Consider the following 57,282-nt stretch of genomic DNA (forward strand, 5'->3'; position numbering starts at 1 on the left):
TGCGCACGCCGCCCGCCTTGCCGCAGGGCATCCGCTACATCATCGCGAAGCGCGCCGCGCAAGAGCTGGTGCCGGGCGCGTGCGTCAACTTCGGGTACGGCCTGCCCGACGGCATTCCGGCCGTGGCGCACGCAGCGGGCGTCGATATCAGCTGGACGGTCATCGAGCAGGGCTCCCACAATGGCGAGCTTCTCGGCGGCGATTTGTTCGGCGCGACGCGCCATGCGAGCGCCATCCTCAAGTCCAACGACCAGTTCGATTTCTTCAGCGGCGGCGGCATCGACATCGCCTTTCTGGGCATGGGCGAACTGGATGCGCAAGGCAACGTCAACGTGTCGTGGCTCGGTGAGAACATCGTCGGGCCGGGCGGCTTTGTGGATATCACGCAGCGCACGCGCAAGGTCGTGTTTTGCGGCACGTTCGAAGCGAAGGGACTGGACGTGGAACTCGCGGACGGACAGGTGCATATCCGCCGCCACGGCGCGGTGCCGAAGCTCGTGCCGCAGGTGCGCCACATCACGTTCAGCGGCAGGCGGGCGCGCGCCGACGGCCAGCAGGTGATCTACATCACCGAGCGCGCCGTGTTCGAACTCGCCGCCGAGGGCTTGCGGCTGATCGAAGTCGCGCCGGGCGTGGACCTCGTGCGCGACGTGCTCGAGCGCATGCCGTTCGAAGTGGCGCTGCATCCGTCGCTGCGCGAGCGCGCGGAGCAGGCGTCGCACGCGGCGGCTTCCAGCGAAGGCTGACCGGAGATATCGATGGATTTCACGCTCGGCGACACGCAGAAGATGATGATCGAGACGGCGCGGCGCTTCGTGCGCGCCGAGTTGCAGCCGCTCGAACAGCAAGTGGAAGACGAAGGCGCGCTGCCGCGCGACATCGCGCGGGGTTTGCAAAAGCGCGCCCGCGCGCTCGGGCTATACGCGGTCAACATGCCCGCCGAACTGGGCGGCGGCGGCCTGAATACCGTCGATTCGATGCTCTGCGAGGAGCAGTTCGGCCATAGCTCGGACATTCTCGTGCGGCGCGCGTTCGGCAACGTCTACGACGCGCTGCTCGCCTGCGAAGGCGAACAGATCGACCGCTGGCTCAGGCCATCGGTCGAGGGCGAGCGCACGTGCGGGCTCGCGATCACCGAAACGGGCGCGGGTTCGGACGCACAGGGCATCAGAACCACTGCGCGCAAGACGGCGTCCGGCTGGGTGCTCAACGGCAGCAAGCACTTCATCAGCGATGCGCAATGGAGCGACTTCTTCCTCGTCTCGGCGCGCACCGGCGAGAAGGAAATCTCGCTGTTCGCGGTGGACAAGAACCTGCCCGGCTTCACGCTCGGCAAGGATCAGCAGATGATGGGCCTGCGCGGCACGCCGCATCACGAACTCTTCTTCGACGATGTCCCGCTGGAACCGATGGCGCTCATCGGAAACCAGGGCGAAGGTTTCAGACTGGCGATGAACATGCTCGGCCGCGTGCGACTCGCGCTGATCGGCGCGCGCGGCATCGGCAAGGCCACGCGCGTCCTGGAGATGATGATCGGGTATGCGGGCGAGCGGCGGCAGTTCGGCACGCGCATCGGCGACTTTCAGATGATCCAGCAACTCATCGCCGACAGCGTCATGGAGATCAGCGCGGCGCGTCTCATGCTGCTCAACACCGCCGCGATGATGGACGCCGGGCAGGACGCGCGCGCGTGGATCTCGATGGTCAAGGTGCAGGCGTCGGAAACGCTCGGCCGCGTGGTGGACCGCGCGGTGCAGGTGTTCGGCGGCATGGGCTTCTGCAAGGAGCTGGCCATCGAACGTTATTACCGCGATGCGCGCGTCTACCGCATCTTCGACGGGACGTCGGAGATTCATCGCGGCATCATCGCGCGTCATGCGATGAAGCGCGGCGCGGCGTTGTTCGATCTTCACCGCTAGGACGGACATCGCCATGGGCAAGGTCATTTCCGCCGACGCAGCCGCGCAACTGCTTCACGACGGCGATATCGTCAGCATCAGTTCGTCCAGCGGCCTGGGCTGTCCCGACAAGGTGCTGGCGGCCATCGGCGCGCGCTTCGAACTCGAGGGACGGCCGCGCGGCATCACGACGCTGAATCCGATCGCGGCGGGCGACATGTACGGCGTAAAGGGCATCGATCATCTCGCGCAGCGCGGGCTGCTCGCGCGCACGCTGGCCGGATCGTATCCGAGCGGGCCGTCGTCGCTGCCGATGCCCAACGTATGGCGCATGATCGTCGACAACGAGATCGAGGCGTACAACGTTCCGAGCGGCATCCTCTTCGACATGCACCGTGACGCCGCCGCGCGCCGCCCCGGCGTGCTGACGAAAGTCGGCATGGGCACGTTCGTCGATCCCGAACTGCAAGGCTGCGCGATGAACGCTGCCGCGCGCGCGAAGCCGATCGTGCGCAAGGTGTCGTTCGATGGCGGCGACTGGTTGTATTTCCCGGCCATCGCGCCGCGCGTGGCGATCATTCGCGCGACCACCGCCGACGAAGCCGGCAATCTTTCATACGAGCACGAAGGCGCGCTTCTGGGCGGCATCGATCAGGCACTGGCCGCGCGCAACAGCGGCGGCATCGTGATCGCGCAGGTCAAGCGCGTGGCGAGGTCCGGCACGCTGCGGCCGCAGGACGTCCGCGTGCCGTGCAATCTGGTCGATTACATCGTCGTCGATGCGGATCAGTGGCAGACCACGCAAACGCCGTACGATCCCGCCATCAGCGGCGAAGTCTCGTTGCCGATGAGTGCGTTCGACAGCACGCCCTGGGGCCCGGAAAAGGTCATCGCCCGCCGCGCCGCGATGGAACTCGCACACGGCTACGCGGCCAATCTCGGCTTCGGCATTTCGGCGAATGTGCCGCGCATTCTGCTGGAAGAAGGACTGCATGGCGAGGTGACGTGGGCGATCGAACAGGGCGCGGTCGGTGGCGTGCCCTTGCTCGGATTCGCGTTCGGTTGCGCGTCGAACGCGGATGCCATCGTGGCGTCGCCGAATCAGTTCACGTATTTTCAGGGCGGCGGATTCGATATCGCGCTGCTGTCCTTTCTTCAGGTCGATGGCGACGGCAGCGTGAACGTGTCGCGGCTCGGGTCGAAGCCGTATCTGACTGCCGGTTGCGGCGGCTTCGTCGATATCACCGCGCATGCGAAACGCATCGTGTTTTCGGGCTTCTTCACGGCCGGCGCGAAACTCGATGTGGGCGGCGGCACGCTTTCGATTCTCGCGGAAGGCCGCACGCGCAAGTTCGTGCGAACCGCCGAACAGATCACGTTCAGCGGCCGTATCGGACGCGAGCGCGGGCAGCGCGTGACGTACGTGACGGAGCGCTGCGTCATCGAGTCGAGGGACGACGGTCTGACCGTGTGTGAAATCGCGCCCGGCGTGGACCTGCGACGCGACATACTCGACCAGGCCGAGATCGCGCTGAAGGTCGCGCCCGATCTCCGCACAATGGACGCCGCGCTCTTCACCGATGCGCCGTTCGGACTCCGGCTCAAGCCGCGCGAGCGCTCGTAGACACTCAGCAGCACGCGAACAGGCGCTCGCGGCAGATGCGTAAGGTCTCGTCGGCGGGGCGCGCCCACCAGTCGAGCCGCGAGAAGATCTCCACTTCGACGGGACCGTCGAAACCGGCGCTCTCCACCGCCGCACGCAGACGGCGAAGGTCGATCACGCCATCGCCCATCATGCCGCGGTCCTGAAGCGGATCGCGCGTTTCGACGAGCCAGTCGCAGACATGCAGCGCGAGTATGCGCCCCGCCGCCCGCGCGATGGCCGGCATCAGCGCCGGGTCCCACCACACGTGATAAGCGTCGATGGCTACGCCGAAATGTCCCTCGCGCGACGGATCGAGCGTGTCGCACCAGTCGAGCGCCTGATCGAGCGTGTTGAGCAGGCTGCGGTCGGCGGCATAGACGGGATGCAGCGGCTCCAGCGCGACGCGCACGCCCGTCTCCTGCATGGCCGGCTGCAACGCGGCGAGGCCGTCGAGAATTTGCGCGCGTGCATCGTCGATATCGCGCGAACCGGGCGGCAGACCGCCCACCACCGCGACCAGCACCGGCGCGCCGAGCACGGCGGCGGTTTCCAGCGCGCGGCGGTTGGAATCGATCGCCGCGCGACGCCCCGCCGCGTCGTTCGCCGCGAAATACGCGGTGCGGCAATACGCGTTGACCTTGAGGCCCGCGGCGCGAATGGCGCTGGCTGCGGCCTGCGGCTTCGTCTCGTCGATTTCCTGACGCCACGGCGTGATCCAGCCGAAACCTTGCCCGGCGATGCGCGCGGCCGTCATCTCGATCGGCTCGCGGTAACCCAGCGTGCCGGTATTGATGCAGCAGAGATCGCCGCGTCCGTTCAAGTCGCGCATGGTGTTCCTCAGAAGCGCTGGATCATCAGCCCACCATCGACGCGCACTTCCTGCGCCACCGTGTACGGCAGCAGTCCCGCCGCCATGGTGCGGATCACGCGCGCCACGTCTTCGGGCTGGCCCCAGCGCGGCGTGGCGGTCATGCCTTCGGCGATCAGCGCATCGTACTTGCCCTTCGACGGCGCGGTCATCTCCGTGAGGATCAGTCCGGGCTGCACCTCGAATACGCCGATGCCATGCGACGCCAGCCGCAGCGCGAACAGACGCGCGGCCATCGACGAGGCGCTTTTGGACATGCAGTATTCGCCGCGTTCGACACTCGCCACCACCGCATTCGACGATGTCACGAACACGATGCTGCGCGCGCCTTCGGCGGCCGGCGCTTGCGCTGTCATCGACCTGGCGACGGCCTGCGTCAGAAAGAACGTGCCGCGCGTGTTGATGTCGAAGCAGCGGTCGTAGCTTTGCGCGTTCACGTCGAGCAGATCGCCGCGGCTCAGCACGGACACACCCGCGTTGTTCACCAGGCAGTCGATGTCGCCGAAGCGCGCGTTGATCGCGGCGAGCACGCCCGCGTGCGCGTCGATATCGCCGATATCGAGATCGAAGCTCGCGCAACGGCGCCCGAGCGCTTCGACTTCGGCTTCGAGCGCGCGCAGCCGGTCGGCGTCGTTCAAGGCGATGGCGGCGATATCGAAGCCTTCGGCGGCGAGCGAGAGCGCGACGGCGCGCCCGATCCCGCGCGAGGCGCCGGTGACGATTGCGGTTCTGCTCATGGTCATGCCTTCAGCAATTGACGCGCGATGATGATCCGCTGAATCTGGTTCGTGCCTTCGTAGATTTGCGTGATCTTGGCGTCGCGATAGAGACGTTCGACTTCATAGCCGCGAATGTAGCCGCTGCCGCCGAAAATCTGGATGGCGTTGCTCGTGTGCTGCACGGCGGCGTCCCCGGCGAAGCATTTCGCCATCGACGCGGCGACGGTCGCCTCGACGCCCGAATCCATTTTCGATGCCGCGGAGCGCACGAGCAGGCGCGCTGCTTCGGTGTCCTTGGCCATGTCGGCGAGAATGAACTGGATGGCCTGAAACTCGGCGATCGGCTGGCCGAACTGCTTGCGCATCTTCGCCTGTTCGATGCCCGCCTCCAGCGCCGCCTGCATGATGCCTACGGCCAGCGCGCCGATGCCCACACGTCCTTTTTCGAGCACGCTCATCATCATGTGAAAGCCGCGCCCTTCAGTGCCGAGCAGTGCGTCGGCGGGAAGTTTCACATCGTCGAAATGCAGTTCCCCTACCTGCGATGCGCGCTGCCCGAGCTTGTGCTCTTTCGGCCCGCGCGATACGCCCTTCGACGCGCAATCCACGATGAAGATGCTCATGCCGCGTTTGCCCGCGTCGGGGTCGGTGCGTGCAAGCACGAGGGCCACGTCCGCGACGGGCGCGTTGTGTATCCACAGTTTCGAGCCGCTGAGCGACCAGCCGTCGCCATCGCGCACGGCCGTGGTCTTTACGCCGGATACGTCGCTCCCCGCCCCGGCCTCGGTGATGCAGTACGCGCCCTTCGATTCCGCGCGCACCAGCGAGCCGAGCCAGCGGTCGATCTGCGCGGGCGTGCCGTGCTTGCCGAGCAGCGTGCCGAGCAGTTCGACCAGCCCGCACTGATCCGCCACCGACGAATAGCCGCGGCTCAGCTCTTCCATGACGATTGAATACGCGAGGCAGTCGAGCCCCGCGCCGCCCATCGACTCGGGCACGGTGATGCCGAAGAGGCCGGTCTCGCCCATCTGCCGGTATATCTCGGCCGGAAAGCACTCTTCGCGGTCCAGCCGCTCTGCTTCGGGCCGGATGACTTCGTTGGAGAAGCGCCGGGCCATGTCCGCGACTTGCTGATGCTCGGTGGAAAGAATCACCTCGTCTCCCTTGGTTATGCGCGGTGTTCGCTGTGCTGACGTGACGTTACTGTATGCCTGTTAGATCGATCTAGCAAGCGGGTCATGGAGGAGGTTTTGGATGTAGGACTGGGTCGAGGATCGGTCTTTTTAAACGCCGGCTGACAGCGACTTTTAGCCCGCCGAGTATCTTTGCGATACAGAAAATCGTATTAACAAAACTCGGTGCTGCCATCCTATTTAGCCTTCCTGGATTGCACCCCAGGTTCTGCCTTTTTTCCCGGTCCGCGTGCGCCGCAGGTAGCAGGTCAGACGCCCTTTGCATGATCGTCGCCGTCGCGTGTCGGCAATCAAGTCAACGCTGGATCTCAACCAATCTCGTCGCGATTTCCCCCCAACCCGCCGAGGATGCTCTCTATTTCATCCTGTCGTAAGGTTTACCCCGATTTAAACGCAAACCAACAAAAGGGACATTTTGGCTGCTGCATGTAATCCAAGTGCAATCCAATTGACGCCACCTTAAAGCGCCGGCTTCTGCGGCTGGCGTCGCGCACGCCGCAAAGGAGAGCGATTTGGTCCTGGAACTGGAGCGAGTCAGTGTCGTTTCTGGCGGGCAACCGTATCTGTACGGCGTGGATTTGCGCCTCGTCCCAGGCGCCATCAATGTGCTTCTCGGACCCACCCAGGCCGGCAAAACCACTTTGATGCGCGTGATGGCGGGTCTGGACAGGCCGAACGGCGGCCGAGTGCTCGTCGACGGCCAGGACGTGACAGGCGTCAGCGTGCGCCAGCGCAATCTCGCGATGGTCTATCAGCAGTTCATCAACTATCCGGCGATGACGGTTTCCGAGAACATCGCCTCGCCTTTGCGCCTGCAAAAAACCGACCCTGCCGAAATCCGCCGGCGCGTGCAGGAGGTCGCCGCCAAACTGCATATCGACCATTTGCTGGAGCGGCGGCCAGGTGAACTGTCGGGCGGCCAGCAGCAGCGCTGCGCGCTCGCGCGTGCGCTCGTGAAGCGCACGTCGCTGGTGCTGCTCGACGAGCCGCTCGTGAATCTCGATTACAAATTGCGCGAGGAATTGCGCATGGAACTGGCGACGCTTTTCGCTGACGGCAAGACAACCGTCGTCTACGCGACCACGGAGCCTCTCGAAGCGCTACTGCTGGGCGGCTATACGGCAATCGTCGATAAAGGCCGGGTTCTGCAGTTCGGTCCCACTCTCGATGTGTATAACGCCCCGGTCAACATCGCGGCCGCGGCCGTTTTCAACGACCCGCCGATGAACATGCTGACGAGCGACTGCGGCAACGGCCGCGCGCGTCTGCCGATAGGCGTGGAGGTTCCAGTCCGGCACGGTCCCGCTGCGAACGGCGCATGCCGCATCGGCATCCGGCCGGGACACCTGCGTCTTCAGGCGAAAGCCTCTAATGCGATCGCTGTTCCGTGCCGGCTCGAACTCGCTGAACTGAGCGGCTCGGAAACGTACCTGCACTTGCGCACGCTGACCGGCGCGGTCGACCTGGTCGCGCAGTTGCAGGGCGTGCATCAGATCGAGCTCGGCACGCAACTCGACGTTTTCATCGACCCTGACGAACTGTTTGTGTTCGGCGCGGACACTCAACTGGTGTCCAGCCCGGAGGCGGCTTATGGCGTGCATTGAGTTCCAGAACCTCGCGCACGCGTACAGACCGAGCCCCGCGACGCTCGACGACTACGCGCTTCAACCCATGAGCATGGTCTGGGATTCCGGCGGCGCTTATGCGTTGCTCGGGCCATCGGGTTGCGGCAAGACCACGCTGCTGAACATCGTGTCGGGGCTCGTCAGGCCGTCGGAGGGCAAGGTGCTGTTCGACGGACGCGACGTGACGGCGCTCGGCGCGCGCCAGCGCAACATCGCCCAGGTGTTCCAGTTCCCCGTGGTCTACGACACGATGACCGTGTTCGACAACCTCGCGTTTCCGCTGCGCAATCGCAAGATGTCAGCCGCCGAAGTCACGAAGCGCGTGCACGAAGTCGCGGATATTCTCGATATGACGCACGACCTGCCGAGCAAGGCGAGCAATCTGGCCGCCGACGCCAAGCAGAAAATCTCGCTCGGGCGCGGCCTCGTGCGAAAGGACGTCGCGGCGATTCTCTTTGACGAACCGTTGACCGTGATCGATCCCGCGATGAAGTGGATCCTGCGCCGGCAGTTGAAGAAGATCCACCAGCAACTCAAGCTCACGCTTATCTACGTGACGCACGATCAGGTAGAGGCGCTGACTTTCGCCGATGAAGTCGTGGTCATGACAAATGGCCGCGTCGTTCAGAAAGGCGGAGCCGACGCGCTTTTTCTGCGGCCCGATCACGCTTTTGTTGGCTACTTCATCGGCAGTCCGGGCATGAATCTCTGTCCGATCGAGCTCGATGCCGACGGCGCAAAAATCGGCTCGCAGCGCTTGCCGCTCGACGCCGGCACGCTTGCGACGCTACGTGCCGCGCATCAGCAGGCAAACGGCGCGCTTAAACTGGGGATTCGCCCGGAATTCGTCCGCCTTTCGCAGGAAGGAGGAGCCGGCGCGGTCAACGCGCGGGTGCTGCGCGCGCAGCAGCTCGGCAACTATCAACTGGTTACCGCGCAATGCGACGGCAATGTGTTCAATGCGAGGCTCGAGCCGCATGTGCGGATTGTCGACGGACCCGCCTGGCTGCATCTCATTGCGCCTGAAACCGTGTTCTTCTGCAACGACGAAAGAATCGAGACACGCATCTCCGATGAGGCCGCGCGATGAACAAGCCCGTCAATCAGAAAGCGTGGTTGCTGGTCATTCCTGTGTTCATCTGCGTCGCGTTCTCCGCGATCCTGCCGCTAATGACGGTGGTCAACTATTCGGTGCAGGACATCATCGGCCCGACGCAGCATGTGTTCGTCGGTACGGAGTGGTTTCGCAACATCATGACCGATCCGGATTTGCGCGAAGCGCTCGGCAGACAGGTCATTTTCTCCGCGTGCGTTCTGCTGTTTGAGATTCCATTGGGCGTGGGCCTCGCACTTTCGATGCCGGCTTCGGGATGGCGCGCGTCGGCCACGCTCGTCGTGCTTGCCATGCCGTTGCTGATTCCATGGAATGTGGTGGGCACGATCTGGCAGATCTTCGGGCGCCCGGATATCGGACTGCTCGGTTACTGGCTCAATAGTCTTGGCTTCGACTACAACTACACGGCGAGTCCCACGGCCGCATGGCTCACCGTGCTGGTGATGGACATCTGGCACTGGACCCCGCTCGTCGCGCTGCTCTGCTATGCGGGCTTGCGCGCGATTCCGGACGCCTTCTATCAGGCTGCGGAAATAGATGGCGCAAGCCGTTTTGCGGTATTCCGCTACATCGAATTGCCGAAGATGCGCGGCGTGCTGATGATCGCCGTGCTGCTGCGCTTCATGGACAGCTTCATGATCTATACCGAGCCGTTCGTGCTGACAGGCGGCGGTCCCGGCGATTCCACAACCTTCCTCAGTCAGTATCTGACACAAAAAGCGGTCGGCCAGTTCGATCTTGGCCCGGCCGCGGCTTTCTCGCTGATCTATTTCCTGATCATTCTGCTGCTGTGCTTCATTCTCTATAACTGGATGAGCCGCGTGGGCAAAGGTGGCCCCGCCGCGCAAGGAGACGACCATGCAGGATAAGCGCCGCTGGATGCGGACGTTGATGCTCGTCGTCTATATGCTGTTCGCGCTGATTCCGCTTTACTGGATGTTCTCGATCTCCCTGCGCACAAACGATGAAACCATGTCGACGTTCGCCACGCTGCCGCAGCACGTGACGTTCGAAAACTACAAGGTGATCTTCACGGATCCTTCGTGGTACTGGGGCTACATCAATTCGATCATCTACGTGCTGATGAACACGGTGATGTCGGTGCTGGTCGCGCTGCCTGCCGCGTACGCGTTCTCACGTTATCGATTTCTCGGCGACAAGCACATGTTCTTCTGGCTGCTCACAAACCGCATGACGCCGCCCGCCGTATTCTTGCTGCCGTTTTTCCAGCTCTATTCGAGCGTCGGCCTGACCGACACTTACATTGCCGTCGCACTTGCGCACATGCTGTTTAACGTGCCGCTTGCCGTGTGGATTCTCGAAGGCTTCATGTCGGGCGTCTCGCGCGAAATCGACGAAACCGCGTACATAGACGGCTACACGTTTCCCGCTTTCTTCGTGAAGATCTTCCTGCCGCTCATCAAATCGGGCGTCGGCGTCACGGCTTTTTTCTGCTTCATGTTCAGCTGGGTCGAACTGCTGCTCGCGCGCACGCTGACGTCGGTCAACGCGAAACCTATCGCGGCCGTGATGACGCGCACCGTGTCGGCGGCCGGCATGGACTGGGGCGTGCTGTCGGCGGCGGGCGTGCTGACCATCGTTCCCGGCGCGCTGGTGATCTACTTCGTGCGCAACTACATCGCGAAGGGTTTCGCGATGGGGAGAGTGTGATGTTCACGTGGATGTACTGGACGCCCGAGGTGGCCATTTTCTTCGGCTGCATCGTCATTATGCTGGGCGGCATGACGGTATGGGAACTGCGCTCGCCGACTCATGAACGCAAGGGCTTTCTGCCTATCGCAACGACTCGCGGAGATCGCCTGTTCATCGGCCTGCTGACTGCCGCGTTTGTGAATCTCGCGTGGCTCGCAATCAGCGCCGAGGGCTCGAGTTCCTGGCCGGGCTTCGCAGCCTCGGTGCTGGTGTTGCTCGCGATCATGTGGAAGGGCTAAAAAGCCGACGCATGCAATGAAGACTGACAACTGCCGGTTCCGCTGATGCCCCCAGCGGGTGCCGGCAAGATCGAAGGGGCACGGAAGACACAGGAGAAGACCATGCATCAGAGGAGACGGATCGTCGCGCTGGCAGTGGCAAGCATCGTGTCTGGTGCCTTCGCGAACCAGGCTCTGGCGGGCACGCCTGAGGCGCAGAAATGGGTGGATAGCGAGTTTCAACCAAGCACGCTTTCGAAACAGCAACAGATGGACGAGATGAAATGGTTCATCGACACCGCGGCGAAACTGAAATCGCAAGGCGTCAAGGAGGTTCATGTCGTATCGGAAACGATCGACACGCATACCTACGAATCCAAAACGCTTGCCACCGCGTTCAGTGAAATCACCGGCATTCAGGTGAAGCACGACATCATTCAGGAAGGCGACGTCGTCGAGAAATTGCAGACCTCGATGCAATCCGGGCAAAGCATTTACGACGGCTGGATCTCGGACTCGGACCTGATCGGCACGCACTATCGCTATGGCGTGATCGTTCCGCTATCCGATTACATGACAGGCGAAGGCAAGGAATATACGAACCCCGGTCTTGACCTGAAAGACTTTATCGGCACGAGTTTTACGACCGCGCCGGACAAAAAGCTTTATCAGCTTCCCGATCAGCAGTTCGCGAACCTTTACTGGTTCCGCGCGGACTGGTTCGCACGCAAGGACTTGCAGGACAAGTTCAAGGCGAAATATGGCTACGATCTCGGCGTGCCGGTCAACTGGTCCGCGTATGAAGACATCGCCGAGTTCTTTACGAACGACGTCAAAACCATCGACGGAGAAAAAGTCTACGGCCATATGGATTACGGCAAGAAAGACCCGTCGCTCGGCTGGCGCTTCACGGACGCATGGCTTTCCATGGCGGGCGAAGCCGACAAGGGCATTCCGAATGGCATGCCCGTCGACGAATGGGGCATTCGCGTGACGCCTGACGGCTGTCATGCGGTAGGCGCGTCGGTGTCGCGCGGCGGTGGCACTAACAGCCCGGCAGCAGTCTATGCGACGACCAAATACATCAACTGGCTGAAGAAATACGCGCCGCCAGAAGCGTCGGGCATGACCTTCAGCGAAGCGGGCCCAGTGCCCGCGCAAGGCCGGATCGCGCAACAGGTGTTCTGGTACACCGCGTTCACGGCGTCGATGCTCAAGCCGGGCAACGTCACGAATGCGGACGGCACTCCGAAGTGGCGCATGGCGCCGTCCCCGCACGGCGCTTACTGGAAGGACGGCATGCAAAACGGCTATCAGGACGTCGGCTCGTGGACGTTCTTCAAGTCGACGCCGCCGAATCAGCGCGCCGCCGCGTGGCTGTACGCGCAGTTCGTGACGTCGAAGAGCGTGTCGCTCAAGAAGTCGATTGTCGGTCTCACGTTCATTCGCGATTCTGACATCCATAGCGACTACTTCACGAAAAACGCGGACAAGTACGGCGGCTTGATCGAGTTCTATCGCAGCCCGGCGCGCGTCGCGTGGACGCCGACCGGCAACAACGTGCCCGACTATCCGAAGATGGCGCAACTCTGGTGGAAGAACGTCGGCACCGCCGTCGCCGGCGAGAAAACGCCTCAGGCTGCAATGGATAACCTCGCGAAGGAAATGGACCAGGTGTTGTCCCGTTTGCAGCGGGCCGGCATGAAGGTTTGCGCGCCGGAGCTGAATGCGCAAAGCGATCCGTCCAAGTGGCTGTCGGACCAACACGCGCCGTGGAAGGCGCTCGCCAACGAAAAGCCGAAGGGCGAAACAGTGAAGTACGAGCAACTGCTGTCGGCGTGGAAGGCGGGCAAGGTGCGGTAAGTCATCCGACGGCGCTCGGCGCTTATGAAAAGGCGGCACTTGATGGTGCCGCCATTTTTTTATTGCGTCCTGTCGACGAATTGCATCCGCAGCAGCGCGGCGCCTACGTCGAGACGCTACTTGCCAGCCGACGTTACATGCGGCGTATGTCCGGGCAGATCCACGGGTTGACTGATAGCGAAGGACAGACCGAGCTTCGACAACCTGCTCTACCCTTCTCGAAACAATTTCCCGGCGCCGTGCATCGCTCTCTTTCACAGCGCACGAGCGAAGGTGGTAGCTATTGAAGATCTGCCGCTGGCGCGGCATGTGGATTTGGCCGCCTTCGTAGCGCCGTACCGCATCGGAGTCGTCAAAGTCTGGCGTCTTGAGCCGCGTCGCGTTCGTGCGTTCGTGCCGAAGCGTCAGTACATGCTTGCACACCGATGAGCGAATCGCGCCGCGCCCGGCTCTCGATTCGAGGATGAAGGGCGTCGCGCCAGCGCTTGCGTCGCCGAAAGCCGAACTACCGAAGCCATCCAGCCTGCGCTGCACGGAGTGCCAATAGGCCGTTACCAGCGATGCCAGTCAAGCCCAACAGCATCAGCGCTCCGGTCGGTCCGATCGCTGCTGCAAGTGCGCCGGCCAGCAGCGTTCCGATTGGCCAACATCCGATTCCCACAGTCACGAGGCCGAAGACACGGCTGCGCATGGCACCGGGCACGGACTCGATCACGATGGTCGTCTGATGAATGTTGTACGCGGCGCTCCCGAGTCCGCCGATGAAGAGCACAAGCAGCAGCAAGGCAACCGGGCATTGGTATGAGCTCGCGAATCCGGCAACCGCTATCGCCAGAAAGAGGAGGATCGATCCCGACAGCAACCAGCGAAGAGAGTGCCGGCGCATCCGAGCGCTTCCTATCACCGCGCCGGCGACAAAGGAACCTGCCGGTTCGGCAGAGGACAGCACGCCAATCATCAAGGCCGACAGGTTGAAGGTCTCTCTTCCGAGAGGCGTCAGCAGAACGTTGTAGCTGTAACCGCACAAATTCGTGATAACCGTCACGGTAAGAAGCGCCATGATCGTTCTGCTGGCGCGCGCATAACGCCCTGCTTCGATGAGATCTCCGCCAATCCGGGACAAGGAAAGCCGCCCGGTCGACACTTGCACGGTATCGAGTCGGTAAATGAGCGCGGCGGCGCAAAGAGAAGCCGCCGCAGAGAGAAAGTACGATGTAGCGACGCCGAGCGCTCCGTAGATCCAGCCTCCCAGCAACGGGCCGATGCATCGCGTCGCATAGTTGGTCATGCTGTCGATGGCGACCGCGCGAGACGCCTTCGCGGTACCTGCCGTCTCGGCGATCATGCGCCGTCGTGCAGGCATCTCGGTGGCATAGACAACACCGCTCACGAACGCGGCAGCGCAAAGTTGCCACGTAGACAGCGCGCCGAGGAACGACAAGACCGCGACCGTTGTCGACGAAGCGCTCGCCAGTAGCAATCCGAAAAACACGATCTTCTTCCGGTCTACTGCCTCGGCGACCACGCCCATGACCGCTCCGCTTAGAAGTAGCGGCAGACTTCGGCAGGCAGAAACCACCGCAACGTCCACGGCGGAGTTCGTCGCCTTGAAGGTGAACAGCGCGGCGGCCAGCATTTCGAGCCACATCATCGAGGTCGACACCGCTCCGGCGGTCCAGAGCGGCATGAAGCCTTTTGCGCGCATCACGCTTATCGAACGCAGCGAACGCCCTACGGTCATTTGGTCGTCTTCCATGTCGCGCGAAGATCGCGAGTCTGTTGCCCAACCAGAAAAGCCAGGCATGCCCCCGAGCACGCACAGCGAGCGCGACCGCAACGAGTAATCGGATTAGATCGTACAGTCAAGTTCCGGTCGCGTAACGCCGACAATGCTCGAGGTACCCCGCTTCATGGTTGCTCACCAACTGGACGATGCTGTTCCAAAGCCATGGCGGCGCGTCGATGGTCTTCGATCGATTGCGACCGAGTTCCGCTCGCCACTCCCGCTTCGTTGCGTCGTCCATCTGCCGCGCATGTGCCTTACCTACGACAGCCGCGAGATAGTGCGCGACGTGCATCGCGTCATCCTTGCCGAGTTCCTCGATCTCGAGCTTCATGTCCTGCGGCAACAACTCGCGAATAACCACTCCGCGATCGAGCAGGCGCGCTGCGCGCATTCGCTCACCGAGATACGGCGAAAGGTTTCGGGCACCTTCAAGGACACGCAACGCGTTGTCGCGCGGCATCGCCACATCATCATAACGGGGCGCCGCGGGCTTCACGCCTTCCTTGATGTCCATCAGACACAGGTCGTCGCCTTCCACGACGCCACCATCGACATCGAGCAGGACCGCATAGCGCAGACGGCCGAGGGAACTGCAACCCTTCACCCAATACGCCGCGTCCAGCACGACAACCTCGCCCGAGTCTTTGCGACCCTTCAGGCTGGTCGGCAGACTCGCAATGTCTTCGTCGGCGAAAAGCGCTTCGATCGCCTTTCGCTCGTCTCTGGCAAGAGGCCAGAATCGCTTTCCCAGGGGAATCGCCGGATGCAGATCGTCGATGCGCTCACGCGCGAGATGCTGCCACGACCGGCGCACGGCTTCCTTCATCGTTACGTGAACGGGTTCAGGACGTTTGATGTCAATGACCTCACCTGCGAACGCCGATTCATATCCGGCAGCCAACGCCTCGATCATTCGCACGACGTTCAGGCCGGACAATGAGGACCCGCGCGCAGCCGTCGCCAGCGACAATCCCAGGCGGACGACGTCATGCACGGGATTGCCGATCACCGTCTGATCGAGGTCGCGAATCTGGATCTCCACTTTGCCTTTCGCATTGGCGATCGGCCCGAGATTGCCGGTGTGGCAGTCGCCGCAAATCCAGATCGCCGGGCCGTGAGGCAGCGAGTCTCCGTTCGCCTCGATCACCCACTCGTAAAATCGTTCTGTATTGCCCCTGACGTATGCGTGCGGCGAGCGCGCCATCTTGCAACGGCGCAGTTCGTTGAGAAGCGCCTGTCGGTCATCGGGCGCGGGCATCCGCTTGTTCGTTTCGCTGTTCTTGGTCATATTGTTTGCCGTGGGTGACTGATCAGCAGAGCAGGAGCTGTGCCGTTGTCTTCCAAACGGCTTACGCGGTCGGCAAAGTGCCCGGTGATGCTCTCCAGATTTCCCCCGACCTGTTCCAGTGCGAACGACAGCGTCGACAACGACTGCAGCTGACGTAAATCTGCCTCGATGCCGGAAATAGCGGCCGCGATGTCGGACCGGATAGCCGCGGACGCATCGTTCGGCGGCCCGAGAAAACGTTCGGCCGTTGGCAGCGGTCCGCCGCCGCCAATCCACGCAGCCAGTGCTCGCAGATAGTCGCTCGCGCAATCGCGTACTCGCGTACTCGCTCGATCGCGACGCCAGCGGCTCTCTCCTTCGCTTTCAGCCCGCCGCATTGCGATTGCCCCATGCGATCGAGCAGCGCCGAGCGACGATTGGGTCTCGAAGCGCGCACGCACGCGCCGTCGAGGACGACACGGAAGAGTTCGGTTCCCCAAAAAAAACAGCCTCACCCGCAGTCGACGAGCCGACGGCACGGTCAATGCTGACACTGTCGCAACATCGCGACGGCCGATTTCCACCGGACGGCCCTGCCGCATCACGCCTATCCCTGGAGCCTCCGATGCCTGTCCGCACCGACCCTACGCTCGCTGAATCCGAATCGACTTCCACTCCGCCAGAAACCGGGCGGCGCTCGTTCCTGTTACGCGGAAGCGCGGGCATCGCGGTTGCGCTCACCGCCGCTTCGGCCGGCAGCGCGTGGGCTGCCGGTCCGACGGGCGCCGACGCCAATCAAGTCAAGCTCCCGCTGATTCAGGATCCGAACACCGAGCAGAAGGAAGAGACGCCGGACGCCAACCTGCCGCCCGACGATCGCATCGGTTACGCGATCGTCGGACTCGGTCGACTGTCGCTCAACCAGATCCTGCCCGCGCTCGCGCAGTGCAAATACTCGAAGGTCTCCGCGCTGGTTTCGGGCGATCGCACGAAGGCGCTGCGCGTCGCGCACCAGTACGGCGTGCCGGAGGCTGACGTCCACGACTATCAGAGTTTCGAGCGCCTCGCCGAGAACCCGCGCGTGCAGGTCGTCTACATCGTCTTACCCAACGGCATGCACAAGGAATTTACGTTGCGTGCCGCGAAGATCGGCAAGCACGTGCTCTGCGAAAAGCCCATGGCGAACAGCGTCGCCGATTGCCAGGCAATGGTCGACGCGATGAAGCGCGCGAACCGCAAACTCATGATCGCATATCGCAGCCAATACGAGCCGATGGATCGCATGATCGCGAAGATGGTGAAGGACAGGCAACTTGGGCCGCTGCGCGAGTTCATCGCGGGCAATTCACAGAACGTCGGCGATCCGTCGCAATGGCGATTGAACAAAGCGCTGGCAGGCGGCGGTGCATTGCCCGATATCGGGCTTTACTGCCTGAATGCAGTGCGCTTTCTTTCCGGCGAGGAGCCGCAGGAAGTCATCGCGACGGTGTATCGGCCGGAGTCCGATCCACGCTTTGTCGAAGTGGAGGCGTCCGTGCACTTCATCCTGCGATTTCCAAGCGGACTGACGGCGACGTGCATGTCGAGCTATGCAAGTCACGAGTCCCGTTTCTTCAGGCTGCAGGGCGCGCAGGGCTGGGTGGAGATGGATCCGGCGTTCGGCTACAACGGATTGCGCATGCGGCACGGCACATTGCTGGACGGCAAGAGCGCGACCACCGAAGTGCAGATCGATCCGCAGAATCAGTTCGCGCGCGAGATCGATCACATGTCGGTGTGCGTGAAAGATGACATCGTGCCGCACACACCGGGCGAAGAAGGCTTACAGGATCAGCGCATCATCGAGGCGATATACGAATCCGCGCGCACCGGCCGCGCAATCAGGCTCGCCGCGCCCGCAGTCCCGACACGCGGCCCCGATCCGCAGATGGAAGAGTTTTGAGAAGTTCTGCGATTCTCCCTTTGTGCGGACGAGGACACGTCCGGGATCATTCTGATCGCGCATTCCGCAGCGGCAAGCGAGTCCGAACGTGAGATACCCTTGGCGGGCCTCATGACGACGCGGTGCGACTTCGTTTCAAATAGCGCGCGATGAACGTGCGCGTCTCGTCGTGAGGAAAACGCACAGCCACGCTTTCGCCGCTGACCATTTCGACAATACCTTCGCCATAGCGACGCACGACGACTCGTTCGCCTCGCTCGAATGTCGGCATCGTCCGCTTGGGCTTTGTCTCTTCTTCCTTTCGGGCGTGTTCGACAAGCTCGCGTGGGCTCTCCATCACTTCCGGTGGATGCAGGCAGTTATCGCATGCACCACATGTCTTATCGCCGAGTTCATCATCGGGCGGGGCGTAGCGAACGTCCGATGCGGAGTCCGTGTTGTGCGCGAAGTAGTCGAGCAGAATGCGCCAGCGGCACTGGGCGCTTTGCGCATAGCTGATCATGCGTTTCAGCACGTCCCGGTCTCGCTCAGCGCGCGCTGCATAGGCGTGCGATGCATCGCCGAGTTTCGCCTCGGCCTTGCTGCCGTCCTCATCGGTCAGCTTCATGCCACCGTGGCGCGTGCGGCGCGTCATGCCGATATCGTGAAGCAAAGTTGCCGCAACGCGCAACTTGTTCGCGCCCACGTCAGGCAACGCGTGACGCAGGCGCTCGAGCGGCTTCTCCAGCGTCTTGCTGCTCGTTTCGTTCGCGAGTTCACGCACGGTCCGCGCAACGCGTTCGATGGTCTGCGCACTGGGATAGCGGCCGCTCAGAAAAAACTGCTGCACCTGCTTGTCCTTCAGTTCGAACAGCAACGTGCAGCAGGCCGGCTCGCCGTCGCGTCCACTGCGGCCTGCTTCCTGATAGTACGCATCGAGACTGCCCGGCATCTGCGCATGGATGACGAAGCGGATATCGGGCTTGTCGATGCCCATACCGAACGCATTGGTTGCGACCATTACACGCGCGCGGTCCTCCATGAAAGCATCCTGTGACGCCGATCGCACGCTTGCCGCGAGCTTGCCGTGATAACGCTCGGCTTCCACGCCCGCTTCGATCAGGGCCGCATGAAGCGCCTCGCATTCCGCGACGGTCGCACAATAGACGATGCCGCTGCCCTTCTCGCTGCACGCCAACTCTACGGCGCGCTTGCGCCTATCCTCGGGGTTCGTCATTTGTTCGACGGCGAAACGCAGATTGTCGCGATAGACGCCCGTATGAATGACATTGGCCTGCCGCATCTGAAGCTCGCGCATGATATCGGTCATGACCGCAGGCGTCGCCGTTGCGGTGAGTGCGAGTACCGGCGGGCGGCCCAATAACTTTATCGCCTGAATCAGTTCGACATACGCGGGACGAAAATCGTGCCCCCACTGGGAGATGCAGTGCGCCTCGTCGACGACTACCAGCGCGATCTCGGGCACATCCAATCCCTTGAGATCCGCGAGAAACTCCGTATCGACCAGACGTTCCGGTGTAACGAAAAGCATGCGCAATGCGTGTCTGGAGAGAGCATCCATTGCATCGTGCAGTTCGCTCGCCGAGAGCGCGCTGTTGAGCACCGCATTTGCAATGCCGGCTTCGGTCAACTTCGTTGCCTGATCGCGCATGAGCGATATCAGCGGCGATACGATGATCGTCATGCCTTCGAATTGCAGCGCTGGCAGTTGGTAACAGAGCGACTTGCCCGCGCCGGTAGGCATGACCGCCAAGGTATCGTGCCCGTCCATCACGCTGCGAATGACGTCTTCCTGGCCTGCTCGCAGATTCGGAAAACCGAAGACGCGGCGCTGCGCAATTTCCAGTTCCCGGTCGAGCGGCTTGCGCGCGGGCGTCATAGTCGGATGCATACGAGTCGATCGTTCGAGGTTGTACCAGGCTCGAGCATTAGACGAGCAGACCCATTCTGCGCGCCATGTAAGTAGCGGAAGTCCGATTCTTACGACGAGTGATCTACTCGCTGGTCCTTTCCTGTTGTACAGGCTCGTCCGCGGCGGCATTGCTCGGAGTTACGCCTTGCGCGTCCTCTGCGCTGATCGACGCTACTGCCTGCTCCCAGAACTCCTCCGCGCGCCCCTCAGGGGAGCCTTCCCGCTCCCATATCTCATAGGCACGACGACGAATGCGGTCTTGCTCTTTCTGATCATCCATGACCTTCTCCCTGGAATGCGGCAATGTCGCCGCCGGATCGAAGCTTGCACGACGATGACGCAACGATCGTGCCGCGTGCGTTCCCTGCGCCCGTCTTTCGGAAAGACCTTGCGCAAATTGCCTGCAGGAATCCGCTTCTCGGTCGGCGCCGCCTGAAAGGCAATGCCGACCGAAGCGGCGGATCGGCTACGAGCCCATCTCGGTACCGGGCATGTCCAGTGCAGCGTCCGCGCCAGACGAAGCCGCCGTTATCCGCGCTCGACGGGCGCCGGCGAAGAAGATACCCGCGCCGGACAGTGTCGCGGGGACTGCCAGGATGAGATAGAGCGCTGCGTTGGACCAGCCCGCTGACAGCATCAACGCGCCACCAAACGATCCCGCGATCGCACCGATTCGCCCGACGCCGAGCGCCCAGGCCACGCCCGTCGCCCGGCTCGATGTCGGATAGAAACCCGATGCGATGACATTCGCGCAAACCTGCGAGCCGCTCACGCAAAAACCCGTCAGGAAGATGCACGCGGCAAGCCACCAGGCCGAGCCCGCAACCGCGAGCGATGCGACCGCCGCCGCGCCAATGAGATAAGCCGCGCTCACGACCTTGTAGGCGTCGAACCGGTCGATCATGACGCCCAGTACGATCGCCCCAAGCACGCCTCCGCCTTGCAGCAGGCCCGCGAAAACCGACGCCTGTTTGAGGGACAGGCCCGAACGCGCTCCGAGAATCGGGAGCCAGTTGATCAGCATGTAGAGGAGCAGCAGGCTCATGAAGAACGCGAGCCACAATAGCAGCGTGCCGCGCCGATAATCGGGATCGAAGAGCCGCCTGACGGGCGAAGCACTGGCCCGCTCGTCGGATGCGAAGTAGCGTTGCTCGGCTGCCGCGCGATCGGGCGCCACGCGTTTCAGGATCGCTGCGATACGCATTTCGTTTCCCTTGCCGAGCGCGAGGAAGCGAACCGATTCGGGCAACGCGAGCCACAAGACCGGCGCAAGCATCAACGGAAGCAGCCCGCCGATGATCAGCACGCCTCGCCAGCCGAACTCCGCGACCAGGTACGCCGTGACCACGCCGCCAAGCGCGGAGCCCAGCGAGAAGCCGCAGAACATCAAGGTCAGCAAGGTACCGCGCCGCCGCTCCGGACTGAGTTCCGATGTGAGCGTGATTGCATTCGGCATCGCGCCGCCCAGTCCGAAGCCGGTCAGGAACCGCAGCGCGACCAGCCACACGATGTCCGGCGCGGCCGCCGATGCGAGGCACGCCGCGCCAAACCACCCGACCGACAGGATCAGCACGCCGCGCCGCCCTATGCGGTCCGCCAACGGCCCGCTCAGGAAAGCGCCCAGCATCAGACCGAGCAGACCGGCGCTGAAAAGCGGTCCGAGCGCCATCACCGACAGGTTCCAGTCGCTGCGCACATGCGGCGCGATAAAGCCGATGATGGCGATATCGAATCCATCCAGCGCCACGATCAGAAAGCACAGCAGTCCGATCATGATCTGGAAGCGCGACACGCGCGCCTCGTCAATGATGTCGCGCACGTTCACCGGCTCACGCCGCAATTCGTTGGCGTCCATGAAGTCTCCTTGACGTGATGCTCAGACGTGCGCGGTTTGCGCTTTGCCGGCGGCGATGGCTTCCACCTGCTCGATGAACGCGGGATCGCGCTCGCGAAGGTCTTCGTGACTGACCCGCCCGGTGCGTCGCATGTAGTCGTAGGCGAAGCTGACGGGATCGAGGTTCATGCGGGTATCGACGGACTCGTACCAGTCGAGACTCTTGCGCGCCGCGTCCTGAAAGCGATTCGAAGCGTCCTTCCGGCTCGCCTCGAAAGCAGCGAAGGCAGCGGGAACGTCATCGCGATGAACCGACAGCGCTTCGCACAGCGCGATCGCGTCCTGCATCGCCATGCGCGTGCCCGAGCCGAGCGAGAAATGCACGCTGCGCAGTGCGTCGCCGAGCAGCACCACGTTGCCGTGCGACCAGCGCGCATTGCTGACTACTTTGGCCTGAAACCATTGCGAGCGATTCGTCAACAGCGGCTCGCCTTGCAGGTCTTCCGCGAAGACTTCCTCGCAGAACGCGCGACTCTCATCCTCGGTGGCAGTGTCCAGCCCGCAACGCCGCCACGTCTGCGGATCGACCTCGACGAGAAAAGTCGAATGCGTCTTGCTGTACTGGTAGGCATGCGCGATGAACACGCCATGCGGCGTGTCGCGGAAGATCAGCGACACCGGATGAAACAGACGCGTCGTGCCGTACCACGCGAACTTGTTGCGCCGCTCGTCGAAGCTCGGCTGGAAGTGTTCGGCAAGCCGCGCGCGCACTTCGCTGTTCACGCCGTCCGCGGCGACGACGACGTCGTAATGTTCCAGTGCGGCCGGTTCGTTCATGCAACTGCCGTAGCGCACGTCCACGCCCGTGTCGCGGCACGCCTGCTGCAACACGTTCAGCAAATCGATGCGCGATGTGCGCGAAAAATGGTTATTCGACAGACGCACCGGCACGCCGCGATGCACGATCTCCATATAGTCGCAGCGCTCGTGATGCGCCGTGAACCTGCGAAAGAACGCTTCGTCGGCTTCCTTCAGAAAGCTCAGCGCGACGTCGGAGAACACCACGCCCCAGCCGTAAGTCGCGCCCGCCTCGTTGCGTTCGTGAACGACGATTTCGTCGCCGGGATGACGCTGCTTCATCAGCATCGAGAAATACAGTCCGGCGGGGCCGCCGCCAATCACCGCGATCTTCATGATGTTTTCCTCAGCATTTCCGTGAAATGACGCGCGGACTCGCCAAGCAGCGCCCCGGCATCCGGAACGATGGGCGCGAGGCCGAGATGATCGAGCATCTGCCGCACCGTGCAGACGGCCGTGGACGTGACCGGCACGCCGAGCCTGTCCTGCGCGATCTGGATCGCGGCGAGCGACGGCATCTGCACGCAGGCCGACAGTACGACCGCATCGGCATTCGCGATATGGAGCCGTCGGACATCGTCGAGCAGTTGCAGCGGATCGCGGCGACCGACTTCGAGGTTGTCCGGAATCTCGAACGACAGTGCATCCAGTACTTCGATGCCTTCTTCCTCGATATACGCGACGACAGCCGCCGTCAGCGGCTTCATGTACGGCGCCATGAGCGCGATCTTGCGCGCGCCCATCGTCTTGAGACCCGCGACGAGCGCACCCGCCGACGTCATCACGGGCGCCTCGCAGTGGTTCTCGCGTGCGATGCGCCGCAGGTCCTGCTCGACCTGCCGGTGATAGCCCGGCCCCATCGCCATGATGGCGACGAGGCACGCGGTGCTCATCACATCGACGCGCGCATCGGCGAGTTCGGCCGCGCAGCGCAGACCCTCGCGATTCATCGCCTCCAGCTCTTCCTTGACCACGCGATGCATGCGCATGCGGCTCGAGTGGAACGTGAAGCGCTCCGGCAAGATGCTTTCGCGCGCGCGCAGCATCGCGGGAACCTCGGTCTCCATCGTCGTATTCGAGCTCGGCACGATCTGGCCGATCCGATACGTGCGGGATGTTGCCTGCGTCATTCGGTTTCTCCTGCGTCAGGGTGTTCGGCGCAGCGCGCCTGATACTGTTCCAGCGCGTCGCGCAACACGACGGGCATCTCGATCGATTCGCGCGCGTCGCGGCGAATGCATGCCGGTGTGAGGCGCGCAATGAAGGCGATCTCGCCATCGGTCATGCGCGCGGTGATAACAAGCGTGAACGTGCGGGTGCGGATCGATTCGACTTCCACCGTCGCGTCGAAGGTCTCGTCGGGTCTGAGCGAGCGGCGAAAGTCGAATTCGAGCGCGCGCGTGGGTGTGCCGAAACCGTGATGGTTCTTCACCGCCTGCGGCGCGCCATCGAGTAGAAAGCCGTGGAAGAGCTCCGCGAACGAGATGACGTAATCGGAAAACGAAGCGGTGTAGACGACGCCCGCCGGATCGCACTCGCCCCAGCGTACGCGACGGCGCACGACGAACGGCTGCGTGAGCGCGACGTATTCGGTGCCGGTCATGCGCCCTCCTTCGCGATGCCCGGCGCAGCGGCATCCGAGGCGTGTGCGGGCTGCTCTTGCGCCATCCGCGCGGCGACGTCGCGGCGCAGGGCCGTCTTGTCGACCTTGCCCACGCGCGTCACCGGAAACTCGTCGACGATCTCGATGCGTTCGGGACACTTGAACTTGGCAAGCCCCTGAGCGACGAGGAAATCGGCAAGCTGCCGCACCGTCGGCGCAGTATGGCCCGCGCGCAGGATCAGATAGACGCAGGCCTTCTCGCCGTACAGCGCATCGGGCATGGCGACAAGCTTCGCATCCGCAACCGCCGGATGGTGGCTCACGTACGCCTCGACTTCCTCACAGCCGATCTTCTCGCCGCCGCGATTGATGTTGTCGCGCAACCGCCCTTCGAACGCGAAGCAGCGCACGCCATCGATCAGCCTTTGCGTCACCATGTCGCCGGTGCGCACGAAGCCGTCGGGCGCCAGCGTCTGCGCGGTCGCCTCGGGTGCGCGGAAGTAGCCGCGCAGACTCGATGGTCCGCGAAAGCACAACTCGCCTGCCTCGCCCTCCGTCGCGGGTTCGTCCGTGCCGGGCACGAGCACGCGGATCTCGTCCGCCGGGCAACCCGACAGGCCTTGTGTGAAATGCCGCAACTGAGGGGCATGTGCCGGTCCCGCACCCATCAGCAGCCCTTCCGTCGTGCCGTACAGGTTGAAGCACGGCACGCCGAGATGCGCTTCTAGCGAATCGGCGCGGCTCAACGTGCCGAACAGTTGCAACGACGACAGATCGTGCCGCGCCATCTCCCGATACGCGATCATCTGCGGCGCGACGGGGCCGATGGAAAGCCCGTGTGTCACGCGATGGGTTTCGATCAGCTCCAGCATCCGGGCGATGTCTACGCGCGGCATCAGCACGGTCGTCGTGCCGGCCGCCACCGTCGAGACGAACGCATACAACTGACCTGCGTTGTGCAGCAACGGCAGCGACCAGATCATGCGGCTCGCCTCGCTCATGCCGATGTGACGCATCCAGGCAAGCGCGTGACCGATGTACTCGGCATGAAAACGCGGAATGATCTTCGGCACGCCGGTCGTGCCGCCGGAAAGCTGGAAGCTCAGCACGTCCTCGCTGCCGATGCGGATGTCGCCGAGCACGGCGCGCGCGCGGGATAGCGGCATCGCGTCGATGAGCGCGTCGATCGTGCGATGGCGCGCGCCGACCTCCGTCTCCCTGGCGCGCGCAACGATGAGATGTTCCAGCGATGCGATCCGCCCGAACATCTGCTGCGCGAAGCCGACGAGATCGAAAGCCGAGAAATCCGCCTGCACGAAGTAGCCGCGCGGTTCCGACTGCGCCGCAAGCTGGCCGATTTCGACTTCACGATATTGCGGCACCGCGCACACGGGCACGATGCCCGCCTTGTATGCGCCCATCAGCGCGACGGCCGTGTCGACCGTCGTGCCCATCTGGAAGATCGCGCGATCCCCGGGGCGCAGCCCGGTCTCGAGCAGTGCCGCGGCGAGCCGCTCGCTGCGCTCGTCGAGTTCCGCGAACGTGATGGTCGCTTCGTCCGAGATGTAGGCGGGCCGCTCGGGCACACGCGCGGCCGTGGCGCGCAGCGCGTCGCCGAGGGTCGTGTCGATCCATGCGCCCGATGCGAAATAGCCTTGCGCAAGCTCGCGCGGACCATAGATCACGCCTTCGATCGGGTGAAAAATGCCTCTCATGTGTTCTGTCTCCCGCATGTCCATGTACCGTTTCATCCGCGCGGCGCGATGCGCACGACATCGCGGTCATAGCGCTCGATGCGTCCGTTCAGTCCGCCGGTGAAGAGCCCGTACCAGACGGCGGGCTTCAGCCCCAGGGCGCGGCGCTCGAACGAGACCGGCTCGGCGGCGCTGATTTCCGTGTAATCGCCCCGCTCTTCGACACGGCAGCCAGCCAGCTTGCGCGCCGCTTCGATGAGCGACGCGAACTCCGGCACATTCAGCACGAAGATCTGCAAGTGTCCGGTGTCGGTCTCGCGACCTTCGCCGATGCGTGCCGCCTTGCGCGCCCAAACTTCATCGATGCAAGTCAGGCCTCGCTCGCGCGTCTCCAGTTCGATTGCCGCTTCGAGGGTCGCGGCGGCGTCGTGCGAATCGAGCGGCTCCAAAGCGCGCAGCTTGCGCGTGATCTCGATGAAATAGCCGTTCGGGTCGCGAAAGTAGATCGACTCGATCACCTCGTGGGCCGTCTCCACCGACACCTCCACCCCGCGTGACGCGAGCCGTGACTTCCACGCTTGCAGTTCCTCTTGCGTGTCGACCAGCCAGGCCGTGTGCGTGGCATCGAAGACATGATCGTCGGGACGCGGCGGATGCGTCGCCCTTCCATCCAGCGTGTCGGGTTCCCGACTTCCGAGGTAGTAGAAAAACGCGATCGTGCTGCCGTTGCCGCTATCGAAAAAGAAGTGCAGGAAATCCGGATGCGTGGCGGGCCCCCATCCACGCGCGGAAATCGTATGGATCAAAGGCAGGCCGAGCACGTCGCGATAAAACTCGACGGTCTCCTTGAGCCTCCAGGTCGGGCGCGCTGTGTGATCTACGCCGCGCAGGCGCAGGGCCTGACCTTCGGCGGGCATGTCGCTCATTTTCATATTGGTACTCCGTATCTGATCAAGCGGATCTCATTGGGGAAAGGTTTCGCGCAGCCAGTCGCGCACGATGCGCCCGGCGATATAGCGGCCCGCCTCTTCGCCTTCGGCAAGCGCCCGGCCGTGGTGATCGCCACGTACCCGGCGATGCGATTTCGCCGACGAACCGAGGCTCGCGTAGATGTCCGCGACGACACTCGGGAAGCACGCCTGATCGCCGGTGTATTCGACGACGAGCGAGGGTTGCGTGATCGCGGGCGCTGTCTTCGATAGCAGCGCGTTCGACGACACACCCGACCACGTCGACAGCCACGCTTCTGGCGAGCAGCATCGGGCAAAGCCGACCGAGCCGTAGTTCGATGCGAACGGGTCCGCGCCCCACAGCGACCCGTAGCGGCGATCGGACGGATCGAGCGACAGGTCGAAGCAGCGCAGATCGGCATCGGTGCGCCAGATGGTCATCAGCGGCGTGTACGCGGCCACGCGGCGCGAGCGGGCATCGGCTGCCTCCCCGGCGGACTTGACGCGCGCGCGGGCGTCGAGGCGCTCGTCGATCAGATTGCGCGCGATGGCGTCGAGCCGTTCCACCCGCGCGATTTGCGCCGCGCGATAGCGTGTAACGAAGGCTGCGTCGTAGTGGGAGGGACGAGGCGGCGCGTCGAACCCGTTGGACTTCGCGAACGGATCGAGCGCATCGTCGACGCTGAGCGCATCGTTCTCGTCCGTGACCGAAGGATCGATGCAGCCTTGCAGCAACGCGCCCTGTCCCGGATGCGGGGCGACGAATATCACGCCATCCGCGGGCGGCATGTCGAGCGACGCGAGCTTCGTTGGCCGTCCGCCCGGCGTGCGTTCGATGCGCTGCGCCGGCGTCAGATTCGACTGCTGCGCATAGAGCGCGTAGAGCCCGCTGCCCCCCGAATTGCCGAGCAGCACGACGCGCCTGAAGCCCGCTTCGCGCAGAAATCGCATGCCGGCCGCTACGTCGTAAAGTGCGAACTCGTGTTCGAGGCGCATGTCGTTGCCCACCGAGCGCGGCGCCTGTGTCCACGCCGCGTAGCCCGCCCCGACGATATCCGGGATCAGGTAATGACAGGCCATGAATTCGCGCGGATGCATGATGCAGACGACCGTATCCGCTGCACCGCTCGAATACAGCGAGCCACTCGTCGCGGCACCGTCCTGCGTGCGCAGCACGACGTTGCGCGTGCTGGCGCCCGCCGGCAGATCCCGCGGATTCCAGTCGGTGTTGAGAAATCCTGCGGTCGCGCCGCCAACGCGCATTTGTTCAGATCGATTCATCGAGGTCATCTCCTTTTTTTACATCTTAGTCGAATTATTTTACGATGTCGTCGATTTTTGATTATGGTTTTTACGGATACGTCAACTCATGGAGCGGTGCGGTTTGCCACGTGTGCCTTTGCCATCAAGAGCGGCGGGCTCACGGCGCGACGCCCGAATGAGGTATCGTGATGTTCTTTCTGACAGATTCGTCGAAAAACGCCGTATGACCCGAACCCAGACCAAGAGCGACGCCTTGCGCGAAAACATCCTCGAAGTGGCGACGCGCCTTTTCATCGAACGAGGCTTCGACGGCACGAGCTTCAACGACATCGCCGATGCGATCGGCGTGAGCCGGCCCGCGCTCTACTACTATTTCAAGAGTAAGGAAGCGATTCTCGAAGTGCTCACGGAGACGGTTACGCGTGCGGCGGGACAACTGGCGTCAGAGGCGGTGCCCGAACACATGCAGCATCCGGCAGGCATGCTGCGGCATCTGGTATTGCGTCATGCGCAATTGATCCTCACACATCCGCTACAGTTTCGGGTCGTGGAGAGAAACGAAGGCAACCTGCCGCCAAAGCAACGCGAACTGGCGGAGCAGGCGCGCCGAGCGGTGCTTGAGCAGTTTCAGCACGCGATCGAATTCGGCATCGAGCAAGGGCAGTTTCGCGCGCTGGATGCGAAGGTGGCGGCCTTCTCGATCATCGGTATGTGCAACTGGAGTGCGTGGTGGTATTCGCCTTCCGGTCCGCGCTCGCTCGAGCAGGTCGCGGAGCAGATCGCCGATATGGCCCTGCACGCCGTGCAAATGGAAAACGAAAGACAGTTGCGGGAGCCGAGCACCGCCGCAGTGATTCAGTTGCTGCGCGACGATATCGACATGCTGGAACGGCGTCTCTCGTCGGACGGGAGCATCCCCGAGCGTCGCTGATTCTTCAACGAAAGAGCGCATCTGCCCGCTTGGCCGCCTCGGCCAATTCTTTCTGAGCCTTTGCTGTGGCGTTGCGTTCCCGATCGATTTCCAGGAGCGCCCGCTTTTCCGATGCGCGCAAGCGCTCCTCGGCACGGTTGGCCGTCTCGCGCAGCTTCTCCAAGTCACGCGAAAACGTGTCGCGTAGTTTTTCCAGTTCGCGCTCACGCGCGACCGCCTCCTCGCCGAGACGCTTGATCTGCGCCTCGAGCGCTTTACGCGTGGCGGCCTCTTGTGCCTGTTGCCGCTCCAGTTCCCGAATCTCGACCTGGGTCGCCAGCAGCGCCGCCGTGCGCTGCTCCAGCGCCGTTTCTGTACGGCCCAGTTCCTCTCGCGCCGCAACGACTTTCTGCTCGGCTTCGGCGCGCTGTGCTTCGACCTCGTCGCGCAGCGCGGTCAGCTCGGCGTGGGCGGACGTCGTTGCGCGCGTCCACAGGGTCCCGATCAACTCGCCCGCCGCCTCGCTAAGATCCGTCGGCAGGTCGGGGTGTTCGATACGCACGCGGCTCTTCTCGCGCAATTCCGCCCAGAACGTGCCGCCCTCGCCTTCACTTCAGCCCTCCCCCCTGGAGACGCTGGTCATTCCGTCCGAGTTGGACGGCAGCACGGGTTCAAATCGCGCAGTCACGGGCCGCGCACAAATCGCCGCGAACAACGACCTCGATGCGATCCGGGCATGGCTGTCGCGCTTCACGGACACCAGAACCACCTTCGAAAACTACCGTAAGGAAGCCGAGCGACTCCTGCTCTGGTCCTTCGTAGTACTCAGCAAACCGTTCTCCTCGCTCACCCACGAGGACTGTCTGCGCTATCAACACTTTCTGACCGATCCGCAACCAGCGGCAACCTGGGTCGCAGGCGGCGGCCGCGAACACGCGCGTAGCGATGCGCGCTGGCGACCGTTCTATGGTCCGCTCTCGCCCGCCAGCCAACGCCAGGCGATCGTGATTCTGAATGCGCTGTTTTCGTGGTTGGTGCGGGCAGGCTACTTGGCCGGTAACCCGCTCTCACTTATCACGCGCTATTTGGAGCCCGGCATCTGGCAGGAGGTCAAGGACACCATCGCGGCGATGCCGCGCGAGACCGAGCGCGAGATCGCACATGCCACCCGCGTGCGGTGGCTTTTCACCCTGCTCTATCTCGGTGGCCAGCGCATCGCGGAAGTCGGTGCCAACACGATGGGCCAGTTCTTCGTCCGGCGCGATGCGGATGGAGCAATGCGCTGGTGGCTCACTGTGCACGGTAAAGGCGGCAAGGAACGGTTGGTTCCAGCCACGCGAGAGATGATGACGGAACTCTCGCGGTATCGGCAACATCTTGGCTTAAGCGCGCTTCCCTCCCCGAATGAAGACACGCCGCTCGTCTTGCCGATCGGCGCCACCGCAGCCAACCACGGCACCGAAACCTGTTCGCCTTTGTCTCGCGCCGCCCTGCACGCGATCGTCAAAGCTGTGTTTGCAGGCGCAGCGGCGAGACTTCGCGAGCACGACCGGTCCTCTGCCGCACGCGCTGACCTGCTGGAAAAGGCCTCGGCTCACTGGCTGCGGCACAGCGCGGGCTCCCATATGGCGGATCAGCAGGTCGATTTGCGACTCGTGCGCGACAACCTTGGACACGCATCATTGACCACGACAAGCCTTTACCTCCACGTCGATGACGACCGACGCCATCGGGAAACCGACGAGAAGCATCGCATCGACTGGTGACCGACCTTGGAAGCACGACGGTATCCTACGCATAGAGCGGCACCTTTCCCAAATCGTGCGACGCCACGCCAAAATCGCTTGCCGCGCGACGCGATGAACTCGCCATGGAAGCACTCGACCTTGAAGCACAGATTTCGACTAGCCGACGCGACGTTCGTCCTGGCGGGAAAGAGCGGCGCGGTCGAATGCATGATCAAGATGCGGAAGACTTTTCACGATGGCGCCAACCGTGTCCATGCCGTCGCTCATCGCAAGCTGCTCGCGTACCCTGCGGGCCACCTAGAACTGACAACGACTGCCTTAGTCATCGCCGCGTTTCGGGCGCGCGTCGGGCCGGGTCTTGGTCTCCATCGATCGTTCCTCGCGCCGGGCGTGTCATTCGTCCATCGATGCGCGCCCTGCGTCGAACGCGAGGCGCGGTGGCGGCTCACGCAGCACGCACCGCTTCCGGCGGTCCCGCTCGGACAACGTGCGGCGCTCTTGTGGGGGCACCGCGCGGCGGATGCCGAAGATATTCGCCAGATTGGCCTGCGCCTGCCTGAACGGCCGCAGCGCGCTGGCCGGGCCGGTCAAGAGCGCGGTGACGCCGGGACCATGGCCCGCCACGGTGCTGTCGCCATGCACGATGACGCCGATGGTCACGTACGCGCCCCGATAGAGCGGACCGCGGCGCGTATCGGAATCGATGATCGCGACCATGTCGCCGAAGCGCAGGCTGCCCAGACGATAACGCGCGCGCAACCGGGCATCGGCGAGCTGGATGTCGTAATCGCCGCGCCACGCCGTGTTCTTGCCGAGACCCGAACCCATGATTCGCGCCGGTACGAGATGCGTGACGGGCACGAGCAGCCGGCCATCCTGCTCGACGACGCCCCATCGCCGCAGCAGGCGCGGAGAGCAGTTGAGCACGTCGACGTGCGGATGATCGGTCAGGCGCATGCCGAGCCCATGTGAGACGATCTGCATGCGATCGCCGATCTGTAGCGTCATCAGGACATCGGTCGGAAAATCGATCAGCACGTGATTCACACCGCCGTGCTTGCCTGTCACCATGCCGGTCTTGCCGGTGCAGGGCCCGCTCGTCACCTTCGCGACATTCCCGACGCACGCATAGGTCAGAAGCGCGTTGTTCGGTCCATCGCGCGGGCCGATCACTTCGCGGCTGTTGTTGTGCAGCGCGACGCCCGGCTCGATATGATCGCCCGCGAGTCCCACGCACAGATCGCCGATGCGCTTGTTCAGCGCAATGCCGCCGGTGCCGGGCAGCACGCGCGGCACGCCGTCGTAGCCGATGCGATAGGGTGACTCGCGGCCCACCGGATGCGCGATCTGCCCCGCGACCGATACCGCGACGAGTTTGCCGTCGTTGATGCGCGGGCCGCGCACGGCGTCCTGGCGGACGGGCAACTGGTTCATGGCCCGTCTCCGCTGAAGGACAGCATCTGTGCGGGTATGTTCGCGGCCTCCGCGGTGCGGATGATGAACGCGCGCATCTGCGCGCGCATGGCAGGCGGCACCCGGCCGAGTCCGTCGAGGCGATAGACAAGACGCACGCTGCGCGGCAGATAGTTCACGGCGCCACGCGCCCGCGTAAGTCTGATTTGCCGCCGGACCTGCCTCACATGGCCCGCTATGAGCTCGCGCAACAGGTCGCGGTTGAGCTGACCTCCGTTGACGTAGTGCGGGGCATAAACCGACTTGTACTCATAGGCGATGGCGCGCCCGTGCGGATTCAGAATCACGTCGGCGACCGAGCTGCGCCGGTCGTACCGCTGCACGCGCACCTGATTGCGCACGTCGATGCCGGGCAAGGCACGGGTGCCCGCCGGAACCTGCCGGCGAACCAATTGTCCGCTGGCATCGGCGACGTAGCGCCCCACGCACAGGTCGCGCACGAACTTCCGCTCCCAGCATCGGCCGCGCAGACGGCCCAGGGTCTTGCCGGGAGCGCGGTCCTTCCGCGCCTGGTCATACGCCCTGCAGGCCTTGATCTGACTCCGGTCGATCCACGCCTGCCCGCATTCGTTGATTTCGCGCGCAGGATCGAAGTCCTGCTCGCGCAGCCGGGTCTCGAGCGTGTCGGAGAGCATCTCGTCGACGAACAGAGTCAGTGGCGCATCCATGTTCCCGCTCCGCAAACGCTCAAAGGAAGTACCACCACGCCTGAGCGCGATCCCAAGGATTTCCGCCCGCGCCGTCGTTCGGCCGAGCGACATTCACATGCAGCGCGGCGAGCGGCGGCAAGTCCTGCACGAGGCCCGCGAGCCCCGCCGCCGCGAGGGCGCTGCGCAACAACTCGCGCTCCGCGCCGAACAGCGACGCCGCATGCGATACGGGGATCGGATCGAGCAGCTGCGCCGGCCGTCCGATGCGCGCGAGCGCCTGCACCGGCCAGGGCGGCGCGCCGCCCGCCGCCGCCATCAGCACGACGGCACTGTCCAGCGCGGCCGACAACGCGAGCGCATCGAGGCTCGCGTCGGTCTGGTCCCAGCCGCCCGGCGCATCGCCGAATCGCTCGACGCGCGCGCCGAGCGATTCGGCGAGCGTCTCGTAGCGCGTCACCACACCTGCGTCGGCGCTTGCCTGCAATTGCGATTCCGCGAGGTTGTCGCCGACCCAGCGAAATGGCCACGAGCCCGCATCGGTGCGCTCGCGCAATCCGATCCACGCCTCCAGCGCGGCGGGCAGCGGCCGCGTCAGATCGTCGTTTGCGTCCCAGGCGTCGAATTCGCGGGGGTCGTTCGCGCTGTCCGCGCCAACGAGCTGCGGCATCAGCAGTTCGCTTGCGTCGATGACCTGCCAGAAGCTGCGCGTGAGCCACGGCTCGAGCACCGCCGCCACGCGCAGCGCGAACTCGAATCCGAGGCGCGTGCCGAGCACCAGCGCGGGGTCGAGCACGCAGCACAGCTTGCGGCGATGCACTTGCACGAACAGATCGTCGGATTGCATGGCATCTCAACCTGTGTCAGGCCCGACGCCGCGCTCAGACGCTCGCCGGCTGCGGCACGCCGAGCACGCTCTTCAGCGCGGGCGTGACGCCGGGGAAGCCTCGTCCTTCTGGTGTCATGCGGTACGCGGCGAGCCACGCTTCCGCATGCGCGCCCATCGGACGCACGACGCTCTGGAACAGGATCGGATCGACGGCCGTCTTGAAGTCGTTATCGGCGATGAACTGCAGGATGCGCCTTCCGCTCTCCGCCATTTTTGCGCGCTGCGACGGCTCCGCGACGCCGCCCAGATGCCGGTTCGACACGATCTCGACGACGTCCCACTTCGTGTTGGCGTCGAAAGCCTTCTTGATGTCGGGCGCATCGAGCAACTGCAGCACGGTCTTCAGGTAGTGGCCGGTTTCCATCGCGAGCGCGAAGATATTGCCGTACGTCGAACGGTCCAGCGCATAGCGCAGATCGAGACCGATGCGCTGCACCGTCGCGACGCTGCCGAACGGTCTTTGTTCGATCAGTTGCCCGCCGCGGATGACCTCGCCGATCAGCAGGTCGCGGAAGTACTGCCCGAGCGCCACCATGAAGCCGACGAGCTGCCGATGGAAGTTGCGGTTGACCACCGCGCCCGCCGGCGCCTGCGCGGTGCCGTAGTTGAACGCACGGCGATACGCGATCATGCGGTCGTTGAACGAGTAGCGCAGCGGCGTCCACTTCTGCAGCAAATAGAGGCCGTGCGCGCCGGGCCCGCGCTGGATGCGCATCTTGCCGAGCCGAAAGAGGTGCAGCAGCACGTCGACGACCTGGAAAATCTTCATGCGCTCGTGCTGATAGATGTAGTACAGCTCGGCGGCGGCGTGCAGTTGGCTCGGCACGACGGCATCGTCGAAATCCGGCTGAATGTACGGATACGAGACGTTGTCGAACTCGACAGGCCCCTTGTCACCGAAGCCGATCATGTCGAGGAAGCCATCGCGGCCCGTGCCGTTCGCGGCCTTCTGCAGCAGTTCGCCAAAGCGTTCCTCGAACTGCTGCTCGTAGTTGCGGCGCTGGTCGGGCGGGAGGCTCGCCAGCTGATCGCGCAAGAAGGTTTCCCAAAGCCGCTGGATGGTCTCAGTCGTTTGGAAGCTCATGTTCCTGCTCCTCGGTTAAGACCCGGATGATCCGTGTGCGGCCTTTTTGGCCGCGGTCTTCTTCACCGCGACTTTCTTCGCGGCAGGCCGTGGCGCCGCGGCCCGGGCCGACGCCATGCGCCGGGCGGGCTCATCGGGCGTGGGCTCCGTGTCGTCCGCACCCTCCAGCGCGTCCAGCGCCCCCAGCTCCGCTTCCGCGTCGTCCGCCTCGCTCATCTCCGGCGCAACCTGTGCGCCGGTTCGCGCGGCGGCATAGCGGGCGAGCAGCGTCATGCAGGCGGTGCCGAGCGCGTCCAGATGCTCCTGCGTTATCGCGTCGCCGAACGCGAGCGGCTCGGGAATCGGGATCGACGCTGCGTCGTCGACGATGAGCGCGAGCGCGATGCGCAGCCGCTGTACGTCCTCGACATGCCTCGAATATTCGACGGCGCCCATGTCGGCCGGCAGCGCGCACAGCAGCCAGATGCTCGCGAGACTCGCCGCGAAAACGGGTTCGCTGTAGCGCTCGTCGAATGAGCCCTTGAGCGCCAGCTCGTCGATGGTCGGCTCCAGTTGCCGCACCAGGTCGGTGGCGCAGGCGATCGCGGCGAAACTCACGGGCGCCTTCACCGGCGGCGCCCCGCCGATGTCGAGCCGTCTCATCGGAGCCGCGGGCGCGGGCGCGTCGGGTGCGTACCGAATAGGCGACTGTTCCTGCGGATACGGCGGCGCGATCCGGTCGCGCATCTGCTTCACGTCTTCCTCGATGCTCTGAAGCCGTTGATCGAAATGGATGAGCGAGAGCGCCGCGAGGCCATTGGCCGCCGCGTTCGTGCGCAACGCCTTGTGCAGCCGCGTGCGCCCCTGGTTTTCGAGCAGTTGCAGCGTCTGCTCGCGCAGCGCCTTCCCGGGTACTTCCAGATCGTCGGGTGCCATCATGTTCTCCGCGAGTCAAGATATCGGGCCGCGCTAGTCGCGCGATGAGCCGTCGTCGGGCACGTCGTCGGCGACCGAATTCAGGCTCGTTTCGAAGTGCGGCGGAATCTTGATCGTGACCGGATCGCACGTCGCGGCGCGCTTGTCGAGCAGGTCGCAGATATGATCGAAATGGGGATCCGACGAATGCGCGTCGTTGTAGTCCGCGACGAGTGTCGAAATGCTCGTGCCATCGACCGTTTTGATCGTGAACTGGTGCTGCTGCGCCTCGAGCGTCGTATAGAGGTTGAACTTGCTCAGGTTGAGCGCCCAGCGCATGAGCCGCTCCAGCACGCCGTCAGGATCGCCGAACAGCGCGGCGTCAGGCACGCAGCCGGGCGCCATCGTGCCGATGAGGTTCTTCAGACGCATCTCGGCATCGCGCTGGATGCACAACTCCTGATGACGCCACTTGCCGCGGCAGACCTTGTCGTAGTTCTCCGGCAGCGTATCCCAGTAGCGGTTGAGCGGATCCTTGGGCACCGGTCGCAGCAATCCGCGAACGTCCTGCAGACTCAGCTGAATCGATTCGACCACCTCGTCGGCCGGCAGCTGGCCGGACGGCTTGATGATGTCGCACGCGGCGGAGTGGTTCGCGTCGATATCATAGTTGAGCTTGACCGTGGTGTCGGGAAACTTCGGGCCGAATTCGCAGCACTGCATCAGCGCCGACTCCACCACGTAGCTGTACGCGGACGCGCGACATTCCGGCGCGCCGAGATCCTGATTGCCGAGCGCGTAGAGATCGATCGCGCGGTCGACGTCGTACAGCACCTTGTCGAGAATGATCTGGCAGAGCGCCTGGCCATCGCCGCAGTCACAGTTGTTGAAACAGTCGAGCTGCCCGGCGAGCACGCCGCGCTTCTGGATCAGCAGCAGCATGCGCTCGTCCGCGCGTTGCAGACGCTGCATGCCGTACAGACCGTAGAGCAGGATCGGCGGCCGCGCGATGCGCAGCAGGCGGATGCCGCCCGACGGATCGAACGCTTCCGCAAACAGCATCAGCGCTTCGAGGAACGCCGCAAGCGGCGGCGACTCGGGCTTGGACAACTGATGCGCGACCGACACGAAGCGCCGGAAGCGCGCGAGATCGATCTGCGCCGTCGAGCCCAGGGCGCGCAGTCCGTCGATGTTGCCGTCCGCCGCGCGCTGGATGAGTTCGTCCATCGTTCGCGACAGCTCGTTTTCCTCCAGCAGCGAGCGCAGATCGCCCTGCCCCTGCGCTTCCAGCTGCTGATACAGCGTGCGATAGGCGTCGAGTCCGCGTGGCCAGTCATTCGGCCCATAGGCCTGCTGCGTCGCGCCGACGAGATTGCGCAGCGCGTAGATCGCCGCGTCGCGACGTGTCTGCAGCTCGGTGTAGGGTGCCTGCAGCAGATAGCGGCCGCCGCCGAAGCCGACGTTCGCGAGCGCCTCGCCCATTGCGACGAGCAGCACGGCGGCCGCTTCGTCGAGACTTTGCGCGAGCTTGCGGTAGTTCTGCGTCATGCCGGCCGTGATCGCGCCCACGAGCCGCGACACGCGCGCGTAATCATTGAGCTGCCGCCGGATCGCGAACGCCTTGTCGCGATTGCGCGGATCGAGCGCGGCGCAGGCTGCCGCGTAGCCTTCACGCAGCGCCGAGCGGATCGCCTGTGCCCAGCCAAGCAGCTCCGGCGTCACGTCCTTGAGCAGCGCGTCGGAGGATAGCGCGCGCAGATCGCATTCGATGTCGTTGAGGGCCTGCTGCCATTCGGCGGCGCTCGAGGTCGGATGCGCGGGTGCGGCGCTCGCCGGCACCGGCATGCGCAGGAACGGCAGGCCACGCGCTTCCTGCGCGATCGCCGCCGCGCGCGGATCGCCCTTGTAGCGATCGAGCAACGCGCTCGCGATCTGCAGCGGATCGTTCGGATTGCCCACGCGCAACTCGCGCCGAATCAGGTTGTCGAGCGCGAGGCGTTGATGTCCGTGGGCGGCCGGATCGGGGCCGGAGAGCGGACCGGCAGCGCCGCCGCCATAGGAGGAGCCGGTCGCGGGGCCGGTGGAGAACGGAGGGGTCGACATGATCAGAATCTCAGCGTGAGATAAGGGCCGGGCACATGGGCACGGTCGTCAGCAGGCCTGACCGGGCCCGGCGCCGTGACGGCGCATGCATGCGGCTGGGTGAGCGCGCAAGCTGACGCGCGCGTTCGAGGCGTCGCCGCCCTTTCCATGACGCGCCTGTCGGTGCGTTTTCCGCTACGTCGGGTGACATGCTGTTCTCCTGTTCTGCGTCTTTGATGCGTCGTTCAGCGGTCCTTCATGCGACGAGCCGCAGCGGCTGCGTCTGCCGCCCGCCGGCGCGACTCATATGCCCGGTCAGCAGATGCGTCACGCAGTGCGCGAGGCGCGTCGGCGCGATCCGTCCCTCCGCGAGCGCGTAGTGCGCCGCGCTCACGAGGTGCCGCGGCGGCAGACGCGCGTCCTGCTCGCGCGCGAGCGCATCGGCGCCCGCGCGGATCGCGGCTTCGTCCTCCCGACTGAAAGGGATAATGTCCACGAGCGCCCGCTGCGCCAGATTGCGCCGCGTCTGAAACGCGATCTCGTCGACCACGGCGGGTATCAGACGTGGCGCGCTCGCCACCAGCGGCGCGGGAATTCGGTGATTGCGCGAAGGCCGGTAGAGCCCTTGCCATACGCGCAGGAGCCGCGTCGCGTCTCCTGCGAAGCCCATGCGCCGCAGCATTTCCGCGAGCAGATACACCCGCAGATACGCGGTCGGATGCGCGCCGCCCGGGCGGTACGTCAGCGTGCGGGGCTGCGGATGCGCGAGAAAATCCGCCATTCCCCACGCCGCTGCGGGACCGCCGAGGAGGATGGCCGCGAGATCCGCAAAAATTTCCTTGTGCCAGCGCCCATAGACGCTCGCGAGAAACGGGTCGCGCGCGCTGCCCATCACGCGCCTCAGCACGGCCTGGCGGTTTTCCTGCCAGATGCCGAGATCGGCTTGCAGGTTGTGCGCGACTTCATGCAGGAACACGGACTGCCACGGCTGATCGCGATCCCACGGAATGCGGATCAGGGGAAACGGATTCGCCTCGCCGAGCAGCCGCGCGAGCTGCACGCCGCGGCGCATCGTGGCGGGCGAATAGCCGTGCTCCATGTAGCACACCGGCTTGAGCAGCGGCGCCTCGAAGATGCGTGGCGCCGCGCGCCGCACCGCCTGATAGCAATCCTGCGCGATGACGTCGTGCGCCGCGAGCGACGGCCCGTAGCTCGTGCCGCGCTGTGCGAAAACTTCGTAAAACATCCCGAAGAGCCGCCGCGCGCGGTCGAGTTCGCGCTCGACGAGCGCGATGTCGATCAGCACGCGCTCCGGCGCGCGCTGCGCCGCGCCTTGCTCGCGCAGCCTCGAGAAGCGTCCGCGGATTCGATGTTCCGCCTGCGACAGCAGCCTGTTTGCCGCCTGGAAGTGCTGCCGCGACGGCGCATACGGCATGTCCTGCGGCCGCAGCCCGACGAACGCGTTGTCGACGCGCGCGAGCCGCGACAGCCGAGCCGACAGCCCGTTGATCTTGGCTTGCACGAATCGTTGCAGGTCCATGAGCGGCTCCGTCAGGCTCGTTAGATTGGGCCATGCGAATGCGGCTCAGCCGCGTCCGCGGATCGTGATGGTCACCGGCCCGCGCAGACGCAGCCGCCGTTGCTGCCCGCAATGCGGGCATGCGCCGCCGCCGCGACGCGGGCTGGTCGCCGCCACGCGGCGCGCAACCGGAGCCACCGTGCGCGCGATGGCCCGCGCGCCCTGGCCGCGCGGCGTCGCGCGCCGGGCCGCGGTCACGAGCGGACGCGCCAGCCGGCGCGTCACCTGGGGACGGCGCGCCACCTGCTGCGCGGCCTGCTGTACGACGCGTGCCGCCGCGCGTGGCGGCACGCGTCGACGCTGCACCACGCGCTGGGTCGCGCTCACCGCGCGCGCAACCGCGCGTGCGGCGGGCGGGCCCTGACGACGCGTCGCCGTGCGCACGGCCTGCGCGACACTGCGCACTACCGCACGGCGGACCGCCGGCGCGGAGCGCGACACCTGTGGCAGCGCGCGGCGCACGACCATGCCGGCGAGCACAGGCGCGGCCGCGTCGATGCCGTCTTCGTCCAGGCCGTCGATCATTTCGTCGAATACTTCGAACTCGTCGGCGCCGTCTGCGAGCAGTCGGCCCGCCACGTTCGCAATGCGGCCAATGAGCTGCGCCTGCGGCAGCGGAATCGCGCTGGCGATCGGGGCAACGACGCGCGCCGCCCGTCCGACCGTGCGTCCGACCGTGCTCGCGATACGGCGCAACCGGCGGAAGAACTCGTCGCCGTCGGCGGCGTCGAGCGCGTCGGCTACCGCGTCGTCCATCGCATCGAAGTCGTCGCCGGGGTTCCATTCGTCGCCTTCGAATTCGTCGCCTTCGTCGTATTCGTCGGCGGGGTTGAACTCGTCGCCTTCGTCGTACTCGTCGTATTCGTCGAAGCGCGCGCCGCCGCCGCCCGCAGATCCGCCGACGACATTCCCGATGCCGCCGAGCAGGCGGCCGATGAACTCGTCGTCGGCCTCGTCGCCGTAGTCGCCCTCGTCGAAGCCATCTTCGTCGAACTCGTCGTAAGCATCCATCGAACTCTGAGCCGGGCCTTCGGCGGCCTCGTACATCAGGTCGTCCATCACATCGGTTTCGAATCGGTCCATTTTCTACTCCTGTCAGCGCCAAGGTTCAGCGAGGGGTGATGCGCAGCGTCGCCGGTCCATCGATATGCAGCACGCGGCCGCGGCCGATGCCGCCGCCGCGCCTGCCGCGCCCGACGTCGGTCGGACGTGCGAGCGGACCCGCTCCCGGCTGAGCGAGGCGGCGAACCATGCGCGGGTTCTGTGCGACGCGCCGGGCCGCTTGCGGCAAACCCTGGCGCACCATGCGCGCGGCGCGCTGTGGCGTCGGCGCCTGCCGCTGAGCAACCTGGCCCGCGGAGCGTGCGAGACGCGGCAGCGCTCGCACCGCCTGTGGACCGCGCGTGCGGACCAGTTCCCGCGCCGCCGCGGCCACGCCACGCACCAGCGCGCGCCGCGCGGGCAGCGACAACTGCGCGGTGTTGCGCAGGCCGAGTCCGCGCGCCGCCGAACGTGCGGCCAGGCCGACGGCGGCTGGCAGCGCCTCGTCGACGCCGGCCTCGAAATATTCCGCGAGCTCGTCGAAGGCGTCCGCGGTGTTCGCGCTCTGGCCGAGAATGCGGCTGATCTGGCCGAACAAGCCTTGCGCGCCGCCCGCGGTCTGCCCGAGTGCACCGGCGAGCTGCTGCGTCTGGCCCGCCGCCCGCCCGACGCCCTGTGCGAAGCGTCCCGCCTGGCCAAGCGCGCCGGCCACGCCCGGCGCGCCCAGTTGCTGCGCGAGCGCGGAAAGCGAGGCCGCGGCGGGCGACACGGCCCGCGCGGCCTGACCTACGCTGCCCGCGATCCGGCCCGTTTGCCGCGCGATGTTGCCAACCTGTCCGGCCGCGCCCGCTGCCGCGCCCATGCTGCGGCTCACGAGCCCGGCGGCGCGCCCGAGTCCGCCGAGCAGGCGGCCGATGAATTCGTCGTCGGTGGCGGCGTCCAGCCCGTCAGCGATTTCCTCCTCGAAAGCGTTCCACAGCTCCATCTCGTCGAAGGCGGCTGGCACGTCCATCTCGTCGCCCTGCTGCATGGATGGCGAGTCGAAGTCGTCTTCGAACTGATCCGCACTCAGAAACGCATCGGCATCGTCGAATGACTGCGTCGGGCCGAGTTCGTCAGCCTCGTCGAGCTCGTCCGCCACATCGCTGTCGAATGGCTGATTCATTGCATCACCTCCGCGATGAATTCACAAACGAAGGGCTCAGTGCACATGTTCGGTGAACCTGCTGTCCCAACGCATAAAGCCAAAATAGCCGAGCGCCGGCGCACGCAAATCGCACGTTGATGCGCGTCCGTTCGAGGGGGCCACAGCACGCGCGTCGAAACAGGTGTGCTTGTTAAGGCAGCGCCTACTAAGCTCGCCCGATCGGGTGAATCGCATCGGCTTTGCCTGTATGGGGTAGCTCATATGCAGGCTAATATTCAGCTTGAATTTATTCGTTTGTTATGCCAAAACGAAGGAGTCGCCGTCGCGGCAATGTCGCACCCGATGCGAACATTGCGACGTTCAAATCAAAAAATCGTGACAGTTTTTATTTCGTCATCCTGAGTTATGAAAAGGCAGGGTCGGCTGCGATTACTGAATCGGTGCCCCCGCTCGGGATTCTTCAACTTGAAGAGCCATAAAAGCCGCACCCCGTTCGTCCAGGCGCGGCCCACCCGATCACCCGAGGGAGGCGTTGCTCGATGCCATTCCTGGACAATGACGATTCGTTGGCCGCCTCGACAGCTCGCCGCGACGGCATGGCCAACGGCGTCATGCCCGTTGCCCGCGGCCGCCGGGAAGTCGCGAGGCTGGAGCTGGAAGGCCGCATGTGTCGGCTGCTGCAGATCGACGACGCGCTATCTGCCCCGCGCGATGCGGATGCCGACGCTTTCGATACGGACGAGGAAATCGTTCACTTCGGGCTCGGAGCGCACCGATACGTGCTCGTCGCCCGGCGCCCCATCCTCCCGCACCCCCTCCCCCACACCGACGCCGAGCCGGCGCCGCAGATGCCGCGCGATATCAGCCGACTGCTCAGCGGGCGCGAGATGGAAGTCGTGCATCTCGTGTGTATGGGCTATCTCACGAAGCAGATCGCGGACCGCATGCGCATCAGCGAATTCACAGTGCGTTCGTATCTGAAAACGATCTACGCCAAGCTCGGCGTGCGCTCGCGCGCGGCGCTGGTGTTTCGTTTCATGAAGGCGTTCCAGGGCGATACGCCGACGCGTTCATGATGGCAGGGCGTACGAGGCTGAACGTATGAAAACGTTCAAAGGCGTCGCGCGTCTGCATCGCATGAGTATCATGCTGCTGCATGCGCTCGTCCTGACGGCGTTGCTCGTTGCGACGCATGCATGGGGTGACGGGATGAGCCCGCAGGCGCTCGCCTACGCCAACCGTCTGCAGGCGCAACTCGATCGTCAGGGTACGCATTCCGCACCGCCTGGCGTCGCATGGTTTCGCATTGTGCACGGATGTGCGCCCGTGATCATCACCGCGCCGCACGCGACGAAGCCGTTTCGCAACGGAAAGCTGCGCTATGCGGATGGCGGCGGCACGGCAGCCCTCGCGTTGGCCTTGCATGCGTCGACCGGCGCGACCGTAATCTACACGACCTATGCCAGCCCATCCGATCCGAACTACTACGACGACAACGACTTCAAGCGCGCGCTCGAGAAAATCATCACGCGCGAGCATCCTCGTCTCGTGCTCGACTTGCACGCGAGCGGCCCGCGGCGTCCCTACGACATCGATCTCGGCACGATGCACGGCGCATCCCTGCTCGGCCATGAGATCCTGCGCGACGAACTCGACACATCACTGAAAGCAAACGGCGTCGTGCGCGTGTCGCACGACTTCTTCAGCGCGCAAAAGCAGAAAACAATCACCAAGTTCGCGTCACGACTGGGCGCGCCGGCCATTCAGCTCGAAGTCAACAAGCGCTGGTATGTGCTGGACAACGACCCGGATCGCAATCGCCGCTTCGCCATGCTGATGCAAGGTCTGACATCGTTCATCGAGACCGCACTGGAAGACTTGCACTGCGTCGAGGCCGACGCGGCCCTTCGCTGACGCACGCGGACTGCGCGATGCGCAGCAGATTGATTGTGCCCGGCGCACCGAACGGGAGGTCCGCGAAAATGACAACGAATTTCACCGTCGTGTCACATTGTGGAGACTCTATTTTGCAGAACGCTTTTTTTCCCGGTTCTTCTTCCCCCTGGCGGTCTCATCGTCGAACGGATTGTTATCTCTTTTAGCGGCCGCGCTCCACGCTTCCTGGTTTGTCATTGCGGGGTCAGGGAAGAACATCAATCGACGATTGTTCTTGAAACTACCCGGTTTGAGATTGTTCGTCACCCACGAAAAGCCCTCGTCCAGTTCCAGAGGATTCTGCTTGGTTCCTTTATCTTTGGCGATTCGATTCAGCGCGTCGCGCGCGTAGAAATGACGGAATATTCGATCGAACTCTGTCAGATAGATATCGGCCACCCGTGTGTCACCGCGGATGATCAACATATTCTCGTCATTGGCGATCAACGAATTTTTTGAGAAGTTCGCCGAACCGGTGCACACCAGGGGATCATCAGATAATGGATCGATCAAGAGAAACTTGGAGTGAACGAAGAAAACGTGCCCCTTGTTGACCGGCCGTGCGAGTTCTTCATCGATAAACCACCGGTCAAGCGGCGACTGAGGGATTGGCGCCACCTTCGCACCCCCGAAGCGACTCTTCGACTTAAAAAAGTCCTTATTAAGGATCGCACCGTTCGAGAACGCGAGGCGCCCTTGGCTCGCCTTCTCGGCCGCCAGCACTTCTTTTGTCGGCGGGTCCTCGAGGATCACCAAGCGCAGACTCTCGTCACTTGACGCGAGGCCCTTCAGGATGGTCGGAGATACGTTGAACGGGATCGTCATCATCGCCAGAGAGGATGCGTCGTCAAGCCTCTGGGCGTACCAGTCCAGCATGTTTTCCGCGATTCGCGGAGAGAAGAACGCACCGGGTCGTGTCGCCGATGGCGCGTTGGGCGGATTCGGCGTTAGTTCGACTGCCTTTATCACGGCATTGGAAAGGGTAGGATCGGACGATAGTTCCTCCCAATAGCGGGCATATATTTGTGCTAGCGATGCGTCGGTAATCAGATGCCCGACGTTGGTCTGACCGAAGAAACCCGTGTCCGTGAAGTTGGTTGAACCCGTCCAGACTGCTGCGGGCTTCCCTTTGACGATTTTCACAATAAACTTGTTGTGTGGGATTTTCGTCCGGGTCCGGGGAAACAGTACTCTCTGCGTCTTGCCATCGAGCTTGGCCTCTTCAGGCAGGCCTGCACTTTCGATAGCTTTGACGTTCGCGTCATTGTCCTTCTTCGTATCGTGATAGATGATGCGAACATCAACGCCACGCTTCAGCGCATCGATCAAGGCGTTCAATACAGGTGAATAAGTGAATTCATAGGCGCAGACGCGCAATGCCTCTCCTGGCCGCGTTCCGCGGATGAAAGACAGGCAGGCTTCAACGAGCCCGCGAGAAAGCCAGCGGACTTCGGCGTCCAGAAGCTGGCCATTCGCGTCCACTTTGTTGAACATCGCAGGTGTAATCGGCTTATTCTTGAACTGAAGCGACATGGCGTGGCTGGCGATTGCGCCTCGGTTGAACCAGATTCCATTTCTATCGTCGTTTTCCTTTTCCGTGCTGATGCCGACTTCGACGGTATGACGTTCTTCCAGCTCATCTACCGCACCGTACAACGCCACAATGGTGAACTTGTGAGCAGTATCTGCGTCAAGCTCGTAGTCCGACCAGAGAAACGTCTGAAAGGGATGCTTGCGGCTTGAGTAAATCGCCCCAATGACAGGCGCGGGAACCTGGCTCGCGAAGTATTTGATACCAGTCAGCCACTTTCCGGTGACCTTGCTGCCGGCAATTTTATGTTTGATCGCAAACCCACGTAATCCTTGCCGGGCCTCGGAATCCAGGTCCCAGGCCATGAGGACGACGCGGGTGCCGGAGATGGCGCGAACCGAGAGTGCTCCGTTTTTATTCGCAGTGCGCATAGCTCCTCCGTATGTTCATTCATCGTCTCGCCACGCCTGGAGCAAGCGTCTATCGGATGCTTTGCACCAGAAAGTTCGACTGTTTGCATGTCGTTCTCATCTGTTTGACTACGTCCGCAGCACAACCTCTCGCCTGACGTTCCTTGTTGAAGCACAGGTGAACTTCCTGAAGGAATCGGCCCGAACCGGAACATACCATCGTGACGGCATCCTCTGGTATGCCGGGATTCGCCTGTGCAAACGCAGTGCGAAGTTCGTTCCCTGTCGTTCTGAACGGCTGGCCCGGATTTTGATAGCCTTCGGGAATGTTGACGTCGTCTTTGAATTGCTTCGACAAAGCGAGGTAGTTGGCGGGCGACAGACCCGAGCAGGTCCCATGCTTTATCCATTCGTGCTCGAAGAGTTTGTCGCTTGGATACAGACCCGCAAACTCATGTTTCACCGATTCCGGAAGCGCTACATCCGAGCAATTTTGAGGATAGCCCTGCTCGTACTGTGGCCAGAGCCCGTGAAGCACGAATCCAAGTCGTTTTGATGAACCACATTGTTGAGGATCCTGGTTAGCGTGGCCCGCGCAATAGTCGGGTGACCAGCTCAAATGTTTGAATTGGCTAGCCTCGCCATCGCACCAGTCGACGAGAATGCGAAAGAAACTTACGCCGCCTCCTGCATCATCGGTATGCAAGGTTTGTGAAAACCTTAGTAGCTCGAACGCTCGTCATCAATACAATCCGCGGCTTTGTGTGGGATAACACTCCAAGCTGTACGAAACACATGTTCTTTATTTTCACACGGGGCGGACGCCACATTTGACGTTGATGAGACTATCTCACGCAATTCTGGTGATACGTCGATCTGGTGTGTACCAACCTCACTGATGCGGCTACAAGCTCGCTGGATCAGAGATTCACTGACAACTCCGGCACGAGGTTTTCGCACGGTCGAGACCACCAATAAGGTTGGCAATCGCGAGGACAAATCACGCGTGCCGAATGGTACCGGCTTGCTCGAACAAATCGCACATCATGTATGGAATCGGTCAGCGAGCCAGCCACCGCCCACGGCACCGACCACCGCGCCCAGGTTCAGCACGAACACGAACTTGAGCGACCAGCCGAGGCTGAAAGCCGCGCCCGCCGTGTCCGCGCAATATCTGGAAGCCACGGTCAACCCCGCGGCGGTCGCACGTCATCACGGCGTCGAAGCGTTCGTGAACATGTCCCAGATGACGGTCACCGAGATGAGCATCACTGAAACCACGAACAGTCCGCAGCACAAGCTGCACTGGCTCGCCGAGCAGGCGCTGCAATGGTCCGGGCTACCGGTCGTCACGGTGCGGCCCACGGTCTTTCTCGAGGGCTTCTTCCGGTTGCTCGCGGCGGACGGCGTGCGCGAGCGCGACGAACTCGCGGTCCCGCTCGGCAACGGCAGCACGTCGCCCGTATCAGCGCTCGACGTGGCGCGCGCAGTCGCGGCGATTCTCGACAATCCCGCGCCGCACATCGGCAAGATCTATAACCTGACGGGGCCTGAATCAGCAACCCTCGCCCACTATGCGCAGGTCTTCTCCGACGTGCTCGGCCGGCCGATCCGCTACAACGATGTGCCCGTTGCAGCGTGGTCGGACAAGCTTCGCGAGATGCACGTGCCCGAACATCTCGTCCGGCATCTCTCGACGATGGGCGATTTGCACGCTCACGGACGATACGACCGCCTCACTGACGATCTGCTCAGGCTCACGGGCAGAACGCCGACGAGCATGCGCGAGTTCGTCGAGCGACATGTCGCTGAATTCACCCGTGCTTGAGCACATAAGCCAAGTCTGGATTCGCGATGCATGCGTGGATCGCTTCATTTTCATCAGGAGTTCTAATGTTAGATACCGAAACCTTTTCCCGGTCACGGTCACGTCGCTGCTTCGCGAGGCCGCACGCCTGTGCCGTTGGCCACGCAGTCACGCTGGGGGAAAAATTGAGCATGGTCGAGCGAGTCGGCCTCGTTCAACGCGGCTTCAACTCGACAGGCGGATCCGCGCGATAACCGCCACCGAGCGCTTTCGTCAGCGCGATCTCCTGACTCAGCATCTGTCCGCTGAGCGTAAGTAGCGCGACCTGTTCGGCGATCACGGGCTGGCGCGCCTCGAACGCCGCGAGTTGGCTCGTCAATCCGCGTCGGTAGTGCGCTTCGACGCTGTCCCGCACGAATGCGACCGATGCGATCCGCCGTTGCTGCAACGCCGCTTCCGAATCGAGCGCCTGAAGGCGGCTGCCTGTCTGCGCGACGTCGCGCACCGCGTTCAGCACGACCTGGTTGTATTGCTCGATCAGCAAGTTGCTGCCCTCACGTGCGCCGCTCAGATTCGCATTGAGGCGGCCGCCATCGAAGATCGGCAGATACAGGCCCGGAATCAGGTTGATCTGCTGGCTCGAATGCATGAAAAGATCGCGCAGATGCAAGGCGTCGAAGCCGAAGAACGCCTTGATGTCGAAGCTCGGATAGAACGCTGCCTTGGCCGCATCGATCCTATCGAACGAGGACTGCACGTACCAGCGCATCGCCTGCAGATCGGGCCGACGCGCGAGCAGTTCATACGAGAGCGTGGCGGGCAGCGCCGCCTGCGCGGGCGGCAGCGCCGCCGGTTCGATGTCGTGAAGGCCGTCGGGCGTGGCACCGGCCAGCGCCCGCAAGGATTCGCGAAGCTGCCGCACCTGATTCTGCGCCGTGACGATCTGCCGTTCGATGGCGAGTTCCTGTGCACGTGCCGCTTCGAGTTCGGTGCGCGACTCGAGCCCGCGCGCCGCCCGCGCTTCATGCGCCTGCACCGCGAACGCCGCGACCGCGCGCGATTCGTTCAACAGTTCGATCAGCTGATAAGTCGTCTGAATGCCGTAGTAAAGCTGCGCGACATCGGTCGAGATTTCGAGTTCCACGGCCGACATCTCGGCGAGACGCGCATTGCTCACGCCCACCGACGCCGCGATCTGCGCGCGCTGCTTGCCCCATATATCGATGTTCAGGCTCGCGCCGAGTCCGACGATGCCTTCCGTGTACCACGGGCCCGTCAGCCCCTCCGCCGGCACGTCCTGCGCGAAGGGACCGAGAAAGCCGTGTGCGGAGACATGCTGCTGATTCAGCAGTGCGAGCGCGACCACCTGAAGACTCGACCCCGTCCTGACGAGCTCCACATCCGACTTTGCCTGCGCGACCCGCGTGCGCGCGATCACCATCGTCGGCGCGGCGGCGAGCGCCTGTTCGATGAACGCATCGAGCTGTGCATCGCCATAACGCGTCCACCATCGCGCGGCGGGCCATCCGCCAGGCGGCAGATGAATGTCGTTCGCAACCTCGATCTGCTCCGGCGCGATCGGCGCATGCGGCGCGCCATCGTGATGGATCAGCGCGCATCCGGTCAGCAACGACGACATCCACACGGCGAGCAGCCCACCTCGCCAGACCAGGCGCGCATTCATGATTGCAGCGCCTGAGGTGCGGGCGTCGGGACGGACGCATCGATACGCCAGTCCGGCAGTCCGGCGACCTGCCGCGACAGTTCATCCGCCGCGGCGATGATCGATGCGTCGGCGGGGCTGGAAGGTTCGCCGGCTTGCTCGGCGTTTTCCATGTGCCGAGGCGCGCGAGCGTCCGGCGGACTGGCCGCCAGTTCTTCCGCGTAACGGCGCAGTGCGTCGAAGGCGCGCTCCTGCATCGAACGCGCGGCATCAAGTGTTCGAGGACTCGGTGCCGCTTGCGCCGCCAGCACATTGCGCAGCGCATCGCCCGCGAGCAGGATTTCACGCGCCTGCGCGATGACCGTTTGCGCGCGCACGGTCAGTTGCGCCTGCTCTCCTTCCTGCCACGCAGGCTCCAGCGCGACGCGCGCGAGCGTCGTCTCGCAATCCGCCAGCACTGCCCACGCCTGCAACTGGCGCTGGCCGTGGGGCAATTCGTCCGGTGTCGCATCGGCGGCGCGCGACGGGCGAAGCTGCTCCGCGATGGCGCGCAACAGGCCGGCGAGCTTCTGCCGCAGCACGTCACTCTCGCCTTCGCGCCAAAAAGACATCTGCACGAAAGTCGCGACACCCACGCCCAGCAGGATGCCCACCATCCGGTCGCGGATTTCTGTCAGGTTCGTGGTCGGGCCGAACTGATCGAGCAGCGCGAGCGAGAACGTAAAAACGAGCTGAATGCCGGCATAGCCGATCCGCTCGGAACCGGCCGCGAGCCACGCGCCAAACGCGACGACCGGTAGCGTGATGAGCAGCAGGCCGACGATATCGTCGAGATGCGGGATCACGAATACCACCATGAACAACGCCAGCGCGCTGCCGATAACCGCTCCGGCCACCCGCAGCAACGCACGCTGCGTCGACGCGCCGAGGCTCGGCAGCGCGACGATCACGCAAGTCAGCATGATCGTATGGATGCCCTGCCAGTCCACGGCGTTGTAGAAGACATAGCAGGCCAGGACGGCCAGCAGCGTCTTCAGCGAGAAGCGCATGTAGGCGGGATTGGTCCATGCGTCAGTCGCGACCATCGGTTCGCTCGCGGGCGGCGGCTTGCCGGGTTGCGCGCCGTGCGCAAGCTGGTCGGCGTAGGCATGCAGCGCGCGCTGCGCATCGCCGGCTGCGGGCAGCGTGTCGGCGGCTGCTCGTTGTGCCGGCGTCGTGATGCTGACATAGCGCAACGGCTCGTCCGACCTCAACGATTCGTCCAGCGCGCGCACGTTCGCGTGCAGCTCGCGCAGCACGGCGAGTTGCGCGTCCGATGTGCCGGGCAGCGTCCGCGGAAACTCGCTCGCACCACGATACAGACGCGATACTGTCGCGATGCGCGCGAGCTGCAACGCCTGATGCTCGCGATAACGGACATCACGCATCGTCGTGAAGCGCAGCAGTTTCTGCAGCGTGAGCGCGCCTTGTTGCACCGCCGTCAGCGTGACCGGCCCGATGTCCGACGTGCCGTCCATCAGTTGCGTCAGGCGGGTGTCCAGCGCCGCAAGCTGTCGATGCATTTCAGCTTCGAGCTGCAATTGCGGCTCGGCGGGCAAGAGCAGCGTATTGACGACGAGCGTGAGCGCGATCGGATAGTTGACGGCGACCCACACCCACAGCACCGCGCGGATCAAGAGGTCGGCCTGATCGGTCCGATCGACGAAGCTTTGCACATAGATCACGACAATCGCGACGACGAAGAACACCACGCCGATCTTGAGCACGCGCAGCAGATACACGCTGCCGAAAAACACCGCGCTCGCGATCACGATGCGCAGTAACGGATAGTCGAACGTGAACTTGAGCAGCAGGATCGAGAGGCCGATCGCGAGCGTCGATCCGACGATGAACATGATGCCGACCAGCCGCGTGAGCACCACGTTCGACTGCGTGACGTAGAACACGACCAGCAACGAGAGCGGCAACTCGGGCACTTGCAGTGCCATCGATGCGACGATCGCGATCGCGCTCGTCAGCAGGCAGCGCAGCATCACGTTGACGCGGCCGGGGAAAGGCGCGAGCTCGCGCTCGAGAAATGCGCCTGCGCCGCGCACGGTGTCGGGAACGTACTCCGCGGCAGTCACGGGCGCTCCTCGCGGCGTTTGCTCTCCGTGCCCTGCGCGGGCTCCAGCACCGCCACCGCCGATGTGCCGACGCGAAACAGTTCCGGGTCAGGATCCTCGACGCGGATCTTCACCGGAAACCGCTGCGAAACATGAACCCAGTTCAGCGTGCGCTGAATGCGCGGCAAACCGCCCGGCAAGGCGAATCCGCCTTCGTCGGGCGCGACGCCGAAGCTGATCGAATCGACGCTGCCGCGATAGCGTCTCGCCGTGTTGCTCATCAGGTAGACGGTGGCGGCCGTGCCCGCCTTCACGCCTTCGAGTTCCGTTTCGCGAAAGTTCGCGACCACATACCAGCGGCGCGTATCGATGAGCGTGAAAACGGGCTTGAGCGCCGACGCGTACTGTCCCGTCGAGGTCTTGAGCGCAACGATGCGACCGTCGAACGGCGCGCGCACCGTTGCATATTCGAGGTGCAGTTCGGCGATCGAGATTTCCGCCATGACGACGGCCCGTTGCGCGACAAGCGCATCGACGCCGCTCACGGCTGCGGCCGCCTGCTGCGCCTGCAGTTGCGCGGCGCTTAGCTCGGCCTGCGTGGCGCGCTGTGCCGTGCGTGCGCGGTCGACGTCCTCCGCGGACACATAACCCTGCGGCAACAACGGCGCCATGCGGTTCAGCGTATCGGATGCCTGATTCGCGGCGGCCCTTGCACGCTCGACGGTGGCCCGGACCGACTGCGCGTTGTACTGCTGCGCATTGACGGTACGCTGCGTGAGTTCGATCTGGCGATCGAGCGCGACGAGCGACGCCTTTCCTCGCGTGAGCGCATCCTGATACGGCCGTGGATCGATCTGAAACAGCAGATCGCCTTCTTTGACCGCCTGATTGTCGTGGACGGGAAGCTCGACGATACGGCCATTGACCTCGGGCACGACATCGATCGTATCGGCATACACGTAGGCGTCGTCGGTGCGCGGCGCGCGGTCCAACTGGCGAATGACGAACACCAGCAACAGCAGCGTCGCCACGACCAGAATGATGGCCGGCCACAGTTTCTTTCTGGTCTTGCCGGGAGTCGTCGCCATTGGTCTCACCTGAAGGAGATTCAATGCTGGAACAACGTCAACCAGACAGCGAGTGAAAGCAACGTAACAAGTGTGGGAACCACCACGGCTGAAGGCCATAACAGATGGCTGGCCTGCGACCGCCTGAGAACCAGATACAGGACCACGGTAAGCGCAACGCCCGCGACAATGCAGAAGAGCCAGTCCGGGAAGTATGCGCCGAGCACGCTGATGGACGGCGAATACGCGCAGCCCGAAAGCAGGATAGCGGACAAGGCGGCAATGCTCGCAGCATACTTCGGGCATTTTGCTTTGACGCGTGGCATGTGTCGCTCCACAGTCGTACGTGTCGAAACTGTCCTGAACCGTCCCGACAATCGTCTTGAAGAAACTGAGCAGATCATACTCTTCGAGGTCTTCGTGACGCACCTGCTGACGCAATCGCAATCCTGTACCAAACGGCGCAAGACCGTGCAATCTTCCACCAGACCGGTTCCGTATGCTTACTCCGCAGCGTTTTCACTTTCGCTGGCATGCAAGGGCGCGCTCGGGTGCATCCGTCGCCACACATACCGGGCACACGAACACCGGGTCGCTCGCCATGCCTTTGGATTTCTGTGTTCTCTAACGTTGGAGAATCGCATGGCCGATTACAAAACTGCCACTCTCGTCGCCGGTGCATTCGCCGCCGCCCTTGCCGCAATCACGGCAACGCCTGCAAGTGCGCAGGAATTCAGCGCGGCACAGAAGAAGATTCAGGCCGAACACACCGCTCTTGTGAAGTCGGGCAAGGTCGAGCCTTGTTTCGGTACGGCGCTGAAGGGACAAAACGACTGCTACGCCGGCGCCGGAACGACCTGCGCGGGAACGAGTTCGGCCGACTACCAGGGCAATGCATTCAAACTGGTGCCCAAGGGAACCTGCACCACCATCTCCACGCCGAACGGTGCCGGCAGCCTGTCTCCCAAGGTCTGACATCGATCAGCGGCCGGGTACCGTTAGCCCGGCTCCACAGTTCTAATCGGAACAACGACTGGCCATGTCAGAGTCCCTACCTCTCGATGCCCCACGGAGCCTGCCACAACGCGCCGGCGTCGGGCTCAGAGCCGAACATTACCGCACGGTCCTCGAATCTCGCCCGGATATCGGTTTCTTCGAGGTTCATGCTGAAAACTATATGGGCGCAGGCGGCCCGCCGCATCGATTCCTGTCAGCCATACGCGAGTCCTACCCGCTATCGCTACACGGTGTAGGTCTGTCGATTGGAGCAGACCGTCCTCTGGACCCGGATCATCTCGAACGTCTGAGAGTACTCGTCGATCGCTACGCAACTCAGCTCTTCTCCGAGCATCTGGCCTGGTCCAGCCACGACTGCGGCTTTCTCAACGACCTGCTGCCGGTGCCCTACACCGCGCAAAGCCTCGCGCGCGTCGCGGACCACATCGACGAGGTGCAGGAAGTCCTCGGCCGGCAGATGTTGCTGGAAAACCCCTCCACTTACCTGGCCTTCGAGGACAGCACGTACTCGGAGACCGACTTCATTTCCGCCATCGTGAGGCGCACGGGCTGCGGCTTGCTGCTCGACATCAACAACGTATTCGTTGCTTCGATCAACCAGCAGCGAGACCCTTTTGCATATATCGACGAATATCCCCTCGCGGCGGTGCGACAGATTCATCTGGCCGGACACGCACAAGAGATGGACGAAAACCGTCGCCCGCTGCTCATCGATACTCACGACCGTCACGTCGCAGACATCGTATGGGAACTCTTCGCGCGAGCAATCCACAGGACCGGTCCCATTCCCACATTGATCGAATGGGACTTGAACATACCCGACTGGCCGACCCTCCAGGCGGAAGCAGCGCGGGCGGACCGAATCATTGAGGTCATGACCGGGCAGCCGCCGTTCAACAATACGCGGCACCAACTGACAGAAATCCAAACACCATGATCAAGCGGCAAGTGCTGGTCTATTACGCGTGGAGCCGGCCGGCAGAAAACGGCGCGCCTCTGCACGTCATCGATGATCGATTCCCGGCGCTCTTCGAAAGTCGCAGGATGGCTTTTCCGAAGTTCCATGAATTCTCGGACACGCATCAGTTCGACCAGAGCATTGCCGGTTTCCTCGATCACATCATGAAGCGCAACTTCACCGCCTTCGTCGAACTGGCGGTGGCGCTGACGGGCGAGAGCGTCAAGGAGATCGAGCGCGTGACCGACGATGGCACGCTCATGCCGCTCGATGCGCGTCTTCTGAGCGGCGTCGACACACTGATCGTGATCAGTTTCGACTCGCTCAGGACGGCTCAAACAGCGGGAAGCGCGGAAATCGAAGCGCTGCGCACATTCCTTGGACAACCCGACCACCTTGCCTTCATTTGCCCGCACCATGACATTGGCGATGTCGCGGATCTGCCGGAAAGCGAGCAGTTGTCACGTCAGATCGCAGAGTACGAACACCACGGAGACAAGACGATTCCGCCCCGGCAACGGTTCGGCGGCCTCGCACGCTCGCTCCTCGCGGGTCTCGGCGTACCGGTTGAAAACCGCTTTGGACTGCGACCCGACGCCGAAGCAGACGGATCGCCGGCGCCGATTGAAGCCGACGCAACGCTCGATCGGCTGGGTCTGCTAAAGCAAGTCGACACTTTCAATCTGCATCCGCATTTGCCGCAACTCGAGCGTCTCGGCGAGGCTGTGCAGAAACTCGAAGTCCTGGCCCGCCAGAGGATCGACCAAACCGCCCCGCCGCATCCCTTTACAGACGACCACACGACATTCGATGCCCTCCTCCAGTCTCGGCCAGACACCTTCAGCGGTACCCTGCTGGTTAGCGACGCCACACTCTGGAGTTCGACGGCCGGCGGTGTAGACAGTCTTCGCGAGTTCTGGACGAACGTCGTTCAACGCCCGCGTCGGTCGTGAGAACGGAATGGCACACGAACATTCAGTTCTGGCATCGGCCGGCACCGCCTATAACCCAGTGAGCCTGTGCGAACGTCAGAGGCACTTCGCCGCGGCGCTATTGAATCCGGACATGCGGGTTCCTCCGGGTCTCGTCGGCCCCAATCTGGAAGCCAGCGAGAAGCGCTTCAATGTCCATCGGAACAATGTCGTAGCTGGCCTCGTCGGGGCGCTGAAGGCCGCCTTTCCGGCGGTGTGCCGCATCGCCGGCGATGAGTTCTTCGCGGCAATGGCGCGCGTGTACGTCACGCTCGAACCGCCGAGGACTCCAGTCATGCTTGACTATGGCGAAACGTTCCCGGACTTCATCAGAAGGTTTGAGCCCGCGCAGAGCGTACCGTATCTGCATGATGTCGCCCGATTCGAGCGTGCATGGGTGGAGGCGTATCACGCCGCAGAGGCGTCGCCGGCCGACCCGGCACTGCTCGCCGCGATCGAGTCCCGGAGCCTTCCGCAGATTGCTTTCGTACTGCATCCTTCGGTACGCGTAGTACGGTCGTCCTTTCCCGTCGTTCAGATATGGTCGATGAACATCGAAGGCGGCGTCCCTGCCGCAATCGACATCTGGAGCGGAGGCGAAAGCGCTCTTGTCGTACGCCCCCATGCCGAGGTCGAAGTTCGCCGCCTCCCCGCCGGCGCAGCGACTTTCATCCGGAGCCTCGCCACGAACGCATCGGTGGCAGAGGCGGCGACGCTCGCTCTCGAAGAACACGCCAGTTTCGACCTGGCCGGCGCGCTTCGGGATCTATTCATGATCGAGGCGATTGCCGGTTGGGATATCTGTGAAGGCTCCCGCTTCAGCCCGATTGCGAGGGACGCATGAGCCAGTCCGGCGCACAGTCGAAGCTCCGTTTCGGACTGCTGATTCGTGCGGCTTCGGAAAAGATCGAGGCACTCGGACGAGTCATCGCTCCGCCCATGCTGCGAATTGCTCTCTCGCTTCCTTTCTTCAAATCGGGGCTTACGCGATGGGACGGCTTTCTGTCCATCTCACCGGCAACGCTCTTCCTGTTCGAGAATCAGTTTAAAGTTCATATCTTCGGCGGCGCTTACGATTTTCCGGCGCCTGACACAGTCGCACTTCTCGTTGCCGTGGCAGAAGTAACGCTCCCCGTGTTACTCGCGCTGGGATTCGCGACCCGATTCGTCGCCCTCGCTCTGCTGATCATGACGGGAGTGATTCAACTGGTGTTCCCTGACGGTTGGGCGAATTTCCATCTCTATTGGGCGTCGCTCGCGGTTGCAATCATGGCGCTCGGTCCAGGGCCTTTGTCGGTAGATCACCTGGTGCGCCGCTGGTTAGAACCGGGGAAAAAATGAGGCTCAATGAAACATGCGATCCAGCCGCGTGACGATCCCGATCGTCGATAAGTCAGTTCGGCTTCCCTTTCACTCCGCGCCGCCGACCGTGCTCGCGCGCAAACGCGGCAGGTGTGTAACCAACATGGCGGTGGAAACGCCTGGTAAAGTGACTTTGATCCGAAAAGCCGGTCATCAGTGCAACTTCTGAAAGCGGAAGAGCCGTTTCCATAATGAGCGACTGAGCGCGCCGGATCCGGCATTGCTCGACAAAGCTGATTGCTGTCATACCCGTGCTTTGCTTGAACAGGCGGGTAAAGTGAAAACGGCTTACGTTCACTATGGCAGCAAGTTCGACGAGCCCTATCTGTCTATCCAGATTGGATTCTATGTATGCGGTAAGACGTGCAATTTCTACTTTGCTCAGCGCCGGCGGCAACTGTGGCACAACGGGTTCGAACACGTTGTAGCTTCGAATCAGATGCGCGGCGAGCGCGAACGACACATGATCGACAATGAGTGTTTGCGCGGGGTGAGGTTTGCGATCGAGCTCTCCCATTAGAATCAGCGCGACATGCTCGATAACGGGATCACGAGTCTCAAACACATTCCGGATCTCGATCTGCGAAGTGCTGCGGCGTCCAGTCTGCTCGCCCGCGGACGAGATCAGCGCCGCCGGAATGCGCAGCCTCGCCGTTGCTGACGCGCTGCCCTCCCAAAGCGAGTCGTAACCGGCCGGCATGAGCATTGAAACACCTGCGGAGACGAGACTTTCGTGGACGCTCCCGTCTCGCCCCTGTACCAGCCGGGCACTCCCGGAGGGGCAATAACAAATCAGATGATGGTCGAGGGCCGGATACCGATCGGACACATCGGGAAGCGGAGCGTACATGTCCACCGTGACGCCGGACCACTCGCGCTCGCGCGTCGTCGCAATGGGACGATGCGATAAGACATGGACGATCTCGTCGATGCTTACGGGGTTTTCGGCAGTTTCGTAAATCGTTGACATGTCACGGCGCCAGATCTGCGATACCGG

General features: G+C 63.4%; 51 protein-coding genes and 1 pseudogene (1 of these 52 cut by a window edge). 21 read left to right on the plus strand and 31 right to left on the minus strand.

The window, feature by feature from the left end; translation table 11 throughout:
- The 3 genes in view from ACEN42_RS33410 to ACEN42_RS33420 are tightly spaced (at most 13 nt apart) and all read left to right on the plus strand, a layout consistent with a single transcriptional unit that may run on beyond the window.
- Window positions 1-746, plus strand: partial view of a CoA-transferase gene (locus ACEN42_RS33410; RefSeq protein WP_371882936.1) — the 3' portion only. The gene continues 802 nt to the left of window position 1, outside the view; 746 of the gene's 1,548 nt are visible here — the last part of the coding sequence; the start codon falls outside the window, past its left edge; the stop codon is at window positions 744-746.
- A 12-nt stretch (window positions 747-758) separates the two neighbouring features.
- Window positions 759-1,919 carry an acyl-CoA dehydrogenase family protein gene (locus ACEN42_RS33415; protein ID WP_371882937.1) on the plus strand — a complete coding sequence of 387 codons (1,161 nt, stop codon included), beginning with the start codon at window positions 759-761 and terminating at the stop codon, window positions 1,917-1,919.
- A gap of 13 nt (window positions 1,920-1,932) precedes the next feature.
- The gene (locus ACEN42_RS33420; RefSeq protein ID WP_371882938.1) at window positions 1,933-3,522 is read left to right on the plus strand and encodes an acyl CoA:acetate/3-ketoacid CoA transferase; all 1,590 of its coding nucleotides are present in this window, start codon (window positions 1,933-1,935) and stop codon (window positions 3,520-3,522) included.
- Window positions 3,523-3,526: 4 nt separating this feature from the next.
- On the opposite strand, the gene ACEN42_RS33425 is transcribed toward ACEN42_RS33420, so the two are convergent.
- The 3 genes from ACEN42_RS33425 to ACEN42_RS33435 are packed head-to-tail and all read right to left on the minus strand — an operon-like array spanning window position 3,527 to window position 6,284.
- Entirely contained in the window at window positions 3,527-4,372 is an 846-nt protein-coding gene (locus ACEN42_RS33425) for a sugar phosphate isomerase/epimerase family protein (RefSeq protein ID WP_371882939.1), read from the minus strand.
- A gap of 8 nt (window positions 4,373-4,380) precedes the next feature.
- Entirely contained in the window at window positions 4,381-5,148 is a 768-nt protein-coding gene (locus ACEN42_RS33430; RefSeq protein WP_371882940.1) for a 3-ketoacyl-ACP reductase, read from the minus strand.
- Window positions 5,149-5,150: 2 nt separating this feature from the next.
- Window positions 5,151-6,284, minus strand: a complete 1,134-nt coding sequence (locus tag ACEN42_RS33435; protein WP_238213149.1) for an acyl-CoA dehydrogenase family protein — start codon at window positions 6,282-6,284, stop codon at window positions 5,151-5,153.
- A 551-nt stretch (window positions 6,285-6,835) separates the two neighbouring features.
- On the opposite strand from ACEN42_RS33435, the gene ACEN42_RS33440 reads away from it, so the two are divergent.
- The 7 genes from ACEN42_RS33440 (at window position 6,836) to ACEN42_RS33470 (ending at window position 13,143) form a co-directional block, all read left to right on the plus strand.
- Window positions 6,836-7,927 (plus strand): ABC transporter ATP-binding protein, encoded by a 1,092-nt coding sequence (locus ACEN42_RS33440; RefSeq protein ID WP_238213148.1) that lies wholly within the window; start codon window positions 6,836-6,838, stop codon window positions 7,925-7,927.
- On the plus strand, window positions 7,914-9,038 hold the full coding sequence (locus ACEN42_RS33445) for an ABC transporter ATP-binding protein (RefSeq protein ID WP_371882941.1): 1,125 nt from the start codon (window positions 7,914-7,916) through the stop codon (window positions 9,036-9,038). Before ACEN42_RS33440 ends, ACEN42_RS33445 begins: the two co-directional genes overlap by 14 nt.
- Complete coding sequence (locus tag ACEN42_RS33450; RefSeq protein ID WP_238213146.1) at window positions 9,035-9,931, plus strand: carbohydrate ABC transporter permease; 897 nt, start codon at window positions 9,035-9,037, stop codon at window positions 9,929-9,931. Before ACEN42_RS33445 ends, ACEN42_RS33450 begins: the two co-directional genes overlap by 4 nt.
- Complete coding sequence (locus ACEN42_RS33455; protein WP_371882942.1) at window positions 9,921-10,733, plus strand: carbohydrate ABC transporter permease; 813 nt, start codon at window positions 9,921-9,923, stop codon at window positions 10,731-10,733. Before ACEN42_RS33450 ends, ACEN42_RS33455 begins: the two co-directional genes overlap by 11 nt.
- Window positions 10,733-11,014, plus strand: coding sequence for a DUF2160 domain-containing protein (locus ACEN42_RS33460; protein WP_371882943.1), 282 nt, complete (start codon window positions 10,733-10,735; stop codon window positions 11,012-11,014). The genes ACEN42_RS33455 and ACEN42_RS33460 overlap by 1 nt, the downstream gene beginning before the upstream one ends.
- Before the next feature lie 102 nt (window positions 11,015-11,116).
- Complete coding sequence (locus ACEN42_RS33465) at window positions 11,117-12,856, plus strand: ABC transporter substrate-binding protein (RefSeq protein WP_187603336.1); 1,740 nt, start codon at window positions 11,117-11,119, stop codon at window positions 12,854-12,856.
- Entirely contained in the window at window positions 12,832-13,143 is a 312-nt protein-coding gene (locus ACEN42_RS33470; protein WP_371882944.1) for a hypothetical protein, read from the plus strand. Before ACEN42_RS33465 ends, ACEN42_RS33470 begins: the two co-directional genes overlap by 25 nt.
- Window positions 13,144-13,361: 218 nt before the next feature.
- On the opposite strand, the gene ACEN42_RS33475 is transcribed toward ACEN42_RS33470, so the two are convergent.
- Window positions 13,362-14,612 carry an MFS transporter gene (locus tag ACEN42_RS33475; protein WP_371882945.1) on the minus strand — a complete coding sequence of 417 codons (1,251 nt, stop codon included), beginning with the start codon at window positions 14,610-14,612 and terminating at the stop codon, window positions 13,362-13,364.
- A gap of 106 nt (window positions 14,613-14,718) precedes the next feature.
- Window positions 14,719-15,930 carry a DUF2252 family protein gene (locus tag ACEN42_RS33480; protein ID WP_371883216.1) on the minus strand — a complete coding sequence of 404 codons (1,212 nt, stop codon included), beginning with the start codon at window positions 15,928-15,930 and terminating at the stop codon, window positions 14,719-14,721.
- Window positions 15,931-16,534: 604 nt separating this feature from the next.
- On the opposite strand from ACEN42_RS33480, the gene ACEN42_RS33485 reads away from it, so the two are divergent.
- On the plus strand, window positions 16,535-17,851 hold the full coding sequence (locus ACEN42_RS33485) for a Gfo/Idh/MocA family protein (protein ID WP_371882946.1): 1,317 nt from the start codon (window positions 16,535-16,537) through the stop codon (window positions 17,849-17,851).
- A gap of 109 nt (window positions 17,852-17,960) precedes the next feature.
- Here ACEN42_RS33485 and ACEN42_RS33490 read toward each other — a convergent pair whose 3' ends face one another.
- From ACEN42_RS33490 to ACEN42_RS33530, 9 genes are all read right to left on the minus strand, one after another.
- Window positions 17,961-19,742, minus strand: a complete 1,782-nt coding sequence (locus ACEN42_RS33490) for an ATP-dependent DNA helicase RecQ (protein WP_371882947.1) — start codon at window positions 19,740-19,742, stop codon at window positions 17,961-17,963.
- Window positions 19,743-19,845: 103 nt separating this feature from the next.
- Window positions 19,846-20,043 (minus strand): DUF2934 domain-containing protein, encoded by a 198-nt coding sequence (locus ACEN42_RS33495; RefSeq protein WP_371882948.1) that lies wholly within the window; start codon window positions 20,041-20,043, stop codon window positions 19,846-19,848.
- Window positions 20,044-20,229: 186 nt separating this feature from the next.
- Window positions 20,230-21,618, minus strand: coding sequence for an MFS transporter (locus tag ACEN42_RS33500; RefSeq protein ID WP_371882949.1), 1,389 nt, complete (start codon window positions 21,616-21,618; stop codon window positions 20,230-20,232).
- A 21-nt stretch (window positions 21,619-21,639) separates the two neighbouring features.
- Window positions 21,640-22,791: an FAD-dependent monooxygenase gene (locus tag ACEN42_RS33505; RefSeq protein WP_371882950.1), complete on the minus strand. Its 1,152-nt coding sequence runs from the start codon at window positions 22,789-22,791 to the stop codon at window positions 21,640-21,642.
- Complete coding sequence (locus tag ACEN42_RS33510) at window positions 22,788-23,585, minus strand: Asp/Glu racemase (protein WP_250484995.1); 798 nt, start codon at window positions 23,583-23,585, stop codon at window positions 22,788-22,790. The genes ACEN42_RS33505 and ACEN42_RS33510 overlap by 4 nt, the downstream gene beginning before the upstream one ends.
- Window positions 23,582-24,058 (minus strand): acyl-CoA thioesterase, encoded by a 477-nt coding sequence (locus ACEN42_RS33515; RefSeq protein ID WP_371882951.1) that lies wholly within the window; start codon window positions 24,056-24,058, stop codon window positions 23,582-23,584. The genes ACEN42_RS33510 and ACEN42_RS33515 overlap by 4 nt, the downstream gene beginning before the upstream one ends.
- Window positions 24,055-25,773 (minus strand): AMP-binding protein, encoded by a 1,719-nt coding sequence (locus ACEN42_RS33520; RefSeq protein WP_371882952.1) that lies wholly within the window; start codon window positions 25,771-25,773, stop codon window positions 24,055-24,057. The genes ACEN42_RS33515 and ACEN42_RS33520 overlap by 4 nt, the downstream gene beginning before the upstream one ends.
- Before the next feature lie 32 nt (window positions 25,774-25,805).
- Window positions 25,806-26,678, minus strand: coding sequence for a VOC family protein (locus ACEN42_RS33525; protein WP_371883217.1), 873 nt, complete (start codon window positions 26,676-26,678; stop codon window positions 25,806-25,808).
- Between the two features lie 36 nt (window positions 26,679-26,714).
- Window positions 26,715-27,983 carry an alpha/beta hydrolase gene (locus tag ACEN42_RS33530; RefSeq protein ID WP_371882953.1) on the minus strand — a complete coding sequence of 423 codons (1,269 nt, stop codon included), beginning with the start codon at window positions 27,981-27,983 and terminating at the stop codon, window positions 26,715-26,717.
- Window positions 27,984-28,188: 205 nt separating this feature from the next.
- Between ACEN42_RS33530 and ACEN42_RS33535 the strand changes: the two genes are divergently transcribed.
- Window positions 28,189-28,896: a TetR/AcrR family transcriptional regulator gene (locus tag ACEN42_RS33535; protein WP_029672486.1), complete on the plus strand. Its 708-nt coding sequence runs from the start codon at window positions 28,189-28,191 to the stop codon at window positions 28,894-28,896.
- 19 nt (window positions 28,897-28,915) lie between these two features.
- Here ACEN42_RS33535 and ACEN42_RS33540 read toward each other — a convergent pair.
- Window positions 28,916-29,473 (minus strand): annotated as a pseudogene (locus ACEN42_RS33540) (DNA-binding protein); the annotation flags it as partial.
- On the opposite strand from ACEN42_RS33540, the gene ACEN42_RS33545 reads away from it, so the two are divergent.
- The gene (locus ACEN42_RS33545; protein ID WP_371882954.1) at window positions 29,469-30,641 is read left to right on the plus strand and encodes a tyrosine-type recombinase/integrase; all 1,173 of its coding nucleotides are present in this window, start codon (window positions 29,469-29,471) and stop codon (window positions 30,639-30,641) included. The pseudogene ACEN42_RS33540 and the gene ACEN42_RS33545 overlap by 5 nt on opposite strands.
- 375 nt (window positions 30,642-31,016) lie before the next feature.
- Here ACEN42_RS33545 and ACEN42_RS33550 read toward each other — a convergent pair whose 3' ends face one another.
- The 9 genes from ACEN42_RS33550 to ACEN42_RS33590 form a co-directional block, all read right to left on the minus strand.
- Window positions 31,017-32,057 (minus strand): DUF4438 domain-containing protein, encoded by a 1,041-nt coding sequence (locus ACEN42_RS33550; protein WP_371882955.1) that lies wholly within the window; start codon window positions 32,055-32,057, stop codon window positions 31,017-31,019.
- Window positions 32,054-32,764, minus strand: coding sequence for a hypothetical protein (locus ACEN42_RS33555; protein ID WP_371882956.1), 711 nt, complete (start codon window positions 32,762-32,764; stop codon window positions 32,054-32,056). The genes ACEN42_RS33550 and ACEN42_RS33555 overlap by 4 nt, the downstream gene beginning before the upstream one ends.
- Before the next feature lie 19 nt (window positions 32,765-32,783).
- Window positions 32,784-33,590 (minus strand): hypothetical protein, encoded by an 807-nt coding sequence (locus ACEN42_RS33560; RefSeq protein ID WP_371882957.1) that lies wholly within the window; start codon window positions 33,588-33,590, stop codon window positions 32,784-32,786.
- A gap of 34 nt (window positions 33,591-33,624) precedes the next feature.
- Window positions 33,625-34,716, minus strand: a complete 1,092-nt coding sequence (locus ACEN42_RS33565) for a hypothetical protein (RefSeq protein ID WP_238287816.1) — start codon at window positions 34,714-34,716, stop codon at window positions 33,625-33,627.
- Between the two features lie 15 nt (window positions 34,717-34,731).
- Window positions 34,732-35,634, minus strand: a complete 903-nt coding sequence (locus ACEN42_RS33570) for a hypothetical protein (protein ID WP_371882958.1) — start codon at window positions 35,632-35,634, stop codon at window positions 34,732-34,734.
- Between the two features lie 30 nt (window positions 35,635-35,664).
- Window positions 35,665-37,713, minus strand: a complete 2,049-nt coding sequence (locus tag ACEN42_RS33575) for a hypothetical protein (RefSeq protein ID WP_371882959.1) — start codon at window positions 37,711-37,713, stop codon at window positions 35,665-35,667.
- A gap of 235 nt (window positions 37,714-37,948) precedes the next feature.
- Window positions 37,949-39,232 carry a hypothetical protein gene (locus tag ACEN42_RS33580; protein ID WP_371882960.1) on the minus strand — a complete coding sequence of 428 codons (1,284 nt, stop codon included), beginning with the start codon at window positions 39,230-39,232 and terminating at the stop codon, window positions 37,949-37,951.
- Window positions 39,233-39,277: 45 nt separating this feature from the next.
- Complete coding sequence (locus ACEN42_RS33585) at window positions 39,278-40,354, minus strand: hypothetical protein (RefSeq protein ID WP_238287808.1); 1,077 nt, start codon at window positions 40,352-40,354, stop codon at window positions 39,278-39,280.
- A gap of 25 nt (window positions 40,355-40,379) precedes the next feature.
- A complete protein-coding gene (locus ACEN42_RS33590) occupies window positions 40,380-41,477 on the minus strand; it encodes a hypothetical protein (RefSeq protein WP_371882961.1) in 1,098 nt (365 codons plus the stop codon).
- 521 nt (window positions 41,478-41,998) lie between these two features.
- On the opposite strand from ACEN42_RS33590, the gene ACEN42_RS33595 reads away from it, so the two are divergent.
- Window positions 41,999-42,535, plus strand: coding sequence for a response regulator transcription factor (locus tag ACEN42_RS33595; RefSeq protein ID WP_371882962.1), 537 nt, complete (start codon window positions 41,999-42,001; stop codon window positions 42,533-42,535).
- A 25-nt stretch (window positions 42,536-42,560) separates the two neighbouring features.
- Window positions 42,561-43,373 (plus strand): hypothetical protein, encoded by an 813-nt coding sequence (locus ACEN42_RS33600; protein ID WP_371882963.1) that lies wholly within the window; start codon window positions 42,561-42,563, stop codon window positions 43,371-43,373.
- Window positions 43,374-43,481: 108 nt separating this feature from the next.
- Here the strand turns inward: ACEN42_RS33600 and ACEN42_RS33605 are convergent, their stop codons facing one another.
- Together ACEN42_RS33605 and ACEN42_RS33610 are read right to left on the minus strand one after the other, a co-directional pair.
- On the minus strand, window positions 43,482-45,356 hold the full coding sequence (locus tag ACEN42_RS33605) for a phospholipase D-like domain-containing protein (RefSeq protein WP_371882964.1): 1,875 nt from the start codon (window positions 45,354-45,356) through the stop codon (window positions 43,482-43,484).
- A gap of 49 nt (window positions 45,357-45,405) precedes the next feature.
- Entirely contained in the window at window positions 45,406-46,041 is a 636-nt protein-coding gene (locus ACEN42_RS33610) for a ribonuclease T2 family protein (RefSeq protein WP_371882965.1), read from the minus strand.
- Between the two features lie 417 nt (window positions 46,042-46,458).
- On the opposite strand from ACEN42_RS33610, the gene ACEN42_RS33615 reads away from it, so the two are divergent.
- The gene (locus ACEN42_RS33615) at window positions 46,459-47,163 is read left to right on the plus strand and encodes an NmrA family NAD(P)-binding protein (protein ID WP_371882966.1); all 705 of its coding nucleotides are present in this window, start codon (window positions 46,459-46,461) and stop codon (window positions 47,161-47,163) included.
- 193 nt (window positions 47,164-47,356) lie between these two features.
- Here the strand turns inward: ACEN42_RS33615 and ACEN42_RS33620 are convergent, their stop codons facing one another.
- From ACEN42_RS33620 to ACEN42_RS33635, 4 genes are read right to left on the minus strand one after another with little or no spacing between them, the layout of a single operon-like run.
- Entirely contained in the window at window positions 47,357-48,826 is a 1,470-nt protein-coding gene (locus ACEN42_RS33620) for an MdtP family multidrug efflux transporter outer membrane subunit (RefSeq protein WP_371882967.1), read from the minus strand.
- Window positions 48,823-50,931 carry an FUSC family protein gene (locus ACEN42_RS33625; protein ID WP_371882968.1) on the minus strand — a complete coding sequence of 703 codons (2,109 nt, stop codon included), beginning with the start codon at window positions 50,929-50,931 and terminating at the stop codon, window positions 48,823-48,825. Before ACEN42_RS33625 ends, ACEN42_RS33620 begins: the two co-directional genes overlap by 4 nt.
- The gene (mdtN, locus tag ACEN42_RS33630) at window positions 50,928-51,998 is read right to left on the minus strand and encodes a multidrug transporter subunit MdtN (protein ID WP_371882969.1); all 1,071 of its coding nucleotides are present in this window, start codon (window positions 51,996-51,998) and stop codon (window positions 50,928-50,930) included. Before mdtN ends, ACEN42_RS33625 begins: the two co-directional genes overlap by 4 nt.
- 20 nt (window positions 51,999-52,018) lie before the next feature.
- Window positions 52,019-52,303 carry a YtcA family lipoprotein gene (locus ACEN42_RS33635; RefSeq protein ID WP_238287785.1) on the minus strand — a complete coding sequence of 95 codons (285 nt, stop codon included), beginning with the start codon at window positions 52,301-52,303 and terminating at the stop codon, window positions 52,019-52,021.
- A gap of 316 nt (window positions 52,304-52,619) precedes the next feature.
- On the opposite strand from ACEN42_RS33635, the gene ACEN42_RS33640 reads away from it, so the two are divergent.
- From ACEN42_RS33640 to ACEN42_RS33660, 5 genes are all read left to right on the plus strand, one after another.
- Window positions 52,620-52,952: a DUF2282 domain-containing protein gene (locus tag ACEN42_RS33640; protein WP_371882970.1), complete on the plus strand. Its 333-nt coding sequence runs from the start codon at window positions 52,620-52,622 to the stop codon at window positions 52,950-52,952.
- A 64-nt stretch (window positions 52,953-53,016) separates the two neighbouring features.
- Entirely contained in the window at window positions 53,017-53,931 is a 915-nt protein-coding gene (locus ACEN42_RS33645) for a DUF692 domain-containing protein (RefSeq protein ID WP_371882971.1), read from the plus strand.
- Complete coding sequence (locus ACEN42_RS33650) at window positions 53,928-54,905, plus strand: hypothetical protein (protein WP_371882972.1); 978 nt, start codon at window positions 53,928-53,930, stop codon at window positions 54,903-54,905. The genes ACEN42_RS33645 and ACEN42_RS33650 overlap by 4 nt, the downstream gene beginning before the upstream one ends.
- Before the next feature lie 7 nt (window positions 54,906-54,912).
- Window positions 54,913-55,767, plus strand: a complete 855-nt coding sequence (locus ACEN42_RS33655) for a DUF2063 domain-containing protein (RefSeq protein ID WP_371882973.1) — start codon at window positions 54,913-54,915, stop codon at window positions 55,765-55,767.
- Window positions 55,764-56,264: a DoxX family protein gene (locus ACEN42_RS33660; protein WP_371882974.1), complete on the plus strand. Its 501-nt coding sequence runs from the start codon at window positions 55,764-55,766 to the stop codon at window positions 56,262-56,264. The genes ACEN42_RS33655 and ACEN42_RS33660 overlap by 4 nt, the downstream gene beginning before the upstream one ends.
- A 52-nt stretch (window positions 56,265-56,316) precedes the next feature.
- On the opposite strand, the gene ACEN42_RS33665 is transcribed toward ACEN42_RS33660, so the two are convergent.
- Complete coding sequence (locus ACEN42_RS33665; RefSeq protein WP_371882975.1) at window positions 56,317-57,255, minus strand: helix-turn-helix domain-containing protein; 939 nt, start codon at window positions 57,253-57,255, stop codon at window positions 56,317-56,319.
- Window positions 57,256-57,282: the final 27 nt, after the last annotated feature.

It is taken from the genome of Caballeronia sp. S22, assembly GCF_964261745.1.
Lineage (GTDB): Bacteria > Pseudomonadota > Gammaproteobacteria > Burkholderiales > Burkholderiaceae > Caballeronia > Caballeronia jiangsuensis.

Bases quoted from the DNA above. Each gene is read 5' to 3' on its own strand.
- ACEN42_RS33490 (WP_371882947.1), bottom strand. From the start codon at position 19,742: ATGCATCCGACTATGACGCCCGCGCGCAAGCCGCTCGACCGGGAACTG.
- ACEN42_RS33445 (WP_371882941.1), top strand. From the start codon at position 7,914: ATGGCGTGCATTGAGTTCCAGAACCTCGCGCACGCGTACAGACCGAGC.
- ACEN42_RS33525 (WP_371883217.1), bottom strand. From the start codon at position 26,678: ATGAGCGACATGCCCGCCGAAGGTCAGGCCCTGCGCCTGCGCGGCGTA.
- ACEN42_RS33420 (WP_371882938.1), top strand. From the start codon at position 1,933: ATGGGCAAGGTCATTTCCGCCGACGCAGCCGCGCAACTGCTTCACGAC.
- ACEN42_RS33570 (WP_371882958.1), bottom strand. From the start codon at position 35,634: ATGATGGCACCCGACGATCTGGAAGTACCCGGGAAGGCGCTGCGCGAG.
- ACEN42_RS33605 (WP_371882964.1), bottom strand. From the start codon at position 45,356: ATGCGCACTGCGAATAAAAACGGAGCACTCTCGGTTCGCGCCATCTCC.
- mdtN (WP_371882969.1), bottom strand. From the start codon at position 51,998: ATGGCGACGACTCCCGGCAAGACCAGAAAGAAACTGTGGCCGGCCATC.
- ACEN42_RS33620 (WP_371882967.1), bottom strand. From the start codon at position 48,826: ATGAATGCGCGCCTGGTCTGGCGAGGTGGGCTGCTCGCCGTGTGGATG.
- ACEN42_RS33460 (WP_371882943.1), top strand. From the start codon at position 10,733: ATGTTCACGTGGATGTACTGGACGCCCGAGGTGGCCATTTTCTTCGGC.
- ACEN42_RS33645 (WP_371882971.1), top strand. From the start codon at position 53,017: ATGTCAGAGTCCCTACCTCTCGATGCCCCACGGAGCCTGCCACAACGC.
- ACEN42_RS33515 (WP_371882951.1), bottom strand. From the start codon at position 24,058: ATGACCGGCACCGAATACGTCGCGCTCACGCAGCCGTTCGTCGTGCGC.
- ACEN42_RS33585 (WP_238287808.1), bottom strand. From the start codon at position 40,354: ATGGACCGATTCGAAACCGATGTGATGGACGACCTGATGTACGAGGCC.
- ACEN42_RS33555 (WP_371882956.1), bottom strand. From the start codon at position 32,764: ATGGATGCGCCACTGACTCTGTTCGTCGACGAGATGCTCTCCGACACG.
- ACEN42_RS33450 (WP_238213146.1), top strand. From the start codon at position 9,035: ATGAACAAGCCCGTCAATCAGAAAGCGTGGTTGCTGGTCATTCCTGTG.
- ACEN42_RS33635 (WP_238287785.1), bottom strand. From the start codon at position 52,303: ATGCCACGCGTCAAAGCAAAATGCCCGAAGTATGCTGCGAGCATTGCC.
- ACEN42_RS33485 (WP_371882946.1), top strand. From the start codon at position 16,535: ATGCCTGTCCGCACCGACCCTACGCTCGCTGAATCCGAATCGACTTCC.
- ACEN42_RS33600 (WP_371882963.1), top strand. From the start codon at position 42,561: ATGAAAACGTTCAAAGGCGTCGCGCGTCTGCATCGCATGAGTATCATG.
- ACEN42_RS33665 (WP_371882975.1), bottom strand. From the start codon at position 57,255: ATGTCAACGATTTACGAAACTGCCGAAAACCCCGTAAGCATCGACGAG.
- ACEN42_RS33425 (WP_371882939.1), bottom strand. From the start codon at position 4,372: ATGCGCGACTTGAACGGACGCGGCGATCTCTGCTGCATCAATACCGGC.
- ACEN42_RS33530 (WP_371882953.1), bottom strand. From the start codon at position 27,983: ATGAATCGATCTGAACAAATGCGCGTTGGCGGCGCGACCGCAGGATTT.
- ACEN42_RS33650 (WP_371882972.1), top strand. From the start codon at position 53,928: ATGATCAAGCGGCAAGTGCTGGTCTATTACGCGTGGAGCCGGCCGGCA.
- ACEN42_RS33580 (WP_371882960.1), bottom strand. From the start codon at position 39,232: ATGGACCTGCAACGATTCGTGCAAGCCAAGATCAACGGGCTGTCGGCT.
- ACEN42_RS33465 (WP_187603336.1), top strand. From the start codon at position 11,117: ATGCATCAGAGGAGACGGATCGTCGCGCTGGCAGTGGCAAGCATCGTG.
- ACEN42_RS33565 (WP_238287816.1), bottom strand. From the start codon at position 34,716: ATGAGCTTCCAAACGACTGAGACCATCCAGCGGCTTTGGGAAACCTTC.
- ACEN42_RS33455 (WP_371882942.1), top strand. From the start codon at position 9,921: ATGCAGGATAAGCGCCGCTGGATGCGGACGTTGATGCTCGTCGTCTAT.
- ACEN42_RS33640 (WP_371882970.1), top strand. From the start codon at position 52,620: ATGGCCGATTACAAAACTGCCACTCTCGTCGCCGGTGCATTCGCCGCC.
- ACEN42_RS33430 (WP_371882940.1), bottom strand. From the start codon at position 5,148: ATGAGCAGAACCGCAATCGTCACCGGCGCCTCGCGCGGGATCGGGCGC.
- ACEN42_RS33495 (WP_371882948.1), bottom strand. From the start codon at position 20,043: ATGGATGATCAGAAAGAGCAAGACCGCATTCGTCGTCGTGCCTATGAG.
- ACEN42_RS33415 (WP_371882937.1), top strand. From the start codon at position 759: ATGGATTTCACGCTCGGCGACACGCAGAAGATGATGATCGAGACGGCG.
- ACEN42_RS33590 (WP_371882961.1), bottom strand. From the start codon at position 41,477: ATGAATCAGCCATTCGACAGCGATGTGGCGGACGAGCTCGACGAGGCT.
- ACEN42_RS33475 (WP_371882945.1), bottom strand. From the start codon at position 14,612: ATGGAAGACGACCAAATGACCGTAGGGCGTTCGCTGCGTTCGATAAGC.
- ACEN42_RS33520 (WP_371882952.1), bottom strand. From the start codon at position 25,773: ATGAGAGGCATTTTTCACCCGATCGAAGGCGTGATCTATGGTCCGCGC.
- ACEN42_RS33480 (WP_371883216.1), bottom strand. From the start codon at position 15,930: ATGACCAAGAACAGCGAAACGAACAAGCGGATGCCCGCGCCCGATGAC.
- ACEN42_RS33500 (WP_371882949.1), bottom strand. From the start codon at position 21,618: ATGGACGCCAACGAATTGCGGCGTGAGCCGGTGAACGTGCGCGACATC.
- ACEN42_RS33655 (WP_371882973.1), top strand. From the start codon at position 54,913: ATGGCACACGAACATTCAGTTCTGGCATCGGCCGGCACCGCCTATAAC.
- ACEN42_RS33560 (WP_371882957.1), bottom strand. From the start codon at position 33,590: ATGCAATCCGACGATCTGTTCGTGCAAGTGCATCGCCGCAAGCTGTGC.
- ACEN42_RS33510 (WP_250484995.1), bottom strand. From the start codon at position 23,585: ATGACGCAGGCAACATCCCGCACGTATCGGATCGGCCAGATCGTGCCG.
- ACEN42_RS33660 (WP_371882974.1), top strand. From the start codon at position 55,764: ATGAGCCAGTCCGGCGCACAGTCGAAGCTCCGTTTCGGACTGCTGATT.
- ACEN42_RS33575 (WP_371882959.1), bottom strand. From the start codon at position 37,713: ATGTCGACCCCTCCGTTCTCCACCGGCCCCGCGACCGGCTCCTCCTAT.
- ACEN42_RS33535 (WP_029672486.1), top strand. From the start codon at position 28,189: ATGACCCGAACCCAGACCAAGAGCGACGCCTTGCGCGAAAACATCCTC.
- ACEN42_RS33595 (WP_371882962.1), top strand. From the start codon at position 41,999: ATGCCATTCCTGGACAATGACGATTCGTTGGCCGCCTCGACAGCTCGC.
- ACEN42_RS33550 (WP_371882955.1), bottom strand. From the start codon at position 32,057: ATGAACCAGTTGCCCGTCCGCCAGGACGCCGTGCGCGGCCCGCGCATC.
- ACEN42_RS33505 (WP_371882950.1), bottom strand. From the start codon at position 22,791: ATGAAGATCGCGGTGATTGGCGGCGGCCCCGCCGGACTGTATTTCTCG.